Origin of the sequence: Acinetobacter sp. ANC 5054 (assembly GCF_002135295.1) — a bacterium.
In the GTDB taxonomy this organism is placed as follows: Bacteria; Pseudomonadota; Gammaproteobacteria; order Pseudomonadales; family Moraxellaceae; genus Acinetobacter.
Genome location: NZ_NEGG01000005.1, coordinates 170,549 through 228,219, shown reverse-complemented (window position 1 = coordinate 228,219; position 57,671 = coordinate 170,549). Strand labels below are relative to the sequence as shown.

The following is a 57,671-nucleotide window of genomic DNA, read 5'->3' as shown; positions in this document are numbered from 1 at the left end:
ATTAATAATGGGACGTGAAACAGAAAATAAGTCGAGAACGGTGAGAATTTTACCAAAACTGGAAAGGGCCATAAGAACCTGCTTGGTCAAAATAAAAAATCAATGGATAAGTTACTTTATAACAAATTGTGTTGTTTGATGCTGCGCTTTTCTGAGATATCGTTCAAACAATGTTGAAAAGAAAATAACTTAAATGATGCATTTGAGAAACTTATATAAAAAAAGAAAAAGATGCATGTTAAAATTAGACGTATTATCAAATGGAGATATTTATATTGACAAAAATAATATTTTTTGACAATATTGTATTGAAAATATCCTATATTGAATAAATATTATGCATTTTCATAATGTGTGAGAAATATTCCCTTTATTTTTTATTCGAGCGCTATTAAGCGCTTTTGAATGATTGCTTTTCAATTAAACGAAATCCCACTGAATCCTGTGTCCAATCTCAGGTACTTTTGTTGAATGCGTAAGCATTCGATGCGATTCCGTTTTCACTTAAAAAAGAAACTTGAGATCGAGGACAATCATGCTGCTCACGAAACAATTACTCGCTTTTCGGCCAACCAAGTTGGACTGGATTTTTGCGACTAAGACATTCTTGGCTGGCATGCTTGCGCTCTATGTCGCTTTCGCACTCAATTTGGCTTATCCCATTTGGGCAATTGGGACGGTTTTCGTTATTGCCAATCCCTATTCAGGGATGACCTCCTCCAAAAGCCTCTATCGGGTTTTGGGCACATTTTTAGGTGCAGCCGTCTCTGTTATTGCCTTGCCACATTTGATTCATATGCCCGTACTATTCACGGTCTTTTTGGCGGTGTGGGTCGGTATCTGTCTGTATTTATCTTTATTAGACCGAACGCCACGTAGCTATGTTTCGATGTTAGCAGGTTATACCGCAGTCATTATTTGCTATAACGTAGTGTATTTCATTGATACGGCCTCTATTTTTGACATGGCAGTAGGTCGTTTTCTTGAAATTACTGTGGGTGTGTTAAGTAGTGCAGTGGTGACCACGACCATTTTTCCCATGCATATTGGACCTGCGGTTGAAACCCGCGTGTCTAAAACGCTGGATGATACCAAAACGATTTTTGACAAAATTTTATCTGATCCTTCACAACTGGATGATTACTCACAAGCGCTTGGCAATATTGCCCGCGATATTGCCGATATTCATGTCATGGCAGTGCATTTGTCCTATGAGAAATCGACTTTAAAAGGTATGACACGGCCCTTACAAGAAATGCTTAATCAATTGAGTTTGTTGGTGAGTAACTTGGTGGCAATGTCAGAACGCATGAAACAGTTAGATCAGCTGGATCCAAACTATCGTGCGGCATTGGATCAGGCGCATGCGCATATTGTTGAATTTTTAAAAGATCAGCACGACATTGATGAAGCGACGCTTAATCAGTTACCAGAACGCTTTGAACAAGATTTTAAACATCTTCAAGCACAGGCTTTGCCTTCACAGCAAGTGATGTTAGGAAGCTTGAAAATGGATATTCGACATTTTATTCAAAATATCCGTGCTATCCGTTTGCTTTGGCAACGGGTGAAGCAAGGTGATTCGACTTTTCCAGTCACCATGATGGCAATGAATAGTGTGAGTTATCCCACTTTGCATCGTGATGCTGGGGTTGCCATACGTGGCGGGATTTCAGCCTGCATCATTATTTTGATTTCAACTGGATTTTGGATCATGAGTGGCTGGAAGGCCGGATTTATGATGGCTGAAATGGCTGCAATTAGTGCCTGTATTTTAACGGCAATGGATAACCCTGTGCCTGCATTGAAAATGTTTATTCGCGGCAATATTTATGCAGCATTTTTCGTTTTTCTGTATGCCTATGGAATTTTCCCGCATATCACTGAATTTTGGCAATTATTTATCGTACTAGCGCCATTTGTGATGTTCTGTCTGATGCTATTTTTGCATCCACCATTAATCGGGATTAGCTTGCCTGTTTTGATGGGAACCATCATGGGCTTGAATTTTCAAAACCGTTATTCTCTTGACCAAATACTTTTCTTTGACGCCTCTATTGGTACGGTGTTGGGCCCAATTATTTCAGTCTTTATTATCAATTTGGTTCGCGCCATGTCGCCCGATATTACGGCACAGCGTATTTTGGCACAGCACTATAAAGCGATTCGTCAGGCGTTGTATTTACCATATGGGTTACAGTTCCGCATCCATTTACGGAGCATGCTCGACCGAATCGGGGTGTTAAATACCAAAATGGTTCAGTCTGCCAAATTGAAACAATACATCCAATTGGCACTGGTTGAGTCGAGTGCGGTGATTGATTTAACCCGTATTCAAGAATTGGCGAACAAGTTAGAGCCTGAAAGCGATGTGATAAATGGTTTAGAAGCGTTACAGCAAGATTTAGATGATTATTTCCGAGCAAAAGAAAACAATCAAAAAAATGTTTTAGCAAATTTATTACAGCAGATTGTGAACAAAATTAACCATCTGAATATTGCCGCAGCGGATATTAAAAATGTCGATGTTGCACAGCGTATTCAATATTCCCTAAATAATATTCAAAGCAGTTTGTGTCATGTTTCGTCACAAGTGCCAGAACAGGATCAGCGCATAGAGGCAATTCATGGGTGAGCTTAATATTTATGGCGTGTATGTCCCGATTCTATTGATTCAAGCGATTTTGGCATATCTGATTTTACGTGTGTTGATGCGTATAGCCGACCGCTTTGTCGATCCAGATTGGGTGCCGATGCCAAATATCTTTTACCTGTGTGTATTTGTCATGCTGCTTTGGCTAGTGCATTGGTTATTTATTGTCTGCCAGTTCTAGTCGAAAAAATTGAAATGATTGAGGTAAATCTATGACAACTGTAAATGTGCGTAAATATGCTCGGCCAATATTGCTGATCATTGTGGCATGTGTGGCCTTACTCGCGATTAAACATATTTGGGACTATTACAACTCTGAGCCTTGGACACGTGATGGACGTGTGCGTGGTGATGTAATCCAAGTCTCTTCTGATGTGTCAGGTTTGGTTACGGATGTTTTGGTACAAGATAACCAGCAAGTGAAAAAGGGTCAGGTCTTATTCCGTATTGATGTAGCACGTCAAGCCTTAGATGTGGAGCAAGCCAAATCTGACCTTGCCAAAGCCAAGGCGGGTTTGGCGGGTGCTGAAGCACAATTGGCAGAATCCAAAGCGAATTTGGTGAAATCACAAGCCAACATTAATCTTGCAGATAAAAATGCCAACCGTTATTCAGACCTAATGGATGGTGCAATTTCAAAACAAGAACAAGATCAAATGTTTGCAGTACGAGATCAATCACATGCAGAGCATGAACAATCTGCTGCTGCCATTGAACAAGCCAAAGCCAGTGTGGTTCAACAGAAAGCCTTGATTGAAGTCGCGACCAGTAATTTACATTTGGCTGAACTGAATTTAAAACGTTCAGAAGTAGTCGCACCGACCGATGGAACCTTATCCAACTTTGAGCTCAAAGCAGGGAACTATGTGAAAGTGGGTCAAGCTGTCGCTGCTTTAATTGACCGTCAACAATTGTATGTTGTGGGTTATTTTGAAGAAACTAAACTTGATAAAATCTATGTGGGTGCACCGGCAACGATTCAATTGATGGGAAGTTCTGAAACCTATAAAGGTCATGTACAAGGTGTGGCAACAGGGATTGAAGACCGTGAACGAACCTCAACAGATGGTTTACTTGCCAATGTAAACCCAACCTTTAGCTGGGTCCGTCTTGCACAGCGGGTACCCGTTAAAATCATGTTAGATGAAGTTCCACATGATCAATTGGCATTTGTTGCAGGTCGTACAGCAACGGTGCATATTGTGGATAAAAACTAAGTTATCCCCAATCATTTCATTGGTGGCAGATAAAGAAATTCATTTGCCATAAAAAAAGCATCTCTAAACGAGATGCTTTTTTTATGGTTTTCAAATCAAAGGAGCTTTTAAGGTTTTAAACCTACTGGATTTCTAAACCAACTTTCAATAAACAGTGCTGCTGCAAGACTATCCGCAGAGAGTTTTTTAGCACGACCTTGGGCTTGATAATGATCTAATTCATCACGGGCTTCACGCGTGGTCAGACGCTCATCAACCATAAATGTTTCAATATTGGTTTGATGGCGTAAGCGACGGGCAAATTTACGTGCGCGGGTTGAAAGTTCAGATTCACTGTCGTCCATATTGAGAGGTAAGCCGACAATAAATAAGTCAGGTTGATATTGCTTTACAATTTTCAGCAAATTGTCCCAATTCGGAATGCCGTCTTTCATCGGGAAGAGTGGCAGGGGATTTGCACTTTCAATCAAGGCTTGTCCTACTGCCATTCCTGTCTTTTGTGTGCCAAAGTCAAAGGCCATTATCATTTGATATTGCGGTAAATCAGGCATGTCCAATCTCAGATGACAACCACATGCGGTCTACGCCCATCTTTTTATAGGCAGCATCCCAACGGTCGTCATAAGGTAAGTTAAATATTAAATCCATGTCTGAGTCGCAAATCAGCCAATCGCCACGAGCGATTTCTTCTTCTAACTGGCTTTTACCCCAGCTGGCATAGCCGAGCGCAACTTGATAACGTCCCACGCCTTCGTTGTGTGCAATCGCATCTAAAATATCTTTAGACGTGGTAATACACACATTTTCACCGACTGCGATGGAAGAGTGCCATGTAGGTTGACCGGTATGAAGAACAAAACCTGCCTCAGGGCGCAAGGGGCCGCCTTGCAACACTTCATGAGGATGCACATTATCCGCTTCAATTTCCAAATCATTCAAGAGTTCTTTGATTTGTAAGCCCGAAGGACGGTTAATAATGATGCCTTGTGCGCCGTCTTCATCATGTCGCGCCAAATAAATAACAGTGTGGGCAAAAAATTCATCATTTATTTCTGGCGGAGCGATCAGGCAGCGATGTGTTAGGTATTGTTTAGTCACCTAATGGCTTCTCCTTGTTATGATTTCAATCATTCTAATCTCTATATAATGATCAACATACTAGAGTCAAAGCCTTTCAACAATGAGTTTTTATGCAAAAAACAATTTGATGAAGGTCAGGGTTTTATCTTTGGATTGAATGTGACTAAGAGAAACATCCTAAACAATGCAATGAATTGGATACAGACGCTATCAGGATCATCACAGAATTCTCTTAATTTTCAGCTAAATTTCTTGCTAAAATTTTCCAAAACTTAAACGTGTTTTGCATCAGCATGAAGGATAAAAAATGAAAAAAATCAATACATGGATCTGCATTGGTCTAATGAGCACCCTTTCAAGTTTAAGTTTTGCAAATGTTCAGAGCTTACAAAAGCAAGAATCTCAAGTACTCCAAAAATTTAAGCAGCAGAATTTCTATGAGGTCAATGTTGATATAGAAAGTGCAGTTGTAGACATTATTTCAGCTGATCAGAGCAGTTTTAATTATGATTTTCCTGCGTTGACCGAGCAAGGCTATGTACGTATCCAATATTCGCCTGACAAAAAACTGAAGTTTTATACCTTTGATATTTCGGGTGGCGGCACCATGGGGGAGTGGGATAGCTATGTGCAGTACTACACAGGTAAAACCCAACATGTAGATCAGTTTGATTCAGGTTCGATCAATCAGATTCAACCTGTGCGCATAAACAATAAAGTCGTGTATTTGGTGCGTAGCTATTACAAAGGCGATAGCTGTTCAGGGATGCATCACGTCCGTGCGGTTGAAGTAGGTCCAAAGCAATTACTAAAATCCTATGTCTTTAAAACCAAGCAAAAAAACCTAGATGAAATTTCAGTCGATTATGATTGCCACTACGATCAAGACAGAAGCTCAAGTCAAAACTATTTAAAAGTTGGTCCTAAACATGTGGATGTGATGTTATTAAATGAAAACTATCAGCCACAACAGAAGTATTTACGCTATAGCTTGGGCTCAAAAGGTTATGTCTATCAAGGGATTGTTAAATAACTGTCGTATCACAAGTGATAAAAAAGCCTTAGTCAAAGTGAACTAAGGCTTTTTTATGCATGACATTTACGGTGATTTAGCTGTGCTGAAATTTTAATTGGCGTAAGTGTTTGGCATGTTGCAATGTGGTGTCACTAATTTCAACACCACCTGTCATGCGAGCAAGTTCCTGAATTCGATCGTCTTCTTCAAGTTCGATAATCGTACTGCTGGCAGGGTCGGTTTGACGCTTCTTCACCAACAAGTGCTGATCAGATTGCGCTGCAACTTGCGCTTGATGCGTGATACATAGAATTTGCACATGTTGCGCAAGGTCTGCCAATAAACGGCCCACAATTTCAGCTGTACCACCACTGATCCCGACATCAATTTCATCGAAGACCAAGACTTCCGAATCGGTTTTTTCCGCATTCATCACCTGCATCACGAGTGCAATACGAGATAATTCACCACCCGATGCCACGCGAGCTAAAGGCTGCGCAGGAATACCTTTGTTGGCTGTGAATAACAGCTGAATAAAGCTTAAACCTTCACTCGATACATGTTCAAGCGGCTCAAATTTAAATTCAAAATGCGCTTCAGGCAGTGCGAGTTGTTTGACTTGCTCGGTTAATTGTTTAGCCAATGGGACAGCAGCGTCTCGGCGTATTTGATCCAAATGCTCAGCTTTGGCAATGAAGTCTTGATGAGAAACTTCGACTTGTTCTGCCAACGTTTCAGGATCTTCAAGTTGATGTAGTTGCTCTAACTCAAGTTGCCATGCTTCGTATTCTTGTTTTAAATCTTCAGGCTGGCTGCGATATTTACGGGCTAAACGATGGAAAACTTCCAGTTTGGTATTTAATTCTTCCATGCGCTCTGGATCGAAGCTTTGACGATCAATGAATTGACGTAAATTGCTGGTCGCATCTTCAATTTCACTTTGTGCATTGAGTAATGAGGTATAAATTTCAGAAAGCTGTTCGCTACGTCCGGCATGCGATTCAATGCGACGAATAATCGTGCCTATTTCCTGATTAATATTTTGTTCTGCATCATCCAAAGCATTTAAGCCATAACTGCAATCCTGCATGATGTGTTCATGATGGCTAAGGCGGTCAAATTCCTGTTCAATGTCTTTATAGTCGGTTTGCACCACGTCTTCGAGTTCTTCGAGTTGCAACTCTAAGGTTTCAATGCGTTGTTTACGTGTCGCTTGAGCATCCAGCGCCGCTTGATGCTGACGAATGTCTTTTTGCCATTTGCTGTAGGCATCTCGAACTTCTTGAGCAGGTTGGTAAAAATTATAATAACGGTCAAGCCAGTGCTTTGGATAAGGCGGTTCGAGCAATTGTTGCTGGCTGTGCTGGCTATAAAGTTGTACCAACAAACGCCCAATTTCTTTCAATTCTGACAGGCTGCTTGGACGTCCATTAATCCATGCTTTGCTGCGACCTGTAGCAAAGATGACACGGCGTAAATGAATTTCACCTGATTCATCATCAAGTTCATGTTCTTTTAACCATAAGGCTTCAGGACTTTGTTCTTGATAGCTAAACGTGGCTGTCACATCAGCTTTATCTGATCCATACCGTACGTAATTGGTATCTATACGTTCACCTAAACATGCCGATAATGCATCTAAAAGTAATGACTTACCTGCACCTGTTTCACCTGTCAGCACATTGAAGCCTTGTTCAATGTCGATGGCTAGGTGGTCAGCGAGTGCAAAATTGATCAGAGTTAAATGTGTCAGCATAAACGCATCCAAGCTGCGAAAAGTGTGAGTTAAAGATAATTAAGTTTTGTTTGGGTCACAAGACCAGATTTTATTTTAAGATGACATCAAACAGAACAATTCTATATTAAATCAAATATAAACATGAAAAATCTTTGCTGTATTTCATTTTTACTACCTTAGGCGTCATTTTTTGATTTTTGCATTGTCTTTAGAATGCAATCAATCTAATTTAAGCTCAGAGAAAGCATTATTTCTGACGAAATTATTATCGACGAAATTATGAAGTAGAAATTCAAAATCATGTTTAATTCATGTCGTGGATTTTATTTCAGTGCTGTTTGGAACGGAGAATAAATACTTTTGGGCTAAATTTTCTGTTCACTCTATATAAATATCGAGATTGAACTTTAGTGGATGAAACAAAAAACTATTTTGTACTCGGGGACGGCCTAATTTAAACTTTGGGCCAGTGATGTGATGTAGAAATGTAGCTTAAGTGCGGTGTTTCACAGTTTTTTTTAAATATTCGATCACACGGTTTAAACATGGATTGATTAGTTATTGCTGCACAATTAAACTACATTCATCAAAATATTAAAAAATATGCTTTATCTGGAGAAAACGCATGTCAGCACAGTTTGATCATGTATCTGTAATCAAAAAATCAAATGTTTACTTTGGCGGTTTATGCATCAGCCATACTGTGCAATTTGAAGATGGAACGAAGAAAACACTGGGCGTGTTACTTCCAACTGAACAAGCACTGACTTTTGAAACACATGTTCCTGAACGTATGGAAATTATTTCAGGCGAATGCCGTGTTCAAATTGCTGACAGCGAAGAAAGCGAATTGTTCCGTGCAGGTCAATCTTTCTATGTTCCAGGGAACAGTCGCTTCAAGATTGAAACAGATGAAGTGCTCGATTATGTGTGCCATTTAGAAGGCTAATCATTCAGCGCATTTAGGCACAGTTTTTTTAACTTGAATCGGTTAAACTACGTGCCAAGCATTAATCCTGTAAAGCTTGCTTTGCAGGATTTTTCGTTTTTGTATTTTGAGTTGTTCGGGGAGTAATTTCCCCATGTCGTTGTTTTTCGCAGTTTTCAAATTTAGAGGTCGTTCATGGCAAAACCGGAATATTTTTATGGCGTTCATGCAGTGGAGTCATTACTGGAGATTGAGCCAGAACGAGTTTTAACTTTGTTTGCTTTAAAAGGGCGTGAAGATCAACGTTTAAAACGTATTTTTGAATTGGCTGAACCCTTTGGTGTGTCCATTCAAAAAGCCAGCCGTGACAGTTTGGAAAAATTAGCAGGACAGCCGTTTCACCAAGGTGTCGTGGCTGCGGTGCGTCCACATCCTGTCTTAAATGAAAAAGACTTAGATGCATTGCTTCAAGCCAATCCAAATGCCTTGTTGTTGGCTCTAGATCATATTACCGATCCGCATAACTTAGGTGCGTGTATTCGTACCGCTGCAGCAATGGGCGTTGAAGCCGTGATTTCACCGCGTGACCGTTCAGCAACGTTGACACCAACCGCGCGTAAAGTGGCTGCAGGTGGTGCTGAAAAAGTGAAGTTTATTCAAGTGACCAATTTGGCTCGTACTTTAGGTGCAATTAAAGAAGACTTTAATGTACGTGTAGTAGGTACGATGCTGGATGAAAAAGCATTACCTATTCAAAAGTTTGATTTTACAGGTACGGGTGTATGTGTGGTCATGGGTGCTGAAGATACAGGCTTACGCCCAATTACCCAAAGCCAATGTGATCAAACGGTGTATATTCCAATGGCGGGCAATTTACAAAGTTTAAATGTGAGTGTGGCAACAGGTATGGCGCTGTATGAAGCATGTCGTCAACGCAATCTCTAATTTTAAAAGTTAAAAAGAAACGCTTATGTCTCCCCAGAAGCAAGGGTACTTCTATGTCCTCATTACTATGTGTATTTGGGGCGGATTTACCTTAACCGCACGCTTAAGTGCCAATTGGGGCATCAGTGCTTGGGATATAACTGCATTGCGGTTTGCCCTCGCATTTTGTATTTTGATGCCGATTTTAATCTATAAAAAAGACACTGCTTTTTTATGGAAAAAAGAACCTTTTATTTTGGCAATGTTAGGCGGTGTTACATATTGCTTAACGGCGTATAGTGCTTTTCATTTTGCGCCAGCCGCACATGCGGCTATTTTTCTAAATGGATGTATTCCGCTCTGTACAGCAGTTGCAGCATATCTCTTGTTTAAACAACCGATCGATAAACACACATGGATTAGTGTGTTGATTATGGTTTCTGCGATTGGCCTAATGAGTTTCTTGATGTACCAGGAGACGGGCGTAGCCTTTGGTCTTGGTGATTTCCTCTTTTTCCTGAGCGCAATTTGGTGGGGCGTGTTTACTGTTTTATTGAAACAGTGGAAGCTCTCGGCTTGGCATGCTATGGCCGGTGTTGCAATTTGGTCTGCGATCGTATTTGTGCCGATTTACTTGCTGTTTTTCCCTAAACATTGGTCGGATCCAGAGCCGATGCAGTTAGTGGGGCAGGTCATTTTCCATGGCATTTTTGTGGTGATTATTGCGACCTTGACGTATGTAGAAGCGATTAAACGTCTAGGTGCTTTTAAAGCAGGTAGTATCGTGACTCTGGCACCATTTATCGCTGCGATTTTAGCAGTACCGCTGTTAAATGAGCCATTAAATGTCGCGATCATCTGCGGTTTGCTTGGCATGGGGATTGGCGCGATTCAACCGTGGAAATGGTTGGGACGCAAAGATAGTTTGCAACAGCAAATCGAACAACAAAAAAAGCAGTCTAAATAGACTGCTTTTTATTGCGTTTCGGCGAGTGCCAAATAAGCTAAATGTAAGGGGCGAAGTTGTGCATAGAGATGATCTAAATGACCGTCATTTAAGACAATATCGTTAGCAAATTTTTGTTTTTCAGAGCGTGGCATTTGTGCCTGAATAATCTTTTGGATTTGTTCAATATTCTGGCTATCTCGAGTCGAAGCGCGCTGAATTTGTAATTGCTCCGTAGCATCAATGAGCAACGTACGTTGGGTTAATTTGTGTTGATTGGTCTCATATAACAGGGGAGATACCAAAATCACATAGGGGCTTGTGGCTTGTGCAAGTTGCTGAATAATGGATAAGCGGATTGCAGGGTGGGTAATCGCTTCAAGAGCATGACGTGCCGAGGGCTCTTTAAAAATATGTTCACGAAGCGCGCGACGATTGAGTTCACCATTGTTCATTAAGACCCAATCACCAAAATGTTGTTGAATTGCAGTGAGTGCTGGTTGACCAATTTCTACGATTTCACGCGCGACAACATCGGCGTCGACAACGGTTATGCCTTGGCGTTCAAACCAATTGCTAGCGGCTGATTTACCACTACCAATTCCACCTGTTAAACCCAAGACAAATGACATGTAATAACCTTACTGACCGAGATAAATTTTCATAATTTGATCACCCCAAAGAAATGCAATCCAACCTGCGATGGCGATGTATGGGCCAAATGCAAAAGGCTGATTCTCTTTACGGATTTTCAATAGAATAATCCCGATAATGGCACCAACAAGCGATGAGAGCAAGACGATTAATGGTAATAGGAGTGGTCCCATCCATGCGCCTAATGCAGCTAAAAGTTTAAAGTCTCCATAACCCATTCCCTCTTTGCCGGTAATGATTTTAAACAGATAGTACACAATCCATAAGCATAAGAAGCCAATGATATAACCCCAAATCGCAGAAGTTGCAGAGGTGTATATCGCATAACTATTAATGCCTAGCCCAAGTGCTGCAAGCGGTAGGGTGAAGCGATCCGGTAATAGTTGTGTATCAAAATCTATAAAGGTCAGTGCAATTAGGACATAGGTCAACACTAAACCAAAGAGCATTTGTAAGGTCGGACCAAAAACTGCAACCACAATTAATCCGCACACAGCGGTGAGGGCTTCAATCAATGGATAACGTGGGCTAATCGGATTATGACAGGTGCCACATTTTCCACGTAGTGCCAACCAGCTCAGTACGGGGATATTTTGATACCAGCGGATTGCATTGTGACATTTTGGACATGTTGATGCAGGTTTGCTGAGGGTGATCTTACTTTCATCAATGATGGGTTGGTCAGGATGCAAGAATAATTGGCAATCTGTACGCCATTCTTGTTCCATCATTTTCGGGGTGCGGTAAATTACCACATTTAAAAAACTACCAATACACAGACTAAAAATTCCAACTGCGATATAGAGCGCAGTTGGGGTATTGATTAAATAACTGATTAATTCTTGCATTACACCACAGAACCCATTTGGAAAATTGGAAGGTACATTGCAATCACGAGTCCACCCACAAGCACACCAAGCACTGCCATAATTAAGGGTTCCATCATGGAAGTTAAACCATCAACCGCATTGTCGACTTCATTTTCATAGTGAGTTGCGACTTTGTCGAGCATGGCGTCTAGTGCACCCGATTCTTCACCAATCGCGACCATTTGAACGGCCATAGATGGGAACTTATCCGTGACCCGCATAGCAAACTGTAATTGCTGACCAGTTGCCACATCTTCTCGAATTTTCATTACCGCTGTTTCATAAACCACGTTGTTCGTTGCGCCAGCAGTGGATTCAAGTGCGTCAATTAAGGGTACACCAGCTGCAAAGGTTGTAGCTAAAGTACGACTATAGCGGGCAATAATGGCTTTATAGACCAAGTCACCAAAAATGGGTGCTTTGAGCGCAGCCTTATCCAGAAAATCACGGAAAGCTTTACTGCGTTTTTTCGCTTCCATAAAGCCAGCAATGACAGCACCAATACCAATAATGAGGAAGAACCAGTATTTCTGCATCCATTCAGACATATTGACCACCATTTTGGTGAAAGCAGGTAGGTCAGCACCGAAAGAGGAGAAGAGGTCTTGGAATACAGGAACCACTTTAACCATCAAAATAATTGTCACTACGATTGCAACAACTACAACGGCAGCAGGATATTTCATGGCTTTTTTGATTTTTTGCTTCAGTAACTCACTCTTTTCTTTATAAATCGCAACACGATCAAGCATAGTTTCTAAGGCACCGGATTGTTCGCCGGACTCAACCAAAGAGCAAAAAAGATTGTCAAAATATTGTGGATACTTTCGCAGAGCACCTGCAAAGGTATTACCACCTTCGACCTCACCTTTAATACCGAGTACTACTTCACGCATCGCTGGGTTTTCTAAGCCTTCAGCGACAATTTCGAAACCTTGAACCAAAGGTACACCGGCCTTCATCATGGTCGCAAGCTGACGCGTGAATACTGTGATATCTAACGTCGAAACTCTCTTTTTCATTAACCCTTCGAGAATGTTTTTACGCTTTTCTCGAATGGTTTTAATCGTAATGCCTTGTTTACGTAAAGTGACTTTAGCCAAAGCCATATTACGAGAAGGCATTTCCCCTTTAATTTTCGCCCCTTTACGATCCACACCTTCATAACTGAAGGTTGGCATCATCTGTGCTTTTTTTACAGCCATGAATTTATCCTTATTTTTAAATACTAATTCACTTACTCACTGGTCACACGATTGACTTCTTGAAGTGAAGTCACCCCCTGCATGACCTTAATTAAGCCTGAACGGCGTAAATTGTTAAAACCGGCTTGATTGGAAGCCTTGGCAATTTGTAAAGCATTGCCATCTTCCATAATAATTCTTGAAATTTCAGGTGTGACTTTCATAACTTCATAAATACCGACACGACCTTTATAGCCTTCGCGGCATTCGCCACAACCCACAGGTTGGTAAATTTGAAATTCAGGATTTGCTAAGTCGTCGTCAGCAAAACCCAATTCCAATAAACTTTGTTTTGGGATTTCAACGGCTTCTTTACATTGTGAGCAGAGTCGACGAGCCAGTCGCTGCGCAATGACCAAATTCACTGAAGTTGCAATATTGAAAGAGGGAACACCCATATTACGTAGACGCGTTAAAGTTTCTGGCGCACTATTGGTATGTAGTGTTGACATTACCATATGACCTGTTTGCGCCGCTTTAATTGCAATTTCAGCGGTCTCTAAATCTCGAATCTCCCCGACCATGACAATGTCTGGATCCTGACGAAGGAATGATTTCAAAGCAGCAGAGAAGGTCAGGCCAACTTTATTGTTGACGTTGACCTGATTAATCCCTTCTAAGTTAATTTCGACCGGATCTTCGGCGGTTGAAATATTGGTATCTTCTCGGTTTAAAATATTTAAACCTGTATATAAAGAGACGGTTTTACCTGAACCTGTTGGACCCGTAATCAATAACATGCCTTGCGGTTTTTCTAAGGCCTGCATGAATAAATCTTTTTGTTCTGGTTCATAGCCAAGCGCATCAATACCGAGCATCGCACTCGATGGATCTAGAATACGTAGCACCAGTTTTTCACCGAATAGGGTCGGCAGTGAGTTCACACGGAAGTCGATGGCTTTGGTCTTGGAAAGTTTTAGCTTAATACGACCATCTTGTGGAATTCGTTTTTCAGAAATGTCCATTTGCGACATCACTTTTAAACGCGATGCCAAACGTGTTGCTAATTGGAGTGGGGGATTTGCAATGCTTCTTAAAACACCATCGACACGGTAGCGCACACGATAGGATTTTTCATAAGGTTCAAAATGTAAGTCAGAGGCACCCATACGTATTGCATCAACCAATAACTTATTGATGTATTTTACAATCGGAGCTTCGTCACCCGTTGCATCGTCTTCTTCTTTTTCTGGATCAGGTGTATCTGTATCAAGATCTAAATCAAAATCATCATCAAAATCGAAGGTGCTTTCTTCAGCAAAATTTTGTTCAATCAGTTTTTCAAGTTTGTCATGTTCAACAATAATCGTTTCGGTATTGAGCTTACTACCAAAGCGAATCGCATCTATAGCTTCCACATTGGTGGGATTGCTGATGGCAACAAAAAGAAGATTACCATGTTTGAAAATCGGTAGGATACGATGCTTGGTAATGAGTTTGTCTTCAAATTCATCACGAATAATTAGCGAAGTATCGTAAGTCGAAATATCAAAAACGGGTTCACCAAATTCGACAGAAATCGTCTCGGCAATTAAACCAGAAGATAATTTGTACTCCTGAATTAAGTGTGGAACGATATCTTGATTAGATTTTTTAGCATTTTGTAGCGCTGTCTGCATTTTTTCAGCAGACAGATGCCCCTCGTCAACTAAGCGACGAATAAACCCCGTAAATCTTGGTGAACCTTGAACTGCTGTCATGCTTTTAGATGCCTATGCGTCAGTCTGTTTATAATTGGTATAGCAAAATTATACTTTTGTTGCGTAAAAATACCATATCTGAAAGTGTTGTCACTAGCTAAGAATTGGTAAAAAGCATGAACCAGTCCTTAAATCCGCTATTTTTTTTTCTAAATTGGTAATTCAATATGATTGGCTAGCACATTCAAAATTGTAAAAGTGCTGAAAATTATCATCAAAAATTAGATTTACGTGTAGAATGTGCCCGATTTCATCTTTGTCATGTGGGATAAATATGTCGGGTTCGACGATTACGCCTTGGGTTATTGGGAATTGGAAAATGAACCCAATGCAAGCCGATGCCAGCGCGCTTCTTCAAGATTTTAAACAATTGTTGAATAATCAGAATATTGCAGAAGATTCATGTCATATTGGTGTAGCACCCGTTGCTATTGCTTTAAGTGCCGTACGTGATGAGTTGAAGCAAGCAAATCGTAAAATCCTCACAGTTGCCCAAGACCTTTCTCGCAAAGCGGGTACAGGTGCCTATACAGGTGAAATCAGTGCTGAATTATTAAAAGATAGCGCGATTGAGTTTGTACTGGTGGGTCATTCTGAACGACGTGAAATTTTTGGCGATCATCCCCAAATTATCAATGAAAAAGTGAAAAATGCCTTAAATGCAGGTTTGGGTGTGATTTACTGTGTGGGTGAAAGCTTAGAACAGCGCGAAAGTGGTCAAGCAGAGCATGTTGTTTTACAACAAATTTGTGATATTGCTGCTGTAGTTCAGCCAGCGCAGTGGAAAAGCATTGTGGTTGCTTATGAGCCAATTTGGGCGATTGGCACAGGTAAAACTGCATCTCCCGCAGATGCGCAAGCGATGCACGCGAAAATCCGTGAAGGTTTAAGTCAAATTACCCCAGAAGGGCAGCAGATGGCGATTCTTTATGGTGGTAGTGTAAAACCTGAAAATGCAGTAGAGTTGGCAGCCTGCCCAGATATCAATGGTGCGCTGGTTGGTGGTGCATCATTAAATGCTGAGTCGTTTTATCAAATTGCTCAAGCATTTGCGAATACAAAATAATTAGGAGTGCAGCATGCATACGTTTGTGCTGGTAGTACACATTATCTTAGCCGTTTTAATGATCGTGTTGATTTTAGTGCAGCATGGTAAAGGTGCGGATGCGGGTGCATCTTTTGGTGGCGGCGGTGCTGCAACCGTATTTGGTGCGTCGGGTTCAGGTAACTTTATGACCCGTTTAACTGCAATTTTAACGGCACTGTTTTTTGTGACCAGCTTAACACTTGCGGTCTTTGCCAAAAAGCAAACTACAGATGCATATAGTTTAAATGCGATTTCTTCTGCACCGACTGCACCAGCAAAAACGGCTGAAACTTCGCCAACTGCACCAAAAAGTTCTGAATAATTTATTTAGCACTTTCTTTTTTGACGTGTTACGACTAGAATGCGTCACAGCTGCGGTGGTGGTGGAATTGGTAGACACGCTACCTTGAGGTGGTAGTGCTTTCGGGCGTGGGGGTTCAAGTCCCCCCTTCCGCACCAACTTATAATCCAGAACATAAGTTGGTGTATGCAGCAAAACTCTGTTGATGCGGGATGGAGCAGTCTGGTAGCTCGTCGGGCTCATAACCCGAAGGTCGTTGGTTCAAATCCAGCTCCCGCTACCAATCAATTCTATTTTTAAGATGCAAACTTTTAAATGGACAGCTTATTTAGCTGAGAGTGTTATTTGCATATTGATGCGGGATGGAGCAGTCTGGTAGCTCGTCGGGCTCATAACCCGAAGGTCGTTGGTTCAAATCCAGCTCCCGCTACCAATCTTATATAGCACACAATCTATATAAGCAGTTTAATAAGCAGTTTAACTGAAAATTATTGTGATATTGATGCGGGGTGGAGCAGTCTGGTAGCTCGTCGGGCTCATAACCCGAAGGTCGTTGGTTCAAATCCAGCCCCCGCTACCAATCCTCTGAGATGCAACTCAGTAGGGCAATCATTCAAGTTGTTTTAGATTGAAAATGACGAATGAATTGTATATAATTTTTGCATGTTGATGCGGGATGGAGCAGTCTGGTAGCTCGTCGGGCTCATAACCCGAAGGTCGTTGGTTCAAATCCAGCTCCCGCTACCAAGTTTCTAAAGAGGCTCACAACTAGGTGGGCCTTTTTGCACAGTGGACTATGGTTTTCTGTGCAATAATGGGGCGATTTACGCCCTTTTTTATTGGCTATCGTGTAGTGTCGACAGTATTTTGGTCAAACCGTCATGTTTCACTACTACTATAGTTTTGCATTGGTCTGTAGTGGTCATTTCGACCATCGAATCGCACAAATTTGACGAGAGTAAATGAAGCTATCAAATAAAACTCAAGCACTTCAGGACTTAATTGCCCCAGCGGTGCAAGCATGTGATGTAGATCTTTGGGGGATTGATTTCCAACCTCAAGGTAAACGCTCACTCTTACGTATTTATATCGACCGTGAAGTTGATGAGAATGCAGAACCTATAATCAACGAAGATGGTGAAGTTGAGCAAGGCCGTGGTATCGGTGTACAGGACTGCGTTCGCGTGACTCAACAAGTGGGCGCTATGCTGGATGTCCATGATCCAATTTCTGGCGAATATGCCCTTGAAGTGTCATCTCCAGGTTGGGATCGCCAATTTTTTAAATTGGAACAAATGGCTGGCTATATCGGTCAACAAGTTGCACTGCGTTTGATTAGTGCTGTGGATAACCGTCGTAAATTCCAAGCAAAACTTGTTGCTGTCGACCTTGAAAATGAAATGATTCAGGTTGAAGTTGAAAAACAGCAAGTATTGGACATCGATAGCCACAATATTGATAAAGCAAATTTGGTTTTCCAAGATTAATTCAATAAATAAGAATCTGAACGAATAGGTGACTTATGGCTCGTGAAATTCTTACCGTAGTAGAAACGGTTAGTAACGAAAAAGGTGTAAGTCGTGATGCAATTTTTGAAGCGCTTGAACAAGCTTTAGTTGCAGCGACTAAGAAGAAATTCTACGAGGGAACTCACTCGGAAGAAGCTCGTCTACGTGTAGAAATCGATCGTAAAACAGGTGATTACAGCACTTTCCGTCAATGGGAAGTGGTTGCCGACGAAGATCACGAAATGCCAGCATGCCAAGATGCGATCTCTGATGTAGATCCTGCACAGTGGTCAATTGGTGACATTCGTGAACTTGAAGTTGAATCAATCGATTTCGGTCGTATTGCTGCACAAATTGCGAAACAAGTAATTGTTCAAAAAATTCGTGAAGCAGAACGTGCATTAATCGCAGATGCTTACGAGTCTAAAGTTGGTGAACTCATCTACGGTGAAGTGAAAAAACAAACCAAAGATGGTTTCATCATTGATTTAGGTGACAATGCAGAAGCGTATCTTGCGCGTGAAGAAATGATCGCGAAGGAAATTTTACGTCCTAAACAACGTGTTAATGCGATTCTTTATAGCGTAAACCGTGAAGGTCGTGGCGCTCAGTTATTACTTTCTCGTTCTAAGCCAGAAATGCTTATGGCGTTGATGAAGAAAGAAATCCCTGAAATTGCTGAAGAAATCATTGAGATTAAGGCTGCTGCACGCCAACCAGGCGTTCGTGCTAAAATCGCTGTGAAAACAAACGATCACCGTATTGATCCAGTAGGTGCATGTATTGGTATGCGTGGTACACGTATCCAAGCTGTTCAGTCTGAGTTGAATGGTGAACGTATCGACGTTGTTGTTTGGTCTGATGATGCTGCACAGTACATCGCAAGTGCTTTAGAGCCTGCAGATGTATCAGGTATCGTGATCGATGAAGAAGAGCGTACGGCAGATATTATTTTTGCAACCAGCGATCAGTTAGCGCGTGCAATTGGCTCTCAAGGTCAAAACGTACGTTTAGCGTCTGAATTGACGGGTTACAAGCTCAATATGATGCTTGAAGAAGAATATCACGCTCGTCAACAAAACGAAGCTCAACAATATTTAGACATGTTTGTATCACGTTTAGATATTGATGAAGACTTGGCTATGGCGTTGGTTGAAATGGGCTTCACATCACTTGAAGAAATCGCTTATGTTCCTGCGGAAACATTCGATGAGATCGAGTTAGATGCTGAAGTGGTTGAAATGCTTCAAGGTCGTGCAAAAGAAGTTGCACTCGCTGATGCATTGAAACAACAAGAAAACATCCAAGAGCCAAGCGCTGAGCTTGTCGCAATGGAAGGCGTGACTAACGAAATCGCGTATGCGCTTGCCGCGCGCGGTGTGGTAACTGTAGATGATCTTGCTGATCAAGCCACTGATGATATCGCTGATATCGAAGGTTTAGGTGCTGAAAAAGCAGGTCAACTTATTATGAAAGCGCGCGAATCATGGTTTAACTAGGAGGTAATATATGACGGACAAGTCGATTAAGGAGTTAGCTCTCAGCGTGGGTCGTCCAGTTGAGAAGCTACTGGAACAGGTTCGTGATGCAGGTTTACCTCAAAGTAAACCTGAAGATATTATCTCCACTGAACAACAAAATGCCCTCGTTAACCATCTGAAAAAAGTTCATGGTCAGGATGCGGGCAATGCAGGACAAATCACGTTGAAACGTAAAACTACCAGTACCGCTAAAGTTGCGAGTACATCGGGGAAGGCAAAAACGATTAATGTAGAAGTTCGTAAGAAACATACATTTGTAAAACCTGATCCTGAACAGATTAAAGCTGAAGCGTTGGCAAAAGCACAAGCAGATCAAAATGCACGTGTACAAGCTGAGCAAAAGCCTGAAGCAAAAGCAGAAGAAACTAAACAACCTGTATCTAAAGCAAAACAAGCTTTAGAAGCAATGCGTGCGGCTGCGAAGCAAGAACATGCGAAGCAAGAAACACCAAAAGCTGCGGTTGTTGTAAAACGTAAGTCAAACAACAAACCAATCACGAAGCCTGTTGAAACTCTAGAACAGAAAAAAGCACGTGAAGCGCAAGCAGCTCAATTGAAAGCAGTGGAAGAAGCAGCACGTCGTAAGTCGGCTGAAGAAGCACAGCAACGTACACTTGAGCAAATGCGTCAAATGGCGTCTAAGTATTCAAACGAAGACACTACTGCTACGATTCGTGTTGTTGATGATTCTCCACTTGCGGCTGGTCTAGTAGGCCAGGCATATGAAGATTCATTTGCGAAAGAAGACCGTGAAATTAAACGTGGTACAAACACCAACAATTCACGTTCACCGAAAAAAGGTAGTCGTCGTGGCGAAGAGCAATCTTTCCGTGATAACTCGCATAAACGTGGTTTAAAAACAAGTCAAGCAAACAAGCATGGCTTTGAAAAACCAGTTAAAAAACAAGTTTATGATGTTGAAATTGGTGAAACAATTGTTGTTGCTGACTTAGCTGCGAAAATGGCGGTTAAAGTTCGTGAAGTAATTAAATCACTCATGAAAATGGGCGAATTGGTTACTCAGAACCAAGCGATTGATCAAGAAATTGCGGCACTAGTTGTTGAAGAAATGGGCCACAACCCTGTACTTGTTTCAGATACACAAGCAGAAGACAACTTACTTGAAGCAGCTGAAGAAGCACGTGGTATTCAAACTACTCGTCCTCCAGTTGTGACAATTATGGGTCACGTTGACCATGGTAAAACATCACTTCTTGACCGTATTCGTCGCTCTAAAGTGGCTCAAGGTGAAGCAGGTGGTATTACACAGCACATTGGTGCTTACCATGTGAAAACTGAGAAAGGCATTATTACTTTCTTGGATACACCAGGACACGCAGCGTTTACAGCTATGCGTTCACGTGGTGCGAAATCTACAGATATCGTAGTATTGGTTGTTGCAGCAGATGATGGTGTAATGCCACAAACTGCAGAAGCGATTGACCATGCACGTGCAGCGGGTACGCCGATTATTGTTGCAATCAACAAAATGGATAAAGAGTCTGCTGATCCAGATCGCGTATTGAATGAGTTGACGACTAAAGAAATCGTACCTGAACAATGGGGCGGTGACGTTCCAGTGGCAATGGTTTCTGCGCACAGCGGTGCAGGTATCGACGAGCTTCTTGACTTGATCTCGATTCAAGCAGAACTTCTTGAGCTTAAAGCATCTGAAGAAGGTGCGGCACAAGGTGTTGTAATTGAAGCACGTGTAGACAAAGGTCGTGGTGCGGTAACATCGATTCTTGTTCAAAACGGTACATTGAAAGTGGGTGACCTTGTTCTTGCAGGTTCATCATACGGTCGTGTACGTGCAATGACAGATGAAAATGGTCAACGTATTAAATCAGCAGGTCCTTCAATTCCAGTTGAAATTTTAGGTCTTCCTGAAGCGCCAATGGCGGGTGATGAAGTTCTTGTTGTAAATGACGAGAAGAAAGCGCGTGAAGTTGCTGATGCACGTATGGATCGTGAACGTCAAAAACGCCTTGAGCGTCAATCTGCAATGCGTCTTGAAAACATCATGGCGTCTATGGGCAAAAAAGATGTGCCTATCGTTAACGTTGTTCTTAAGACTGACGTACGCGGTACTTTGGAAGCACTTCATGTTGCGCTTGCTGAGCTTGCAACTGACGAAGTAAAAGTACGTATTATTGGTTCAGGCGTTGGTGCGATCACTGAGTCTGACGTAACACTTGCTGAATCTTCTGAAGCGGTACTTCTAGGCTTTAACGTACGTGCTGACAATACTGCGCGTCAAAAAGCAGATGCTGATGGCATCGACATCCGTTACTACTCAATCATCTATCAATTGATTGATGATGTGAAAGACGCAATGAGCGGTAAGTTGGCACCAGAACATCGTGAAACGATTCTAGGTGTTGCTGAAGTACGTGAAGTCTTCCACTCTAGTAAATTTGGCGCTGCTGCAGGCTGTATGGTACTTGAAGGTGTATTACACCGTAACAAACCGATTCGCGTACTTCGTGATGACGTTGTGGTATTCCAAGGTGAACTTGAATCTCTACGTCGCTACAAAGAAGTGGTTGAAGAAGTTCGTGCCGGTATGGAATGTGGTCTTGCAGTGAAAGGCTATAAAGACATCAAAGCACAAGATAAGATCGAAGTGTACGATGTTCAATTGATTAAACGGAGTCTTTAATGGCGGGTAGTCAACGTCTGAAGCGTATGGCGGATACAGTACAACGTGAGTTGTCAGAACTGATCCGTCAGGAGCTGAAAGATCCACGCTTAGGTGGTCTTGTGACCATCTCTGCTGTGAAAGTGAGCCCAGACTTAGGATATGCCGAAGTTTATGTGACTGTAATGGGTCGTGAACTGGGCGACGAACAAAGTGAAGCTGCGAATAAAGAAACGTTAGATGTTTTGAATAAAGCATCAGGTTTCTTGCGTCACGAATTGGGTCGTCGTATCAAAACACGTATTACGCCACGTTTGCGTTTCCATTACGACAAAACAAATGCTTATGGCAACTATATGTTTGGTCTAATTGCCGAAGCAGTAAAGGATTTACCTCCGACTGATGACGCGAAAAAAGATGATGAATAATTCAGCTCGCTGAATGAAAAAAGCCACCTTCGGGTGGCTTTTTTATGTTTATATCTTAATTTTAAGAAGAATATCTTTAAAAAATACATAAACTTAATTGAACTTTATACGTGAAAAACGGCGTCAAATAATACGTTTATTGAAAGAACGATGTCATCAAAAATGCTGGCAGATTCTAAGACGACGAAGTCTTGAAACCTTGCTCAATCGCATTGATAACTTGATTTAACGCGACAAAGATGATCTGACGTTAAGCAAGATCATCCGGTTTAGAATTGGCTTTGCTATGAAAAGCACGACGTCGCGTACGTTGCCAAGGCAATGGGCGGTTCAATGCTTCAGGCACCTCGCCACTCATTGAGCGTAAGCGTAAATGAATTGCAGCTTGGGCAATTAAATTCGCAGAGACGGGTGCAGTAATAAAGGCAAATAAGGTGATGAGGATTTCTGCAAAACCAAAGCGTCCTTGAAATGCTGAATAAATAATTGCAGCCATAAGAAAGCTACCTAAGCCCAGCGTACTCGACTTTGTTGGCGCATGTAGGCGCATAAATAAATCGGGTAGGCGAACCATACCAATTGCACCGACCAACATAAAAAAGGCGCCAATCATCAAGAAAATTGAAACGAGGATTTCCATGAGCAATTGCATGTTATGTACTCCTAATCAATCACGTGACCACTGGTGAAATAGCGTGCCAAAGCGGTAGTGGAAACAAAACCCAACATTGCCACCAAAAGCGCGCCTTCAAACATCGCAGTACTTGCCCAGTAAATACCTAAAATCACAATCAAGCAGATCGCATTTAAAAATAAGGTATCTAGTGCTAATAGACGATCGACAATGGAAGGTCCCATCACTAGACGAATCAAACACAGCAACATGGAAATGGTAATGGCAACTAAGCAGATTCCAAGAGCATAAGGTAATACGGTCATGTGGACTCTCCTGTATTTACGCCAAAAATTTGCAATAGTGGTTTTTCATAGCGTTGTTTAATGGTCTGAATTTCGCCTTCAGGATCATCGGTGCTGAGCGCATGCACCAAAATATCACCACGATCTTGATCTATCCCAGCAGACACTGTGCCGGGCGTTGTGGTAATGATCATTGCCAGTAAAGAATTGACTTCTTCGTGCTGTGAATCTAGTGGGACACGAAACCATTTAGGATGCAATTTATGTGCAGGACCGAGTACCAATTTCGCCACGTGAATATTACTCACGATAATATCCCACAGCACAACAAAGAATAATTTGACTGCTTCCAACCAGTTAATATTGGGGGTGCGGTCAATGAAGGGGCGGACCAAGCGTGGAATGATGATCGCGAGGACTAAGGCCATACACAGTGTAGCCGCATCTAAACTATGCGCCAACATGACCCAACTTAGTCCGACAATGACTGAAACCAATGGATGCGGGAACCAGCGATTCAGCACAGATACTTTAGCCATATTAAGGTGCCTCCATTGGTTTCAGTTGGTTTTGTTCGGGTTGCTGTTCTTCAATCTGCTGATCATTGATTTGGCGTTGCTTATACTCAGAAATATGTTCGCCTTTTAACGTTTCTGGTGCAATCAACGCGGGAATTAAATGTGCATTTGGATCAGCAGATTCACCACCATACTTGGTTTTAGGTAAATTTTCAGGGTCATAGGGCTGAACACTGATCACTTGACCTTGTTCATCTTTTTTCAAGAGCAATTGTTCATAGAGAACATTGTTTTGAATTTGCACTGCCGTTTTTTGCGTATAGTCGTAAATTGGGGCAGCAAACAGCATATAGCCTAGCAAGCCTGCCAGTAAGAGATAAATGGTTTTATCATTTCGTCGTGGTGCTTCGGATGGTAGTGCTTGATAACGCTTATATTCTTCAGTATTTACATCATCTTCTGGTTTGGTTGCACGCCAAAATAAAATGAAACCCACGCGAGTAAACGCAATTATACTGAGTAAGCTCACCAGTAAAATCACCAAAATAATGATGATTTGATAAGGCGAATGAGCAGTGGCTTGTAAAATAAAGACTTTGCCTAAAAAACCACTAAACGGGGGTAAACCCGCCATCATTAAGGCAATGAGGAAATAGCATACGGCTACAGCATTGTGCTGTTTCATGCGGGGTGCAATTTTAAAATGGTCTTTAAATTCGCCACGTTGTGACGTAATCCAACCCGATAAAATGTAAAACACCGCTGCAATGACAGTACTATGAATTAAATAGTACAGTCCCGCAGCCCAAGCTTCACTGCTAAATAAAGAAATAGCAACGAGGATCGTACCGACTGAAGATAAAATCATAAAGCCGACAAAACGACGTAAACGATCTGTCCCAATTGCGCCATAAGCACCGTAGAGTGAAGTAATCAAGCCAATCGGCAGCAACCATTGCTGTAAAATTTCACGACTTAAAGCATCATCAAAGACGGTACCATTTACTCGTAAAATCGCATAAATGCCGACTTTGGTCATGATAGTAAATAGGGCAGCAACAGGCGTTGTCGCTACAGCATAGGTTTTCGGTAACCAAAAACCCAAAGGTAGCATTGCGGCTTTAATACCAAAAACGATAAACAGTAATAAAGCACCTGCAACCGCCAGACGATGCTGATCATTTTCAAGCAATGGCATGAGGCGTGCGACATCGGCCATATTTAAGCTACCTACACTGCCGTAAATCATGCCTAAGCCGATCAGGAATAGGGCAGAGGCAAACAGGTTGATGGTGACGTAATGAATCCCCAACTGAAAGCGTGCTTTGCCTTGACCATGCAGTAGCAACACATAAGATGCCATCAACAGAATTTCAAAGAACACGAACAGGTTAAATAAGTCGCCTGTCAGAAATGCGCCACATAAACCCATCAATAAGAAATGACACATGGCATGGAAATATCGACCACGTTCATCCCATTCTTTACTGGCAAACCACATGACGGGAACAGCCAGTGCGTAGGTGAGTACCAACATGAATGCTGATAGTCGATCGAGTACCAATACAATGCCGAATGGTGCTGCCCATTCACTTAAGTTATAAACCAGAACTTGCCCAGAACTGGCAATACATAAATAGCTAATGGCAGTAAGCAGTCCCAAAATGCCAGAGACATAGCTAATGCCACGACGCCAAGGTTGTCGCCAATCCTGCGCGAGCGCACCTGAACCGGGATTGCCCAAAAGGACCAAGATAAATGCGGTAAATGCGGGAATTAAAATACTGAAAATCGGGCTATGTGTTGTCCAAAATTGGATGAGATTAGTCATTAAGGCTCATCCTCCCGAGGGTCGATCTGCGGTATTTCTTCTTTTGAATCAACGTGGTCTGTTCCAGTTTCATAACGACTGCGCAATGCAAGCTGTACAATAAAAGCGGTAGTGGCAAAGCCAATGACAATTGCGGTGAGTACCAAGGCTTGAGGCAGAGGATCAGTGGCTTTTGTGGTTTCGGTCAATACTGCGGGTGCATTAACATTGATGCGCCCCATCGCAAATAAAAACAAATTTACGGCATAACCAATCATCGCCAGTCCAAGCACCACGGGAAAAGTACGTGCACGTAGGATGAGGTACACCCCTGTTGCAGTCAGTAAGCCGATGGCTGAGGCAAGTAAAAATTCTAAACTGATCATCTTCTTAGCCTCTTGGAACTGGACCAGACATACTCGAGTGACGCGAGTCGCCTAGGACGGAAATCATCAACATAGTGGCACCGACAACGGTAATGTATACCCCAGTATCAAACAGAGCAGCAGATGCCAAATGCAACTCACCAAGTATTGGCGGAGAGACATAAATATGTGCACTGGTGAGGAAAGGACGGCCCCAGAGCCACGCAGCAACCCCAGTCAGACCAGCAATAGTTAAACCAATGCCAATCCAAATTTCATATAGTCGACCTGATTTTGCCCCAATCAATTGCTCAGCACGGTCTTGACCTAAGGCAATATATTGGATGACCAACGCCAAAGCGGTAATTAGACCTGCAATAAATCCGCCACCGGGCAGGTTGTGACCGCGTAGGAAAATATACAGGCTAACCACCAAGGCCAAAGGTAAAATCCACGATGACGTAATACGGAACATCAATGGCGATGGATTGAAGCGATAGGTCAGACCTTGAGTGGTGGTGGTGCCGTGAGCACGCATCCCATCCATCATACACAGTGTGCCAATCGCAGCAATGCCAAGTACGGTAATCTCACCGAAGGTATCGAATCCACGGAAGTCGACCAAAATTACATTGACGACATTGGTACCGCCGCCAAGTGGAATCGACTGCTGTATAAAGAACCACGAAATCGAGTTGTGGTCGCGCGTCATGATTAGCCATGAAATCCATGCAATTCCGAGACCTGCAATGATGGCAATGAGCGCATCACGCCAACGACGAGAGACTGAAGATTCATAAGGTGTAAGCTGAGGTAAGAGTGACAGGCTCATAAGCAATAAAACAGTCGTCACCACATCTACAGTAATCTGTGTCAGTGCCAAATCGGGTGCTGAGAAGCAGATAAACACAATGGTCACGACCAGACCGACAGCACCACTAATCAATACAGCTTTAATCCGTTCATGGTGGAACCACAGCATCATCCAACATGCAGAGAACAATAATAGCCACAGTACAATCGCAATGGCAGGCGCATGAATAAGTTCACGACGACCCGTACCCATGCCTTGTAGCCAAAATGGAATCGTCACCAAGACCACCGTAAAAATCAGGATCCACAATAAATAGCTTTGTAATTTGCCATTTTCAGTAAAACGTCGGAATTTACGTGAGCTGAGTAATAAATGTTTTAAGAATGATTCAAACAGCAATTTGCCTTGGAATTGACCCAAGTATGGGTCTAAGTCGATCCGACGGATTTTACTGCCTTTGGCTAGGGCAAAATAAAAGATTAAGCCACCGACAAGTGCAATCACACTCATCAACAAGGGTGCATTTAGTCCATGCCAAATCGCCAGATGCGTGCCTTCAAAACTTGGGCTTTGGAGACTGGCACGCGTTGTGGCATTAACGATGGTTTCCACCAACAGGGTGGGGAATAATCCCACCAAAATACATAAGGTTGCCAATAATGTAGCAGGTGCACGCATGCCAAAAGGGGGTTCATGTGCATCCTTGTTTGGCACACCTTTTCCAAGCGGTCCGTCAAAGAACACCCCATGCACCAGACGAACTGAATACGCCACCGCAAAAATACCAGCAAAGGTCGCAATAATGGCTGAGATCACCATCACAGGGCCAGAAAGGTTAGCAAGAAGTTCAGTGAAGAACATTTCTTTGGACAGGAAGCCGTTGGTGAGTGGTACGCCAGCCATCGAAGCCGCGGTGATCATGGTTAAAGTGGCAGTAAAAGGCAGCAATTGCCACAAGCCGCTGAGCTTGCGTAAGTCACGTGTGCCTGATTCGTGGTCAATAATACCCGCAATCATAAACAGTGCAGCTTTGAAAGTTGCGTGGTTAATGATGTGGAAAATGGCAGCCGCCACAGCCAGTGGTGAACCGATCCCGAGCAAACAGACAATCAACCCGAGATGACTGATGGTGGAGTAAGCCAGTAAACCCTTTAAATCTTCTTTGAAAATGGCAAAGAAGGCCGCCATACATAAGGTAAATAGACCGACAAAGGTCACGATGTTGTGATAAAGCGCAGCACCAGCAAAGATCGGCAATAAACGCGCGAGCAGGAAAATCCCCGCTTTAACCATTGTGGCAGAGTGTAAGTAGGCAGAAACGGGTGTCGGTGCTGCCATCGCATTGGGTAACCAAAAATGGAAAGGAAATTGGGCACTTTTGGTAAATGCGCCCATTAAAATCAGCAATAAAATCGGCACAAACAGGGTGTGTTGTTGGATTTGTTCACCCATGCCCAGAATTTGGTCAATCTGATATGTTCCAGTGACTTGAGCCAATAACACAAAACCACCCAACATACAGAGGCCACCCATACCCGTAATGGTGAGCGCCATACGTGAACCACGTTGTGCGGCATCATAATTGTTCCAATAAGCCACCAATAGAAAGGATGAAATACTGGTGAGTTCCCAGAAAATCAGTAATAAAATTAAATTATTAGATAAGGAAATACCAAGCATGGCTGCCATAAACAGCATGAGCAAGACATATAGTTTACTGAGGGAGTTTTTAGGACTTAAATAATAATAAGCATAAATGAAAATTAAGGTACCAATGCCAGTGATTAGCAGAGAGAATAATAAGCCTAATGCATCAAGACGGAAGCTAAAATCAATTCCTGCCTGTGTTAGCCAAGGCCATGTTTGAATAATTGTTGCGCCATTAAAAACTGCTTTAGCTTGACTGATCAGTAAAATCAAACTGCTCAGGCTAATGGCAATTGCCCCGAAAGCCATTACCCCGCGAGAGAATTGCTTCAACCACGGGATAAGTACCGTGCCCAGTACTAGTGGTAACAATATAATAATCGGTAGCACACTCGTATCCATTGTCATGATTAGGCGATCAAACCTAGGTGAATCTCATCTTTCAAGGATTACAGGACAGCAAAGAGCAGTCCAAAAATTCAATCTTGAAAACCATGTGTGTCAAAAAAATTAAAAACAAGCTGTATTGCGCAACTCGTGAATCGATAGCAATTTCCGATGTTACTGTGAAAATTGTAAGTAAAACCGATCATATTACATGCGTAAAACAACATCAATCTTTTTTACTAAACACTGCAATATTATACGCCCACTGAAACTTTGCTGGGGCGGCATGCGGACGCATTGCCTAAATGTGCAGCAATGCGTACTGATCTTTCAATCTAAATGACATCGACGTTGTCATTAGTCCCTTATAAAGTTTGGGAGGATGTCGTTTCATCACTTGGCGGGGTCAAGGCGCGAATCAACTCTTGTTGCTGATGTACATTCAACTGACTTTGAATGATTTGAACAAGATTTTGTACCTGATCTGTAGTGGATTCAGGTTCCGTTAACTGCAGTGACGGAGTTTTAGTTTCATTATTTTCATGAGCATCTAGTTGTAGCTGCTGATATATCTGCTCATAAGTTTCTTGCATTTTTTCAGTTTCAACATCGAATAATTGTTTATTCACTAAATGTAAGCACTGGAAACGTGAAGCTTGTTCCAAGAGTTCAGGACGATTCCCTGTGGCAATAATTTGTAAGCGTGGAAAGGCTTGATTAAGACGTGGCAAGATCGACTGCGCCATATTTTGATCTAATTGATGGTCAATCGCATCGATCAACAAAATACCATCGCCTTCTTGGCAGGGGTATAGGCTATTGGGATTGAGTAAGCAGAGTCGACGCACAATATCGCCAATTAATGCCACTAGATTGCGCACACTATTAGACAGTTGTTGGAACAACATGTCTTTGCCTTGATAGCACACCATCAATTGTAGTTTCGGATGATATTGTAGGTAGATATTACTGATATCTGGCAAAATAATCGCCAACGCTTGGCGTAATGCCCTTAAAGATGGGGCATGCAGCTCGGCCTGTGCTTGTGCGAGTTTTTGACCAAATAAATTGATTTCAGCATCCGAATTGTGAGCATGATCTGACCCTGTTTGAGGATGCAATAAATTCTGAATGATCTGCGCGCTTTGCGCATTTTCGATGTCTGAAATTTCACGGAACCACTCAAAAAACCGAATAAACGTGGTAAATGGAATGGCTGAAATTTCATATGCATGTGAAGGCTGAAAGATTGCAGGATTGTTCTTATTTAAAATATTGACGTCATTGACGAAACGCTCCGCTGGGTAATAGGCAATCAGTGGAAGACCAAGCAGCGGGTCTGCTCTTAAGGCTTTTTGATACAGGCTCACCATGTCTTCAAGTTGTTGGGTTTCAACTTTACTCATCCCGATGCCTTGGCTATTTAGGGTTTTATATAATTGCCAAGAACATTGTTGTGGGTCAGAGATTTGCTGATTGGGTGACTCGGTAAACCCACCTATTTCTTCAGGAAAGCGTACCTGAATATCCAGTTTGGATTGTAAGCGGTTGAGCATGATGTCTTGATCAAGCATTACCACACCTGCTGTACGCAAGTCTTTATAGCGTGCAGCAAACCATGTCAGTGCTTGATAACTAAAACGTAGTAGGGAGGTTTTACCTGAGCTTTGATCGCCTAAAATCAGGGTGATGGGTAGATCGTGATAGTGAAATTGAAGTTGTATGTCAGCAAAATGGAGCGTGTGCTTGAGTTGAATGGATTCTATGTTCATGGCGCACCTATTTACTAACTTATTTTATATTCACCTTTTTATTCATCATTAGCTGACGGCTTGCGCCAGTGACTTTGGCATTTGTCGTTTTAAATGCTGCATCAAGTCATAAATATGATGGATATTTAAACTTACTTTAGCACGGGTACACGCCACGTAAAGCAATCGTAACTCTTCGTCACTAATTTTATAATCTTTATCATTGAGCTTAAATTGGTAGTCGTCTTCAATATGCACACGATCCCATTCCAAGCCTTTTGCTTTATGCGCTGTAGAAATAATATATTCAGCTTGTTCGATCGGGGTAATTTTCGCTAAGGCTTTTTTCAGCGGGTCAGTCCCATGATCATCGACCAATTTCACCAGTGGTTTAATGTCACTGCCGTCATTGGTTTCACAGTATTCATGCACATCATGCCATGAATTAAACCATGCCAATTCAGGCACATCGACCACACGTTTGCCTTGCTTCAGCATTGCCGCCGCGTCAACAAAACGATTCAAGCGCGCATGGTCAGCTTGTAGGCTGACTTTTTCACCTTTGACCAAACCTGCCAATAAGAGTTCCATCGCGCGCGCATTGGTACGGCATAAAATCGCATCCCGCATTTTGGTGTGCGGTTTATTCACCACCTTCGAGTTCACCAAGGGGTTGCCAAGCAAAGGTACAGTTTCATTCAATGCACCGAGCAGGGCATTGGCATTGTAGGCAATTTCCTCACCAAATCGGAAAGACGTGGTTAAACGTGATTCGGGCAAAGGCAATTGCTGCATGGCATTGACAGCGCCACGCCATGCGTAGATTTGCTGATGTGCATCACCCACATAAATCACTTGGGTATTACGTTGTTTCAGTAAAATACCCAACATCAAGGGGTCGGCATCCTGAGCTTCATCGAACAGCACATAGTCGGCAGGAATATTCGGTTCTGACAACGCCCAGAGTTTTAAATAAATATCATGACCAATCCCAGCTTGGTGGTTCGGGTCTATCGACTCTAACCAACGACGTTCAATGGCGGGATATAAATGCTTCTGTAGCGTTTCAATATCATCAGCATGTAACCAACTTGGCGCTTGTAAATGACGCGGTGCTGGGTACTGCGAGCTAGTTGAGCAGAAATAACTAACGGCATTGGCGACGAGGCTTGCCAGTCGCGATGGCATCAATACATATTTTTCATAGCGTCCGCCCATCATGCGGCGCAAAGTAATCGGTTCTAGACGATATTCTTTGGCAATAAAACTTGGGCTCAAACGTGGCAAACGAAGTTTGTCGGTCACTCCACGTGGAACACTGCGATATGCCAGTGAGTGGAAAGTTCGACAGTCAACACCATTATGAAAACGGTTTTGTGCTTCCGTGGCAATGGCTTTGTTAAACGCTAAATACATGCCACGCCGCTCTGGCATGGCATCACTGATCATTTGTAAAGTTGTGGTTTTACCTGTGCCAGCATAGGCAATCACTTTAAAAGATTTGCCTAGACGTGCGTTATCTATGGCAGTCGCCTGCTCATAGGTCGCGGTTGGTTTTTTAAATTCTGACACAGGATAAACTTAGTGCTGACGATTGGCTTTTTCAACTAAACCTGACAGGCCTTGGCGGCGTGCAAGTTCATTGAGTACCAATTGCGGGTCAATGTCAAAGTAGCCCAACATCACAATGGTATGGAACCAAAGATCAGCCACTTCATAAATCATATCGTTTTTATTATCTTCATTCGCTTCAAATTTAAAATCTTTCGCGGCAATAATTGTTTCAATGCTTTCTTCACCGACTTTTTCTAAAATTTTATTTAAGCCTTTATGGTAGAGCTTAGCGACATAAGATGAATCTGGATCAGCTTGCTTACGTTCAGCCATCATTTGACCTAAATAAGACAAGACATCGACTTGCTCCGATGTTGCATTCGAAGCATTCATTGCAAGTGTATGTGGATTTGCTGATTTTTCGCCATAAATTTGGCTTGGGTCTTTAATTTGTGCATCCACAATTTCCCAGCCATTGGGTGTAAGTTTGCGATAGAAACAAGACTCACGACCTGTATGACACGCAATACCGCCATGTTGTTCAATCTGTAGAACAATCACGTCGGCATCGCAGTCCAAACGAATTTCATGTACGGTTTGGAAATGACCCGATTCTTCGCCTTTGTGCCACAACTTATTGCGTGAACGTGAAAAATAAACGGCTTGGTTTTTTTCTGCGGTCAGTGCCAAAGCTTCGCGGTTCATCCATGCCACCATCAATACACGTCCGCTTTGATGATGCTGTGCAATAGCAGGCACTAAGCCTTGTTCGTTAAATTTTACTTCATCGAGCCATTGCAGGTTGTTCATAAGGATTACACCAATTAAAAAATCAAAAAATATATGCTAGACAAATTTAGCAGCATCATAGTGTAAGCCATCCATGGGATGATGGGGAGTTAATTCTTAATCAAATTTAAAATCACTGCGTTCAACAGAGACAGTTGCGACATGCTTGCGCGCGATCTCAGCATAATTCATTTGTCCGAAGGCACCCGTTTTTAAACCTGAAATGGTGATGGCCATTTCTTTGCGGAAAAAGGGCAGTTGATACATCGCACGAAATGAAAAATCACGTAATGGCGCTGTCCATGCATGATGAGATTGATAAAAAGGCGTCAGTAAGCGACTGAAAAATTGATAAAACCGAATCGATGACCAGCGTTGCTGATGATAAAGTTGCCACAAGGCCTCGGTATTCAAATGTTGATTGGTTTGGCTCATCTGTTGCAATGCATTGCTGATGGCCCAAGCATCTAATAGGGCCATATTAGCCCCTTGACCAAGCTGAGGGCTCATGGCATGTGCTGCATCACCTAAAACCCCAATGCGTCCTTGTCCTAATTGTTTTAGCACGACATCACGATATTGCGCTGACAGCCATTTTTGTTGATCTTCAGGGTCTGGAATGACATGTTCTAGCCACTCTGCCACTTGTGGCCAGCGCTTCGAAATTTGTGCAAGCCACTGCTGCTGACTTTTTCGGTCGGGCAGGAAGTCTGCAAGTTGCTCGCTCGGTAAACTCCAAAAAATACTAGAAAGACGTTGTTCAGGTTGGGTTGGAATCGGACCAGTCGGCATGATTCCCATCATGATATTGGAGCGGTCATAAAACTGATGCAAAATCTGCGGCTCAAGTACGTCACACTCCGGCACAATAATCCATTTCGCACCCCATGGATAAGGTTGGTTGAGTTTTTCCCATGCCTGTGGTCGTAAATGACTTCGTGCGCCATTGGCAATCAGCACTAAATCGGCTGTAAATTGAAACGCATGACCCGCAGCCGTGCCAATCAGTTCAACCGTATCATCCCGCTCATTTAACTGACCAATGTCATGCTGCATATACCATTGAATGTGCTCTGGATATTCCCGTGCTTTAGACTCGAGCACATGGCACAGCGTTGCACGATGGATGCCTAAGCCATAAAAATCAGGATGCGCTTGCTGATAATGACTATTGACCAATAGATCGCCACCTGCCAATTGCCCTTCGAGTCCTGTGACATGTGCGCCCAGTGCTAAAGCTTGATCTAAAATCCCCAAATGTTCAAAGACTGCCAAACCCGCAGGCTGAAGCAATAAACCTGCGCCCACAGGTTCAAGTTCTTGGGCTTTTTCAAATAAATGTATATGGTGGCCTTGCTCTGCCAATAAGGATGCGGCGGCAAGTCCTGCTGTGCCTGCACCGATGATGGCAATATTCAGTGGTTTCATTGTTCTAAGTATTTTTGTTGTTTCAGGCTTAATGTATCAAAGCCTATATCGAAAACCCAATAAAAAAGCCCAGTAAAGGGCTTTTTTTCAAATCCAGCTGTAACTTACCAGTGTTCACCAGGGAAGAGGCGTGCATACGCTTTTTGTACCCAGTTGAGTTTTTGCTGGTCGCCAATGGATGCGGTTGAACTTGGGAATAGGTTATAACCAATCGACATCAATTTATTGTTAATGTCTGGTGCAACAGAATAGGTAATCGATGCTAAACGACCAAGGTTAGTCGCCACTTTTTTCGGACGCTTCACGATGGCATAAGCAATAAGATCGGTCGCTTGCTCAGGTGAAAGTGTCGGAACGTATTTATAGATTTTGGTTGGTGCAATCATTGGTGTACGGACCAAAGGCATATACACCGAAGTAATGGCAATATTATGCGAATGAACTTCAGCGCTTAGGCAACGGCTAAATGCATCGAGTGCTGCTTTTGAGGCAACATACGCTGAGAAACGTGTTGCATTGGCTAATACACCAATTGAGCTAATATTGATGATATGACCTTCGCGGCGAATCATCATTTTAGGCAATAAGTTCATAACTAATCGAACTGCGCCAAAATAATTCAGCTGCATGGTACGCTCAAAGTCATGGAAACGATCAGTTGATTCATGTACCGCACGACGAATAGAACGTCCAGCGTTATTGATTAAAATATCAATATGATCAACAGAAGCTAAAATTTGCGTTGCCACAGCATCAATAGAATCCATGTCATTTAAGTCACATGGGAACACATCTGCTTTACCACCGGCAGCTTCAATATCGGTTTTTACAGCATCTAACGTTTCTTTGGTACGGGCAACAAGGAGTACGTGTGCACCTGCATTGGCTAAGCGATGAGCCATGGTTAAACCAATACCGCTTGATGCACCAGTAATTAAAACAGTTTTTCCGCTTACACGCTCAAGAAAGCGTTTTTCTAATTTTGCATTCACGATGAGATTCCCTATTTAAAGCAATTTTATTGTATTCATTTATCGGCCCGACAATGCATTATGTAGGGCAGTTTTGGATTAGCCGTATGATAGCGAATTATTAAAAAAAAGCTATACGATAAGTGATTGATAATAAAATAATATTTAGAGCTTTTACTCTAAATTGAATTCCTTCTTTAATAGGTTTTTAACACATAAATATGTGAAAGAGAAGATGTTTTATTATTAGAGGGATATTTGTGAAGTGTGAGCAAACGCACAAAATAATTTTTGTAACTTTTGATGATGTTAGCACGGCGATCAGTCAGCATGATTGGGCTGATCAAAATTCAAATTTAGATCAGTTTCTGTAAATTTTTTAACTGTTGTTGCATAGATAATAATTGCTGAAAATACTCACTTGCGGGGTCATCTGCCTGTTGTATGAGTTCATCAATATCTTCAAGAATGGCTTGTTGAATGTGGCAAAGTTGCACAGGATTTAAATAAAGCTGTGCAAAGCTCAGTGCATCCATTGACGGGGAGAGCTGTAGACTGAGTTTTTTGAGTAGATTTAAAGCAAAAGGTGGACAGAACAAGGCATCTAGAAAGAAATTCAAACTTTGTTTGGAGTTGAGTTGAAGGACTTTACGCTTTCTAAAGACCGCTAAAAATAGGCTGAGATTCAGACTGTAAATCAGGATGACGAGCACAGCCAAAATAAAAATATTATGTAAAAACAACAGGCATATCGGGAAAACAACCAAGGTTAAAATACCGTTGATCAACATCCATGGTTGCAAGGGTTTTAAAACGTTTAAGCGATGATCAAACTTGGTGAGTTGTAGCAAAGTATCTGAGGATACATGTCGTGGTTGAAGTTGCCACTTCAGCTGAAAGATCAACTGATGTGGCTGCAAAGGGCACGCAAAATACAAATATTTTTTTGCGCATGCCGTTTGCTGCGAGCCAAGCTGTACCGAAAAGGCTTTTTTGAATCCTTGTGTAAATAATATGTCATTAAAGCCAACAAACCGAGCAAGGTCATACAGATATAAGCTGAATAAACCTAAAATCAGCCAATATTCCATGGCAATGTTGAATACCATTCAATCGCGATCCTTACCCAGTGTGTGCTTTGAAATTATTGTTCAGTATTTTTTTTACGTTTAAAGATCGAACCAAGGCCACCTGCCGCTGCTGCACAACCAATCAGTACTAATTTCCAGCCTTTCACCAAGAAGGCAATCAGTGCGGCAAATAAGCCTTTTTTCGCGGCAACCGCAATACCACCACCCGTAATTAAAGCAGCTAGACCATATTCAGCTACTTTATCACCTGCGCGGAATTCGCTATAGCGTTGGCCAGGCTGAAAATCAAAACCTGTCAGTGAGTCTTTAAATTGGGCAATATTTTTATTTAAATCAGTTTCGTCAGAAACGAGCGTTGCGCTCATTACACCGCTACGACCGAGTAGACGAACGGTATAGTTAATGGTTTCATGATTTTCTTCTGAACGAACTTTAAGTGCCCATTCTAATTGTTTGGTTTGTGCGTCGTAGTGTGGCGGTACAGCCCAACCTACCGTATAAAGTTTACTCATACCGAGACGAGTACGCTCTTCATTTGAAGGTTCATCTGACGCTTTTAATTCTTTGAGTAAGGCATCGGCGTCGATTTTTTCATCATCTTTAATATAACCTGAAGACTCATAATCAAAGGTTGCCCACCAACTGTCATCTTGCGCGACTAAAATATTGGTTTGACCTGAAGGTAGGTTGCCAGTCATTTCCAAAAAGCGATCTGAATCAGCAGTATCTAAATAGCCTTGTTCACTTTTGGTTTTTAAGGTGGCAACGTCTGCGATACGTTCACTTTGTGGACCCATATGCCAATTGAGCTGCGCCATTGGGCTGGCTTGTTCTGATTGAGCTGCCGTTTCGGATGCCATTGTGCTTTGAGGGATAATGACGCTTGAAGCAAGTGCTAGACTTAAGGCAATCGACTGGCAAAGTGATTTTAATTGAAATGGAGTGGTCTTTTTTGGCATGTGATTCTCGTATTTTATTTATTGGTGCTAAAAGTTAAATTTTCTAATTTGAAATCATTCATTTTATTTTAAATTGAAATATTTTTTGATTCCAATTCTTGCAAAATTATAGATTTGAATCCTAAAAATGTCTGTAAAAATCACATAAATTGAAATGAAAAAAAACGACCTTTCTGACGAAAGGTCGTTCGGTTGTTTGGGCTTTAAGCTAATTTTAACGGTTTAAACTGCAGCTAAAGCTTGTTCTAAATCTGCAATTAAATCATCTGCATGTTCGATCCCAATGGATAAACGCACCATATCTATGCTCACGCCAGCAGCTTTGAGTTCTTCTTCATTTAATTGGCGATGTGTGGTTGTGGCAGGATGGCAAGCCAAACTTTTTGCATCACCAATGTTGACCAAGCGTGTGAACAGTTGCAGTGCGTCAATAAAACGAGTACCGCCAGCTAAACCATCTTGTACGCCAAAGGAGAGAATGGCCGATGGTTTGCCTTTCACATATTTTTGCGCTAAAGCATGTTGAGGATGATCTTTCAAACCTGCGTAGTTGACCCATTTGACTTTCGGGTGGGCTTGTAAATATTCCGCAACTTTTTGCGCATTTTCAGTATGACGTTCCATACGCAAGCTCAGAGTTTCTAAGCCTTGTAGGATTAAGAACACATTGTGTGGGCTAATTGCAGCACCTGTGTTTCGCAATGGAACAACGCGTGCGCGGGCAATATAAGCTGCTGCACCCAAAGCTTCGACATAATTCACACCGTGATAGCTTGGGTCTGGCGTATTTAATGCTTTAAAGCGTTCAGGATATTGACCCCAAGGGAATTTACCGCTATCGACAATTATGCCACCAATAGAATTGCCGTGACCGCCAATATATTTGGTGAGTGAATGCACCACGATATCGGCACCAAACTCAAAGGATTTTTGCAGTACAGGCGTTGCAACGGTGTTGTCCACAATGACTGGAATACCGTATTCATGCGCTATTTTTGAAATGGCTTCAAGGTCAATGATATTGCCCAGTGGGTTGCCAATCGATTCAACAAAGACCAATTTGGTTTTTTCATCAATAAGACCGCGTAGTGCTTCAGGATTTTGATAGTCAAAGAAGCGCACCTCAATACCTTGCTTCGGCAAAGTATGAGCAAAGAGGTTATATGTGCCGCCATATAAAGTGGAAACTGAAGCAATGTTGTCACCCGCTTCGGCAATCGTTTGAATCGCATAGGTAATGGCAGCCATGCCCGATGCAAGTGCTAAAGCGCCAATGCCGCCTTCAAGCGCTGCAACACGTTGCTCAAGCACAGCAGTCGTCGGATTCATAATACGGGTATAAATATTACCCTGAACTTTTAAATCAAATAAATCAGCACCATGTTGCGTATTATCAAAAGCATAGGAAGTCGTTTGATAAATCGGAACGGCAACTGCTTTGGTGGTCGCTTCTGGTGTATAGCCGGCATGAATGGCTAAAGTTTCATCTTTATATGTCATGTTTACGTCATCTACGTGAGTTAATTATTGAACAGTCTATCATTTATTTATATGAATAAAAGTGCATGATGCTTGAAATACTTAGCTATTTTATTCATATGAATGATTATTTTTCAGCTAAAGATGAATGAAATTACATTAAAAAGATGATGTGTAATTTTTGAGCAGCATTAAACTTGTAACAATGCATGCAAGACGTATGTGAAACCTTATTTTTTCGCGACTTTATGCGTATAATAGCCGATTATTTTTTCGCTCAATTGAGCAGGGGCAACTTCATGTTGTTCCGTATATGGTTTGACTATTGAGGAGTCCTACGTGGCCCAATATATTTACACGATGAACCGTGTGTCGAAAATGGTTCCGCCTAAGCGCGAAATCTTAAAAGACATCTCTTTATCATTTTTCCCAGGCGCGAAAATTGGTGTGCTTGGTCTAAACGGTGCAGGTAAATCAACCTTGCTTCGTATTATGGCGGGCGTAGATAAAGATTTCTCTGGTGAAGCACGTGCTCAACCGGGTATCAAAATCGGCTATCTTGAGCAAGAACCACCACTTGATCCAAACAAAGACGTTCGCGGCAACGTTGAAGATGGTCTACGTGAACCACTTGACGCTTTAGCACGTTTGGACGAAGTCTTTGCAGAATATGCAGCAGAAGATGCTGACTTTGATGCACTTGCAAAAGAACAAGAAAAGCTTGAAGCGATTATCCATGCTTGGGATGCACACAACATTGTGAACCAAATGGATCAAGCAGCAGCTGCCTTGAACCTTCCAGCTTGGGATGCCGACGTAACATTACTTTCAGGTGGTGAACGTCGTCGTGTTGCGCTGTGCCGTTTATTGCTTTCTAAACCAGACATGTTGCTTCTAGATGAACCGACGAACCATTTGGATGCAGAGTCTGTATCTTGGTTAGAACGCTTCTTGAAAGACTTTGCAGGCACCATCGTTGCGATCACGCATGACCGTTATTTCTTGGATAACGTTGCAGAGTGGATTCTTGAACTTGACCGTGGTATGGGTATCCCATATCAAGGTAACTACTCTTCTTGGTTGGAGCAGAAAAATGCCCGCTTAGAACAAGAGAATAAGCAAGAAGAATCGTTTGCCAAAGCATTGAAAAAAGAACTTGAATGGGTTCGTTCAAATGCGAAAGGTCAGCAAAAGAAAAACAAAGCACGTATGGAGCGTTTTGAAGAACTTAACTCGCGTGAGTTCCAACAACGTAATGAAACCTCTGAAATCTACATTCCACCTGGTCCACGTCTAGGGAACAAGGTTGTTGAAGTTGAAGGTATCAGCAAATCATTTGATGGTCGTCTACTATACAAAGACTTAACTTTCACTGTACCACCTACTGCGATTGTCGGTATTGTGGGTCCAAACGGTGCGGGTAAAACCACATTGTTCCGTATGATGACAGGTGAGCAACAACCAGACACTGGTACTGTGGTATTGGGTGAGTCGGTTAAAGTGGCTTACGTGGGTCAGATTCGTGACACGTTGGATAACAACAAAACGGTTTGGGAAGAAGTTTCTGGTGGTTTAGATATCTTACGTATCGGTGATTATGAAATCGCATCACGTGCATATATCGGTCGCTTTAACTTTAAAGGTCAAGATCAGCAAAAACGCGTAGGTGAGTTGTCAGGTGGTGAGCGTAACCGTTTACAACTTGCGAAAATCCTGCAAATGGGTGCAAACGTGATCTTGCTCGATGAACCATCGAACGACTTGGATATCGAAACTTTACGTGCACTTGAGGATGCAATTCTTGTATTCCCAGGTACGGTAATGGTGGTATCGCATGACCGTTGGTTCTTAGACCGTATTGCAACGCACATCTTGTCATTTGAAACGGAAACGCCTGAATTCTTCACAGGTAACTACCATGAGTTTGAAGAATTCCGTCGTAAGCGTGACGGTGATGACCTTGCGACCAAACGTCAAAAATATCGTAAAATTGGCAGCTAATTGCTAATTGCTAATTGCTAATTGTGATGTGAATAAAAAACCAGCCTAAGGGCTGGTTTTTTATTGCGATGTTTATAACGCAATTTCTTCATAAGCATGTTTTAGCACGTTGTCAGCTTGGACATGGCCTTGGGCGGCAGCTCGGCTCAACCATAAGTGAGCAAGCTCATAATTGCGATCTAATCCTAACTCAGCATTGAGATAGGCCATACCAATGCGATATTGTGCTTCTTTATGCCCCTTTAGTGCGGCTGTTAAGAAGTTCCACATAGCATTGCGGTAGTCGATTGGAGAAAGATCAGATGTATTTATCGTATGGTGCATAAGATAATCATGATGATGCTGGGTAGCCAATTGTTCAAAATAAGTACCTTGAACATAATCACCTTGTGCTTCGGGCGTTGAAAGTTGCATTCCTTGCAGCTTTGCATCCCCAATTTTTAACAACACATCTACTATCTTTTCAAGAGCTTGTCGAATCATAATAAACTCCTTTTTATGTTCTAAATTTGCATTTCGCAAAACACAAAATTTGCGCCAGTCGTTGTTCATCTATTTGTTTTAAAACGAGCTTCACACTATTTGAAAAATAGCATGCTTATATCGAGAAGTTAATAGCAAATTGCAAATATTTATTTTAAATAATTTATTTAAATTTCAACTATATATTTATTAAATGTACTAATGCGTAATGCGATACACAATGTAATTTTATAACCCCTCATATAGTTGTTAAGCTAATCAGAAACATCCATTCAGGGGTTGGTATGGCAGAAAATCATGGGCATGACCACAGCCATGCAGTAGTGACAGAAGGCAATATTAAGAAGCTCAGTTTTGCTTTGGTGCTCACCACGACATTTTTGATTATTGAAGTTGTTGCAGGTTTTATCACTCAAAGTTTGGCGCTGTTATCAGATGCTGCACATATGTTTACCGATGCGGCAGCGCTGGCGATCGCATTGGTGGCAATCAAAATTGGCAAAATGCCTGCCGACAATAAACGCACATTTGGTTATCAACGTTTTGAAATCTTAGCTGCACTATTTAATGCGCTCATGCTTTTTGTGGTTGCGATATATATTCTATATGAAGCTTATCAACGCTTTTCAACACCGCCGAATATTCAAAGTATGGGCATGCTGATCGTAGCAGTCATTGGTTTGATCATAAATTTGATTTCGATGCGGATTCTATTTTCAAGTTCACAAGAAAGCTTGAATGTAAAAGGCGCTTATTTAGAAGTATTAAGCGATGCTTTGGGTTCGGTAGGGGTGATCATTGGTGCAGCCATTATTTATTTTACAGGTTGGATGTGGGTCGACACTTTAATCGCGATTTTGATTGGTTTTTGGGTATTACCCAGAACTTGGATATTGCTAAAACAAAGTATCAATATTTTATTGGAAGGTGTCCCTGAAGAAATCGATATTGAAAAACTACGCAATGATTTATTGGCGCTAAAAGGGGTGGAGAGTATTCACCAACTCAAAGTCTGGGCCATTACTTCAAAAAATGTACATTTGACGGTGCATCTGTTTGCACCTGAAGCGGATCGGAATGCTTTATATTTTGAAGCGATTGAAATGCTACAACATGAACATGGCATTACTGAAATGACGTTGCAGATTGAGGAAGATGAATGCTTGGCACATCAGCATAGTCAAATGCATGGTCATGTACACGAACATGCTGAAAATGAACATGCACATCCGCATAATGAAAATAACCATGATGAGTCACATCAACATTAAGTTTGATGTGACTTTTAGCGTGAAAGGATTAAATTTCCCACTCGTGGTTACATTCACGACATTTCCATTTTTTTTGTGACTGCATGAAACCTTGCATGGAAATTTTAAAATCAGGTAGATCGCGATAGAACATAAAGCCTGCAATGACGCAAATAATAAAAACCACAACAGTTGCAGTTTGTAATGTTGTGCCAGCACCATTACCAAAAATCCACATTGAAATGCTGATTAATACAAGCAGTAATAAAATAAATACAGCAGGGATCAGCATGATCAAGCTTTTCGGCACAACTGGGCGTGCAACAGGTTCGCCTGCTTGCGCCTGTGGCATAATTTTAGGGCTTTGGCATTTAGGGCAACGGTATTGCATTACAACTCCATAATTTTAATCTATGGTTTATTCTAATCTGAATGATGTAGAAAGCAAAAAACACAGTGAAAATTGTGATGAATAAAAGCCAAGAATAAAACTCTAGGCAATAAAAAACCCAAGTCGCAATGCTTGGGTTTTTTATAAGACCATTTCAAATGATCTTGAATATGGCGTCCCTACGGGGATTCGAACCCCGGTTACCGCCGTGAAAGGGCGATGTCCTAGGCCTCTAGACGATAGGGACAAGTGAGGCAACTTTGATTTGGTTAACACCATCTCGCTGTATGGGCGCTATATTAGGGATATAACACCCACGCGTCAACTAAAAAATCAATTAAGCTTCATCAACTGCATCATTTTTCGGCAGTTTTAGGCTTTCATTGAGCTTTTCCCATGCTTTTGTTTCTTTTTTGCTCGGGCCACCTACAATTTCAAGTGCATGACGTAGGCGGGCGAAGGTCAAGTCAGGACCAATGGTGACCATCGATTGCATCACAGGGGTAGATGAAGTCGAACCTGCAATGGCAATAAAGAAGGTTGGCATAAAGTCACGGAGTTTGATTTCCATCTGTGTCGCCAAGTCCATCAAGGTTTGGCTGACCGTATCATTATTCCAAGTAAATAAGCTTTCTAAACGCCAAATCGCAAATTGAAGGCTTTGACGAACTTGTTCTTCAGACAATTTTTTGCTTTCGAACTGTTCTTTAGACAGTGTTGGGAATTGGTTGAAGTAGAAACCAGCCCAGTTTACTGCTTCAGACAATAGGTTAATACGTGGCTGAATCGCTGCTGCAATATCTTCCAACGTTTGACGGTCTGATTTCCAAGTCAACAAGGTGTTTAGAAGTTCAGCAGGGGTTAAGCCCTTAATCCACTGACCATTTAACCAGTTGAGTTTTTCGACATCAAAGATTGGGCCGCCTAAAGACACGCGTTTAATGTCGAAGTGTTCAATCATTTCTGTCAAAGTGAATTTCTCACTTTCATCAGGCATAGACCAACCCATACGACCTAAGTAGTTCAACAATGCTTCTGGTAGAACACCAATATCTTTGTAGTAGTTGATGGATGTTGGGTTTTTACGTTTAGACAGTTTTGATTTGTCTGGGTTACGTAGTAATGGCATGTGGCAAAGCACAGGCATATCCCAACCAAAGTATTTGTAAAGCAACTGATGTTTAGGCGCCGATGGAATCCATTCTTCACCACGAATCACGTGGGTAATTTCCATTAAATGGTCATCGACAACGTTTGCTAAGTGATACGTTGGTAGGCCATCGGTCTTCAATAGAATTTGCATGTCGACTTGCGCCCATGGAATTTCTACTTCACCGCGAAGTAAATCGTTAAATTTACAAATGCCTTCTTCTGGCACTTTCATACGAATCACGTGTGGTTCGCCAGCAGCCAGACGGCGTTCTACTTCTTCAGCTGTGTGTTTTAAACCACGACCATCATAACGAGGTGATTCACCACGTTCTTGTTGTTCTGCACGCATTTGATCGAGTTCTTCTGCTGTTGCGAAGCAGTAGAATGCATGACCTTTTTCAACAAGTTCTAAAGCGTATTGTTTATAAATATCCATACGTTCAGATTGGCGGTAAGGTGCATGTGGCCCGCCAACATCTGGACCTTCTGACCAGTTTAAACCTAACCAACGCAATGAATCCAAAATCATTTTTTCAGATTCAGGAGTAGAACGCAGTTGGTCTGTATCTTCAATACGAAGAATGAATTCACCACCATGTTGTTTTGCAAAACATAAGTTGAACAATGCAATGTAGGCAGTCCCAACATGTGGGAAACCAGTAGGAGAAGGTGCGATACGCGTACGAACAGTCATAATCAGCTTTTAATCAGAATGTAAATTGGGAACTATTATAACGAAAAAGCCTGATCACTTAATGCTTAATTCAACATTCAGTGATCAGGCTTTTGAAGACAGGTGAGGGAAACCTATCTAAAGAAATTTAGTACATTAAAATTTCAATATAAATTAAGAATTACTGCCCGAGAAAATAGCTTGAACAAAACGTGAAAAACTTTGGTTTTGTGAAGCAAAAAAACTTTGTGATGGTGGTGCTTTAATTGATGTAAGCACTTTAAGGCTATCATCAGTACGCCCTTTACCTTCAGATTTTTGTTGATTGAGGGCTTTTTCAATCAAAGAAGTGCGTTCGGCAGGCATGCTCACTTTACTGCTGGTGGTGTTGCTTGCCGCTGTACTTGTTGCTGCGCAAAATGCGGTTTGAGCGCTCAATGCCATACCTAATCCAAGGCATACTGCATATGAAGTTTTCATGTCCAAATCTCCCCCTACTTTGGTGATGGATCTTTATATTTGCAAATAGTTTTAATATTTAGTCTACGATTTAACCATCTTTTGTAATTAAAAAGTAGAACTACGTCACAATATTAACAAAAAAATAAACAAAATCTATTCAAGGATTACTTAAATAGCCTGTTTTATCCTGAATTGGCGTAGTTGTAACAGATAACTGTGAAGATAGCATGAAGATCACCGATGAGATTAATTCTTATATCTAATTTTTTGCATTTTATACTCATTTTTTAGATATCTTTAAAATCGAAATGTTAGTGAAGATAAGTTATAGCTTACTGATTGTTAAAAATATTTTAGATTTATATAGTGCTTGCAAGATTAAATATAAGAGTAAAGCACATGAAAAAAATAATCGCTTCAAGCATTTTGGCAATATTAAGCGGGGTGGCAGCGCAGCTGCATGCAGCAAAGGATTTTCTCAACGTTTCTTATGATCCGACACGCGAGTTTTATCAAGAATATAACCAAGAATTTGGGCAATATTGGAAAAAGCGAACTGGACAGGATATTAACTTTAAGCAATCTCATGGCGGCTCTGGGAAACAGGCGCGTGCCGTTGCAACGGGTTTGCAAGCGGATGTTGTGACCTTAGCTTTGGCGAATGATATTGATGAAATTGTCGCAACTGGGCAAATCAAAAAGAATTGGCAAAAGCAATTTCCACATAATTCTGCACCCTATACGTCAACCATTGTTTTTTTGGTGCGTAAAGGCAATCCCAAGAAAATTAAAGATTGGAATGATTTAACGAAACCGGGTGTGGAAATTATTACCCCAAATCCTAAAACGGGGGGTGCACCGCGTTGGATTTATTTATCTGCATGGGGCTATGCATTAAAGCAACCCGGCGGTAATGATGCCAAAGCCAAAGAATTGGTGAAAAAGCTCTATTCAAATGTCAAAGTTTTGGACTCCGGTGCACGTGGTTCGTTAACCACATTTGCTGAGCGTGGTATTGGGGATGTGTTGCTCTCTTGGGAAAATGAAGCATTGCTTGCCACTCAAGGCTTAGGCAAAGATAAATTTGAGATTGTTTACCCATCCATTTCAATTTTGGCAGAGCCGTCGGTGGCTGTCGTGGATCAAACCGTCGATAAAAATGGCAATCGAAATTTAGCGACAGGCTATCTGAATTATTTATATTCACCGAAAGGGCAGGAACTAGCAGGTAAATATTTCTTCCGTCCACGCGATGCGAAAGCCACTGCTAAATACGCTGCACAATTTCCTAAAGTACAGACATTCACGATAGACAAGGTGTTCGGTGGTTGGGCGAAAGCGCAGAAAACCCATTTTGTGAATGGAGCAATCTTTGACCAAATTTATAGTGAAAAAAATTAATGATTTTCTAGAAAATGATAGTGATGACAAGAAAAACGGATAATAAGTTTATCCGTTTTTTATATATGTAATGCATAAAATTCTATATATGCGGAATAAGTAGATTGTTTTGCGCTATTTTGACATGAAAAACAAAAGATTAAAAAATTATCGCGATGAGTGCTGGGGTTGAATCCATGCTGCGACCAATTGCGATTTATGACTTTATTTCATATATTTAGCAGCATTGAAGATAACTTACTGCTGACTGACATGAAAACTCAATTTAAAGCGTGGATCAGTGCTGCATTGCTTGCAACAGGTGTTGCTTTTACTGCAACCACAACACAAGCTGCGGACCGTGAATTCTTAAACGTATCGTATGATGCAACACGTGAATTTTACGATGAATTTAATAAATCTTTTGGTGCGTATTGGAAAGCACGTACAGGTAAAACTGTTGATTTTAAACAGTCACATGGCGGTTCAGGCAAGCAAGCACGTTCCGTTGTTGATGGCTTAAAAGGCGATGTTGTGACTTTGGCATTGGCAAACGATATTGAAGAAATCGTGAAATCGGGTCAAATTCAACCAGGTTGGCAAAAAGAATTCCCACACAATTCAGCACCGTATACATCAACAATTGTATTCATGGTCCGTAAGGGCAACCCTAAACACATTAAAGATTGGTCAGATTTGGCAAAACCGGGTGTTCAAATTATTACACCTAACCCGAAAACGGGTGGCTTGCCTCGTTGGGTTTATCTTTCTGCTTGGGGTTATGCACTGAAACAACCAGGTGGTAATGATGCTAAAGCCAAAGAGTTCGTCGGTAAAATGTATCGCAACGTAAAAGTGATGGATTCTGCTGCACGTGCTTCGATGACGACATTTGCTGAGCGTGGTATTGGCGATGTGTTATTAACTTGGGAAAATGAAGCCTTAGTTACGCAAAAAACTTTGGGTAAAAACAAGTTTGATATCGTTTATCCATCCATTTCTATTTTGACTGAACCTTCAGTTGCGATTGTCGATAAAACAGTCGAAAAAAATGGCAATAAATGGTTAGCTCAAGGATATATCAACTACCTATATTCTCCTTTAGGTCAAGACATGGCGGCACGTCATTTCTATCGTCCACGTAATGCTGAAATTTTAGCGAAATACAAAACACAATTCCCACCATTAAAAACGTTCACGATTGATGAAGTCTTTGGTGGATGGGCGAAAGCGCAACAAACACATTTTGTGAATGGTGCGATCTTCGATCAAATCTATAACAGCAAACGTTAAGAACGGATCAGATCAACTCAGTTGATGCAAAAACGCCTCCTTCGGGAGGCTTTTTTATGCGATGTAAAAATTAAAAACGGTTTTCTCTATGAAAAGTAATATTTCTGTACAAAAAGTCGTTTGGAGCTTTGTTAAAACAAGGTAATAATGTGCAGTTACATTTTTAGCTGTGTTGAACGAACCCTTATGTCGCATATTTCTGTATTACTTCATGAAACTGTTGATGCTTTACTGGCAGATCGCAATACAGGAATTTTTGTAGATGGCACATTTGGGCGCGGTGGTCATACCCGTTTATTACTGTCTAAACTCGATGAAAATGCACGTGTTTATGGCTTTGATAAAGACCCACAAGCTTTAGCCGTTGCAGCTGAATTAGAACAAGAAGATTCGCGCTTTAAAATTATTCATGCCAGCTTTGCTGATTTAAAACATGAGTTACAAAGCCGCGGTATTGATTTGGTGGATGGCATCATGGCCGATTTAGGCGTGTCTTCACCGCAATTGGATCAAGCTGAACGTGGTTTCAGTTTTATGAAAGATGGCCCGCTGGATATGCGTATGGATAACTCTCAAGGTCCGACAGCAGCACAGTGGTTGGTGGATATTGATGAAGAAGATTTGGCCAACATCATTTATAAATATGGTGAAGAACGTTATAGCCGTCGTATTGCCAAAGCGATTAAAGCAGCAGGTTATATTGAAACGACAGGGCAGTTAGCCGAGATCGTTAAAGTTGCACACCCGAAATGGGAAAAGAATAAGCATGCGGCAACACGGACATTCCAAGCGATTCGTATTGCTATTAATAAAGAACTCGACGATATTGATATATTCTTACCTCAAGCAGTGGAAATGCTGAAGCCAGAAGGAACTTTGGCTGTGATTAGTTTCCATTCTTTAGAGGATCGATTAATTAAACAATTTATCCAAAAAGAATCGACACTCGCTGAAGACACAGGTTGGGGTTTACCACAAAAACGCGAAGATACCCGCCGACTTAAAAAAGTGTCACGTATTAAAGCAAGTGATGAAGAAGTAAAAGCCAATCCGCGCTCACGTAGTGCTTGGCTTCGTGTGGCAGAGCGTCTAGCTTAAAAGGCAAATAATGAAAACCGAAGCAATAGAAAAAATATCGAATAAGTTGCAGACAAAGAAAACCATTGTCTATGCTGTTTTATTGTTGCTGGTCTTTGTCAGCGCAATAATGGTGGTGCTTCAAGTTTTTGAATATCGCCAAGATTATCGCCAGTTAAGCACATTTATGCGTGAGCGTGATGACCTCAATGCTGAATGGGGACGATTGTTGATTGAACAGCAAACCTTTGGTGCAACTGCCCAAATTGGGACGCGTGCGGTTACACAGCTTCGGATGTATTCGCCACCTATTGCTCAAACCGTTGTTATTTCATTGCCACAAACTTCAGAACAGAAAAAATAGGCTGCCTGTCACATGGTTGAAAAGAGAAACAAACAAGCCCCACGTAAAAAACAGCAGTCTGTAACAGGTCGAACTGCGATTGCTGTGGAGATGTGGCGCTACCATTTAATGTGGGCAGTGGTATTGCTGTGTTTTGTCGCTTTGGTTGGACGTGCATTCTATGTGCAAATCGTCAATAAAGACTTTTTGCAAAATAAAGCCAATGCCAAAATTTTAAGAACAGAAACTTTAAAAGCGATGCGTGGCGTGATTTACGATCGACATGGTGTGCCATTGGCGATCAGTACCCCGATTATGAAAATTGTCATCGATCCACGTGACTATTTTGACAATAAAAAGCTGTTTGAAGAAACCACGGCGGAATTAGCCAAAGATCCAAATAATCGTAAACTGAAACGTCAGTTACCCGATAAAAACCTGAATTTAGATGAACTTGCTGATGCAGTCGGTATGGATCGCGCTGAACTGAAACGCAAACTGAATGAGCGTCCACGTTCACGTTATTTGGTACTCAAAAAAGAAGTGCCGCCACAGCAAGCTGAATTGATTTTAAAACGTGATTTTCAGGGCGTTTATACTGAGAAAAACTATAAGCGTTACTACCCGCAACCACAGCCAAATTCACAAATTATTGGTTTGACCAATAGTGAAGGGATGGGGATTGAAGGTTTGGAAATGCAGTTGAATCAACGTCTTTCTGGGATTGACGGTGCACAGCAAATTGTCCGAGACAAAAAAGGCAATCGTGTCAAAGACCCTGAAATTGTGAAAGAAGTTGAATCGGGTGAAAACATTACCCTCAGTATCGATTCGCGTTTGCAATACATTATGTACCGTGAATTGACCGCTGCGGGTGTTGCCAACAATGCACGTTCTGCAACGGCGATTGCTGTCGATGTGAAAACAGGTGAAATCTTGGCGATGACCTCATGGCCGTCTTACAACCCGAATGATAAAAAGGGTGTGTTGAATAAAGATGCCATGCGTAACCGTGGTGCGATTGACTCATTCGAACCGGGTTCAACCATGAAACCGCTAACGATTTCGATGGCGCTCGAAAGCGGAAAATATCAGCCAAATACGGTCGTGAATACTTCTCCGGGTTCAATGCGTGTGGGTAATCACACCATTCGTGATACACATAACTATGGCGCTTTAACTTTGGGTGGGATTATTCAAAAATCATCCAACGTAGGGGTAGCCAAAATTGCACTTTCACTGCCATACGAGACATTACCAACATTCTATAAACGCCTTGGCTTTGGACAACGCTCTGCGGTGAAATTCCCCGGTGAAAGTGGTGGTTTAATCCTGCCACCAAGCAAATGGAATGTGTCCGAGGTAGCGACTATGGCCTATGGTTATGGTTTGAATGCCACAGTACTGCAAATGGTGGATGCCTATGCCATGCTGGCAAACAAAGGGCTAAAAATGCCTTTAAGCCTATATAAGCTGGAAGAGCAGCCCAAAGGCGAGCAAGTGATTGATCCTAAAATTGCTGATCAAGTGCTGCTGATGATGGAAACCGCAACATTACCAGGTGGTACGGCTACTCGTGCGACTATCCCAGGTTATCGTGTTGCCGGTAAAACGGGGACAGCGCATAAATTACGTGCAGACCGTAAAGGTTATTCGACCAATGAATATCGTGCATTGTTTGCTGGTGTTGCGCCCGTTAGTGATCCACGTTTAGCCATGGTGGTCGTGGTAGAAAATCCACAAGGCACCTACTATGGTGGTACGGTGTCGGCACCAGTATTTGCACGTGTCATGCAAGAATCTTTACGTTTAATGAACGTGCCTTTAGACAAACCTTTAGATACTCCCAAGATCCAGTAATAGGTGATGAATGAAAATTACGTTTCAAGATCTATACACCGTTGAACAGCCCGCTGAATGGATGACACAATCCTTTCAGGGCTTCAATCTGGATAGTCGTAAAGTGACCACAGGGCAAATTTTTATTGCCCTGACTTCGTTTTCGCAACCTGAAAAAACCGCGCAATTCGCCCAAGTAGCATTAGAGCGTGGTGCTTTGGCTGTGGTTTCGGAAATGGACTTGGGATTAAGCCCAAGTGTTGTGGTTGAAGACGTACGTCAACTGATGGGACAGTGGCAAAAGCAATATTTGCAAGCAACTCAGCCTGTGCAAGCTGCAAGAATTCTAGCGGTGACAGGAACCAATGGGAAAACCACTATTTCGCGTTTAATCGCTGAACTGCTTATGCTACAAGGCAAAAAATGTGCGGTGATGGGTACGACAGGCAATGGTATTCTTCCGAATTTAGAAGCATCCTCACACACCACCTTAGATGCATTACATATGCAAAATGCTTTGTATGCTTATGCGCAAGCAGGTGCTGAGTTTGCAGCAATTGAAGCCAGTTCTCATGGTTTGGAGCAAGGCCGTTTAAATGGCTGTGCAATTGAAATCGCGGCTTATAGCAATTTAAGTCGTGATCATCTGGATTATCATAAAACCCTTGAAGCCTATGCTGAAGCTAAATCGGGTTTATTCAAGTTTCCATCGTTAAAAGTGGCGATTATCAATATTGATGATGCACATGCAAACGTGATGCTGAATGCTGCACGTCAAAATCCAGCACAGCCTAAAATTTTAACTTATTCAACGACTCAAGCTGCTGATTATCAAGTCACGGATATTCAATACAGCTTAAACGGTGCACAGTTTAAATTACGCACAGCGCAAGCTGAATTTGAGGTGCAGAGCCCGTTACTTGGTCATTTTAATATTGAAAATATTGTGGCGAGTTTAATTGCTGCTGAGCAAGCAGGTTTTGATTTGGCAGCCTTAATTGCAACTGCACCAAAGCTTAAAGGTGCGCCAGGCCGTATGCAGGTGATTCGTGATGATGAGCGTTTATTTGTTGTCGATTATGCACATACACCGGATGCTCTGATCCAAGTCTTACAAACTTTAAAACGCCATGTTTCGCAGCAGCTTTGGGCTGTGTTTGGCTGTGGTGGTGACCGTGATCGTGGAAAACGTCCTTTGATGACCCAAGCGGCTTTAAACCATGCCGATGTGGCATTGATTACGTCGGATAATCCACGAACTGAAGACCCTGAACAAATTTTTGCAGATATGAAAGCTGGAATGGATTTTACAGGACATACTGTTCATGAAATTCATGACCGCCGTGAAGCGATTAAATATGCCGTGAACCATGCACAAGCTGGGGATATTGTAGTGATTGCTGGTAAAGGCCACGAAAATTATCAAGAAATTGATGGTGTGCGCCATTGGTTTGATGATGTGGTGGAAGTGAAATCTGCCCTAGATACGCAACATCACAACACTGATTCGGCTTACCCAGCGCAATAGGAATAGATATGCATACCTCTACGACCAGTACGGTTCCTTTAGAACCATGGACAGCCGAACAGTTAGCCATAGCCACTCAAGGTTATTGGCATAATGACAAAGCCCCGTCAGGATCAATCAAACGTATTTTGACTGATTCACGTGATGCAGAACTTGGTGATGCCTTTTTAGCCTTAAAAGGTGAGCGTTTTGATGCACATAACTTTGTTGCACAAGTAGCGGCCCATGGCTGTGAAGTGGCGATTGTGAGTCATGCTGTTGATGCAGATATTTGTCAGTTGGTAGTTAAAGATACTCGCTTAGCTTTGGGGCACTTAGGTGCGTATCGTCGTGCGCAAAATTCACAATTAAAAGTGATTGCATTGACGGGAAGTAGCGGTAAAACCACCACCAAGGAAATGCTTGGCAGTATTTTGTCGCGTCTAGCGCCTACGTTAATTACTCGCGGTAACTTAAATAATGATTTAGGTGTACCGATGATGCTGCTTGAACTACGTCCTGAGCATCAATATGCGGTGATGGAGCTCGGTGCGAGCCATAAAGGTGAGATTGATTACACCTCGAATTTGGTACAGCCGCAAGTGGCGGGTATTTTAAATATCGGCACAGCACATATGGGTGAATTTGGTGGGCGTGAAGGGATATGTAGCGCTAAATCTGAAATTTATGCACATATAGCGAAAACAGGAACTTCGATCGTCCCTGCAGCAGATGATTTTACCGATTCGATTGCAGCTGCGGTTCAAACCGAGCAAGTCATGCGTTTTGGTCAGGGGGGGGATGTATTTGCTACTGACATTGAATTACATGCGCAATCTGCGAATTTTATTTTAAATACGCCTCAAGGTGTACGCCCTGTGCAATTGCCTTTTGCGGGTGAGCATAATGTACAAAATGCCACAGCAGCTGCGGCATTTGCGTTATCGATTGGGGTAGGTTTGGATGATATTGTCATTGGGCTAGAACAAGCCAAAGGTGCCAAAGGTCGTTTAAACTTTATTGCACAAGAAAATCATTTATTTATTGATGATACCTACAATGCTAATCCGACCTCTATGCGTGCTGCAGCCGACGTACTGGCTCAGCAAGCAGGCATCAAAGTCATGGTGATGGGGGATATTGGCGAACTAGGTTCATCTGCTGCACAGCAACATTATATGTTGGGTCGTGACCTTGTATCGGTGAAGGATATTAACTTTGTCGTGGCTGTCGGTGAGTTTTCACCCGCAGTTCAAGAAGGTGCGCGCAGTACCCAATATGGTAAAAAATTGCAGGCCTTTCTATCACAAGAACAGGCACTACCGTTTTTAATTAGTTTAGTCAAAACACATCAGCCTCAGTCCATGAGTTTCCTGTTTAAAGGTTCTCGTTATACCCACATGGAAACTCTGATGGCTGAATTGATGGAGAAAATTTAATGCTGTTATGGTTATTTGAGCAGCTTGCGGGTTATCACAGCTCGTTCCAAGTTGTTCGTTATTTAACGCTTCGTTCGTTACTCAGTGTCTTAACGGCATTGGCCATTGGTCTGCTGCTTGGACCCGTGATGATTCGAAAATTGCAAGCTCTCAAATATGGTCAAGCAGTCAGTTCATTTGCACCTGAAAATCATGCAAAAAAAATGGGTACACCGACCATGGGTGGTGTACTGATTTTACTTTCAATCGGTATTTCAACTTTGTTGTGGGCAGATTTATCCAACCCTTATGTGTGGATCGTGCTCGGTGTGATGGTGATCTTTGGTGCTGTGGGTTGGGCGGATGATTGGATTAAAATCCGCTATAAAGACAATGCTGGCTTACCTGCGAAGAAAAAATTCTTTTGGACTTCAGTAGCATCATTGGGTGCAGGTATTGCGCTTTATGTGATTGCGACTCAACAAGCGAATCCGGTACATACCACAAATATGTTGGACTTGCTGATTCCATTTTTTAAGGAAATCAGCATTCCACTTTCAATTATTCCATTGGGTATTGGCTTTATTGTCTTTACTTATTTGGTGATTAACGGTGCGTCAAATGCGGTGAACTTGACTGATGGTCTAGATGGCTTAGCCATTATGCCAATTGTCTTGGTTGCAGCAGGTTTAGGTGTGTTTGCTTACTTGGCGGGTGATGTACGTTTTGCCAATTATTTACATATTCCATATGTGAAATATTCATCTGAATTGGTAGTGATTTGTGCTGCCATGATTGGTGCGGGTCTGGCATTTTTATGGTTTAACGCACATCCTGCTCAAGTCTTCATGGGCGATGTGGGTGCATTATCATTGGGTGCGATGCTTGGTACGATTGCCGTCATGGTCCGCCAAGAAATCGTATTTGCGATCATGGGTGGTGTATTTGTGGTGGAAGCGATTTCAGTGTTCCTGCAAATCGGCTCACTTCGTATGCGTAATAAACGTGTGTTCTTAATGGCGCCGCTACATCACCACTATGAGAAAAAAGGTTGGCGTGAAACACAGGTGGTGATTCGTTTCTGGATTATCACAATTATGCTGGTAGTTTTAGGTCTAATGACTTTAAAATTACGTTAAGCAAATAAATAACGAAACCGGCATTTGCTCCCACATTTGCCGGTTTTTTTATTTTTAAAAATCGATTGGAGTTAAAAATGAACTTGCTGATGTGTCCGGTGTGTCGTGAAGCATTAAAACTAGATGAGCGGACATGGCATTGTGAAAACAATCATAGCTACGATGTAGCCAAGCAAGGCTATGTGAATCTACATGTCGTGCAGCATAAGCACAGTAAAAATCCGGGGGATACCCCTGAGTCTGTGCAGGCTCGTCGCGCATTTTTAAGTGCTGGGCATTACGCTCCTTTACAGCAAGCGGTCGTGCAAAAAATCCGTGAATTACGTGTTGAAAATTTGTTGGATATCGGCTGTGGTGAAGGTTATTACACCAATGCAATGCAAGCTGAAGTATTGCAATGTGTCGGTGTGGATATTGCTAAAAATGCGGTACAAGTTGCAGCTAAATTGAATAAAAATATCACTTGGGTGGTTGGAACAGGTGCGACTTTGCCAGTTTTGGATCACTCGATTGATTTATGTACCAGTCTATTTAGTCCGATTCCCAAAGACGAAATTTTACGTGTACTTAAACCTACAGGTCATTTGATGGTGGTAACACCTGCACCAGAACATCTTTATACAATGCGTGAAGCCTTGTTTGAAGAAGTAAAGCCTCATGAACCGCATAAATTTGTGGAGCAACTGGCTGCAGACTTTGAACTGGAAAGCGAGCAAGTCGTTGATGCCGATATGTTGCTACCACAGCAAGATTTAAAGCACTTAATTGCAATGACACCTTATGCTTACAAAGTGAAAGCTGAACGTCGCGACGCTTTGGAACAACAGGATCAATTCAAATTAAAAGCACAATATCAAATCTATGTGTTTAAGAAGAAATAATTTCTAAAGAAAAAATAAAACAATAAAAAAGCCCTCATATGAGGGCTTTTTTATTGTTTTAAATCATTGAACTTGGTCAATTAAATGATCAAGCGCATCAGGCTTATGTTCCGAATTTTGCGGCTTATTCGGCTGCATTGGCGGCGGCGCAACACGGTTTGGTGCTAGATTGGATTCTGCTGTACCTGTACCAGGCAAGTCGGCAAAGTCATTTTGTGATGCTTGCGGCTTTGGTGCTACTGGCGCAGGACGGTAGAGTGGTTGCGCCATAGGAGGTGATGAACCTCGATCATGCTCAGGCTCAGTTGGATCCGATTTTGGTGAGTTTCGGTTAATCGGGTTCTTGGCATGTGTATCTAAATGTACCCAAGCTTCAGGCGTATCTTTGAGTGATTTCGCCATAAAGTCAGACCAAATTGGAAGGGCAGCAACACCACCATATTCACGACGACCTAATGTTGATGGTTGGTCAAAACCGACCCAAGCAATAGTCACTAATTTTCCATTGAAGCCAGCGAACCAAGCATCTTTAGCATCATTGGTGGTACCTGTTTTACCGCCTAAATCGCCACGTCCAATTTTCAATGCAGCACGACCAGTACCATGTTGAATTACGTCACGTAGGATATTAGCCATATCGAAAGCAGAGCTTGATTTTAAAATGCGCTGTGCTTGACGATAATTGGCAGCTTCAGGATCGGCCTGAGTGTCTTTGGCTTTATCTGCATTGTCTTGATTGGTGACTTCAATCACTTCATCATCAGGTGTTGTGACTTCCGCAGACTCAACCTCATCTTTTTGATTAATACATTTGATACACGCATATTCAGGATTAGCTTTATAAATCACTTGTCCATAAGCATCTTCAATGCGATTGATGAAATGCGGTTGAATACGATATCCGCCATTGGCGAAGGTTGCATAACCTGTCGCCATTTGAATCGGCAACACTTGAGGTGTACCCAAAGCGATAGTGTAATTGCGGGGAATTTGATTTTCTTGTAAGCCAAAGTCCATGAACAATTGACGCGTACGCTCAATACCCACTGCTTGTAATAAACGAACCGATACCGTGTTACGTGAAAGGTATAGTGCACGGCGTAGGGGGATCATGCCTAAATAGCGGCCATCCGAGTTTTTGGGTGACCATTTACCAATGCTAATGGGATTGTCATTGACCATAGTATAAGGCGTCATACCACGTTCAAGTGCGAGCGCATAAACAAAGGGTTTAATCGTAGAGCCAGGTTGACGCCAGCCTTGTAATGCACGGTTGAATTTAGATTGATAAAAATTATAACCACCAACAATGGCTTCAATTCCACCATTATTGGGATTCAGTGCGATCAATTGACCTTGCGCTTTAGGAATTTGGACTAAAGCCCACGAACTTTTATCTGCATTCGGACGTAAGCGGATAATGTCTT

The 57,671-nt window shown here is 42.0% G+C and carries 51 protein-coding genes and 6 tRNA genes (2 of these 57 running past the window's edge); 29 read left to right on the top strand and 28 right to left on the bottom strand.

The annotated features are described in order from the left end of the window. A protein-coding gene (locus B9T33_RS07415; protein ID WP_086178294.1) for an IclR family transcriptional regulator crosses the window boundary here: on the bottom strand, window positions 1-72 show its 5' portion. Its footprint begins 705 nt before the window's first position; 72 of the gene's 777 nt are visible here — the first part of the coding sequence; it begins with the start codon at window positions 70-72; its stop codon lies beyond the left edge, outside the window. Window positions 73-535: 463 nt separating this feature from the next. On the opposite strand from B9T33_RS07415, the gene B9T33_RS07410 reads away from it, so the two are divergent. The 3 genes from B9T33_RS07410 to B9T33_RS07400 are packed head-to-tail and all read left to right on the top strand — an operon-like array spanning window position 536 to window position 3,870. Further along, the gene (locus tag B9T33_RS07410; protein WP_086178293.1) at window positions 536-2,635 is read left to right on the top strand and encodes an FUSC family protein; all 2,100 of its coding nucleotides are present in this window, start codon (window positions 536-538) and stop codon (window positions 2,633-2,635) included. Further along, entirely contained in the window at window positions 2,628-2,834 is a 207-nt protein-coding gene (locus B9T33_RS07405; protein ID WP_086178292.1) for a DUF1656 domain-containing protein, read from the top strand. The genes B9T33_RS07410 and B9T33_RS07405 overlap by 8 nt, the downstream gene beginning before the upstream one ends. Before the next feature lie 31 nt (window positions 2,835-2,865). Then, window positions 2,866-3,870 carry an HlyD family secretion protein gene (locus B9T33_RS07400; protein WP_086178291.1) on the top strand — a complete coding sequence of 335 codons (1,005 nt, stop codon included), beginning with the start codon at window positions 2,866-2,868 and terminating at the stop codon, window positions 3,868-3,870. 107 nt (window positions 3,871-3,977) lie between these two features. On the opposite strand, the gene ruvX is transcribed toward B9T33_RS07400, so the two are convergent. Continuing rightward, window positions 3,978-4,421: a Holliday junction resolvase RuvX gene (gene ruvX / locus B9T33_RS07395; protein ID WP_086178290.1), complete on the bottom strand. Its 444-nt coding sequence runs from the start codon at window positions 4,419-4,421 to the stop codon at window positions 3,978-3,980. Further along, window positions 4,414-4,968 (bottom strand): YqgE/AlgH family protein, encoded by a 555-nt coding sequence (locus B9T33_RS07390; protein WP_086178289.1) that lies wholly within the window; start codon window positions 4,966-4,968, stop codon window positions 4,414-4,416. The genes ruvX and B9T33_RS07390 overlap by 8 nt, the downstream gene beginning before the upstream one ends. A 289-nt stretch (window positions 4,969-5,257) precedes the next feature. On the opposite strand from B9T33_RS07390, the gene B9T33_RS07380 reads away from it, so the two are divergent. Next, entirely contained in the window at window positions 5,258-5,983 is a 726-nt protein-coding gene (locus B9T33_RS07380; protein ID WP_086178287.1) for a hypothetical protein, read from the top strand. Window positions 5,984-6,059: 76 nt separating this feature from the next. On the opposite strand, the gene recN is transcribed toward B9T33_RS07380, so the two are convergent. Then, on the bottom strand, window positions 6,060-7,721 hold the full coding sequence (recN, locus tag B9T33_RS07375) for a DNA repair protein RecN (RefSeq protein ID WP_086178286.1): 1,662 nt from the start codon (window positions 7,719-7,721) through the stop codon (window positions 6,060-6,062). A gap of 607 nt (window positions 7,722-8,328) precedes the next feature. Between recN and B9T33_RS07370 the strand changes: the two genes are divergently transcribed. The 3 genes from B9T33_RS07370 (at window position 8,329) to B9T33_RS07360 (ending at window position 10,522) form a co-directional block, all read left to right on the top strand. Further along, entirely contained in the window at window positions 8,329-8,652 is a 324-nt protein-coding gene (locus tag B9T33_RS07370; protein ID WP_067763086.1) for a pyrimidine/purine nucleoside phosphorylase, read from the top strand. A gap of 174 nt (window positions 8,653-8,826) precedes the next feature. Next, complete coding sequence (rlmB, locus tag B9T33_RS07365; protein ID WP_086178285.1) at window positions 8,827-9,576, top strand: 23S rRNA (guanosine(2251)-2'-O)-methyltransferase RlmB; 750 nt, start codon at window positions 8,827-8,829, stop codon at window positions 9,574-9,576. A 25-nt stretch (window positions 9,577-9,601) separates the two neighbouring features. Continuing rightward, on the top strand, window positions 9,602-10,522 hold the full coding sequence (locus B9T33_RS07360; RefSeq protein ID WP_086178284.1) for a DMT family transporter: 921 nt from the start codon (window positions 9,602-9,604) through the stop codon (window positions 10,520-10,522). A gap of 8 nt (window positions 10,523-10,530) precedes the next feature. Here B9T33_RS07360 and coaE read toward each other — a convergent pair whose 3' ends face one another. The 4 genes from coaE to pilB are packed head-to-tail and all read right to left on the bottom strand — an operon-like array spanning window position 10,531 to window position 14,968. After that, window positions 10,531-11,133, bottom strand: coding sequence for a dephospho-CoA kinase (gene coaE, locus B9T33_RS07355; RefSeq protein WP_086178283.1), 603 nt, complete (start codon window positions 11,131-11,133; stop codon window positions 10,531-10,533). A 9-nt stretch (window positions 11,134-11,142) separates the two neighbouring features. Further along, window positions 11,143-12,003, bottom strand: coding sequence for a prepilin peptidase (locus B9T33_RS07350; RefSeq protein ID WP_086178282.1), 861 nt, complete (start codon window positions 12,001-12,003; stop codon window positions 11,143-11,145). Continuing rightward, window positions 12,003-13,229 carry a type II secretion system F family protein gene (locus B9T33_RS07345; RefSeq protein WP_086178281.1) on the bottom strand — a complete coding sequence of 409 codons (1,227 nt, stop codon included), beginning with the start codon at window positions 13,227-13,229 and terminating at the stop codon, window positions 12,003-12,005. The genes B9T33_RS07350 and B9T33_RS07345 overlap by 1 nt, the downstream gene beginning before the upstream one ends. A 32-nt stretch (window positions 13,230-13,261) precedes the next feature. Next, the gene (gene pilB / locus B9T33_RS07340; RefSeq protein ID WP_086178280.1) at window positions 13,262-14,968 is read right to left on the bottom strand and encodes a type IV-A pilus assembly ATPase PilB; all 1,707 of its coding nucleotides are present in this window, start codon (window positions 14,966-14,968) and stop codon (window positions 13,262-13,264) included. Window positions 14,969-15,242: 274 nt separating this feature from the next. Here pilB and tpiA point away from each other — a divergent pair, with 274 nt between their 5' ends. The 11 genes from tpiA (at window position 15,243) to B9T33_RS07285 (ending at window position 22,474) form a co-directional block, all read left to right on the top strand. Then, window positions 15,243-16,034: a triose-phosphate isomerase gene (gene tpiA / locus B9T33_RS07335; protein WP_086178279.1), complete on the top strand. Its 792-nt coding sequence runs from the start codon at window positions 15,243-15,245 to the stop codon at window positions 16,032-16,034. A gap of 13 nt (window positions 16,035-16,047) precedes the next feature. Next, entirely contained in the window at window positions 16,048-16,377 is a 330-nt protein-coding gene (gene secG / locus B9T33_RS07330; protein WP_086178278.1) for a preprotein translocase subunit SecG, read from the top strand. A 52-nt stretch (window positions 16,378-16,429) separates the two neighbouring features. Then, window positions 16,430-16,514 (top strand) — tRNA-Leu (locus B9T33_RS07325). Between the two features lie 48 nt (window positions 16,515-16,562). Next, window positions 16,563-16,639 (top strand) — tRNA-Met (locus B9T33_RS07320). A 73-nt stretch (window positions 16,640-16,712) separates the two neighbouring features. Next, window positions 16,713-16,789 (top strand) — tRNA-Met (locus B9T33_RS07315). 70 nt (window positions 16,790-16,859) lie between these two features. Beyond that, window positions 16,860-16,936, top strand: a tRNA-Met gene (locus B9T33_RS07310). A gap of 90 nt (window positions 16,937-17,026) precedes the next feature. After that, window positions 17,027-17,103 (top strand) — tRNA-Met (locus tag B9T33_RS07305). A gap of 215 nt (window positions 17,104-17,318) precedes the next feature. Continuing rightward, the gene (rimP, locus tag B9T33_RS07300; protein WP_086178277.1) at window positions 17,319-17,843 is read left to right on the top strand and encodes a ribosome maturation factor RimP; all 525 of its coding nucleotides are present in this window, start codon (window positions 17,319-17,321) and stop codon (window positions 17,841-17,843) included. Between the two features lie 35 nt (window positions 17,844-17,878). Further along, complete coding sequence (gene nusA, locus B9T33_RS07295; protein WP_086178276.1) at window positions 17,879-19,363, top strand: transcription termination factor NusA; 1,485 nt, start codon at window positions 17,879-17,881, stop codon at window positions 19,361-19,363. Window positions 19,364-19,373: 10 nt separating this feature from the next. Further along, on the top strand, window positions 19,374-22,067 hold the full coding sequence (gene infB, locus B9T33_RS07290; protein ID WP_086178275.1) for a translation initiation factor IF-2: 2,694 nt from the start codon (window positions 19,374-19,376) through the stop codon (window positions 22,065-22,067). Beyond that, window positions 22,067-22,474, top strand: a complete 408-nt coding sequence (locus tag B9T33_RS07285; RefSeq protein ID WP_086178274.1) for a ribosome-binding factor A — start codon at window positions 22,067-22,069, stop codon at window positions 22,472-22,474. Before infB ends, B9T33_RS07285 begins: the two co-directional genes overlap by 1 nt. 250 nt (window positions 22,475-22,724) lie before the next feature. Here the strand turns inward: B9T33_RS07285 and B9T33_RS07280 are convergent, their stop codons facing one another. From B9T33_RS07280 to B9T33_RS07215, 14 genes are all read right to left on the bottom strand, one after another. Continuing rightward, window positions 22,725-23,126, bottom strand: a complete 402-nt coding sequence (locus B9T33_RS07280; protein ID WP_086178273.1) for a Na+/H+ antiporter subunit G — start codon at window positions 23,124-23,126, stop codon at window positions 22,725-22,727. An 11-nt stretch (window positions 23,127-23,137) separates the two neighbouring features. Continuing rightward, window positions 23,138-23,413 carry a monovalent cation/H+ antiporter subunit F gene (locus tag B9T33_RS07275; protein WP_086178272.1) on the bottom strand — a complete coding sequence of 92 codons (276 nt, stop codon included), beginning with the start codon at window positions 23,411-23,413 and terminating at the stop codon, window positions 23,138-23,140. Further along, the gene (locus tag B9T33_RS07270; protein WP_086178271.1) at window positions 23,410-23,931 is read right to left on the bottom strand and encodes a Na+/H+ antiporter subunit E; all 522 of its coding nucleotides are present in this window, start codon (window positions 23,929-23,931) and stop codon (window positions 23,410-23,412) included. Before B9T33_RS07270 ends, B9T33_RS07275 begins: the two co-directional genes overlap by 4 nt. A 1-nt stretch (window position 23,932) precedes the next feature. After that, the gene (locus B9T33_RS07265) at window positions 23,933-25,741 is read right to left on the bottom strand and encodes a monovalent cation/H+ antiporter subunit D (protein WP_086178270.1); all 1,809 of its coding nucleotides are present in this window, start codon (window positions 25,739-25,741) and stop codon (window positions 23,933-23,935) included. After that, window positions 25,741-26,106, bottom strand: coding sequence for a Na+/H+ antiporter subunit C (locus B9T33_RS07260; RefSeq protein WP_086178269.1), 366 nt, complete (start codon window positions 26,104-26,106; stop codon window positions 25,741-25,743). Before B9T33_RS07260 ends, B9T33_RS07265 begins: the two co-directional genes overlap by 1 nt. Window positions 26,107-26,110: 4 nt before the next feature. Further along, on the bottom strand, window positions 26,111-28,948 hold the full coding sequence (locus B9T33_RS07255) for a monovalent cation/H+ antiporter subunit A (RefSeq protein WP_086178268.1): 2,838 nt from the start codon (window positions 28,946-28,948) through the stop codon (window positions 26,111-26,113). A 350-nt stretch (window positions 28,949-29,298) separates the two neighbouring features. Further along, window positions 29,299-30,705 (bottom strand): ATP-binding protein, encoded by a 1,407-nt coding sequence (locus tag B9T33_RS07250; protein WP_086178267.1) that lies wholly within the window; start codon window positions 30,703-30,705, stop codon window positions 29,299-29,301. 48 nt (window positions 30,706-30,753) lie between these two features. Next, on the bottom strand, window positions 30,754-32,256 hold the full coding sequence (locus B9T33_RS07245) for a UvrD-helicase domain-containing protein (protein WP_086178266.1): 1,503 nt from the start codon (window positions 32,254-32,256) through the stop codon (window positions 30,754-30,756). Between the two features lie 9 nt (window positions 32,257-32,265). Continuing rightward, entirely contained in the window at window positions 32,266-33,048 is a 783-nt protein-coding gene (gene hisIE, locus B9T33_RS07240) for a bifunctional phosphoribosyl-AMP cyclohydrolase/phosphoribosyl-ATP diphosphatase HisIE (RefSeq protein WP_086178265.1), read from the bottom strand. A gap of 96 nt (window positions 33,049-33,144) precedes the next feature. Beyond that, on the bottom strand, window positions 33,145-34,455 hold the full coding sequence (locus B9T33_RS07235; protein ID WP_086178264.1) for an FAD-dependent oxidoreductase: 1,311 nt from the start codon (window positions 34,453-34,455) through the stop codon (window positions 33,145-33,147). 104 nt (window positions 34,456-34,559) lie between these two features. Further along, window positions 34,560-35,447, bottom strand: coding sequence for an SDR family NAD(P)-dependent oxidoreductase (locus B9T33_RS07230; RefSeq protein ID WP_086178263.1), 888 nt, complete (start codon window positions 35,445-35,447; stop codon window positions 34,560-34,562). A 335-nt stretch (window positions 35,448-35,782) separates the two neighbouring features. After that, window positions 35,783-36,535, bottom strand: a complete 753-nt coding sequence (locus tag B9T33_RS07225) for a hypothetical protein (RefSeq protein ID WP_086178262.1) — start codon at window positions 36,533-36,535, stop codon at window positions 35,783-35,785. Between the two features lie 35 nt (window positions 36,536-36,570). Continuing rightward, window positions 36,571-37,476 carry a DUF2167 domain-containing protein gene (locus tag B9T33_RS07220; protein ID WP_086178261.1) on the bottom strand — a complete coding sequence of 302 codons (906 nt, stop codon included), beginning with the start codon at window positions 37,474-37,476 and terminating at the stop codon, window positions 36,571-36,573. A gap of 222 nt (window positions 37,477-37,698) precedes the next feature. After that, window positions 37,699-38,976, bottom strand: a complete 1,278-nt coding sequence (locus tag B9T33_RS07215; protein ID WP_086178260.1) for an O-acetylhomoserine aminocarboxypropyltransferase/cysteine synthase family protein — start codon at window positions 38,974-38,976, stop codon at window positions 37,699-37,701. Between the two features lie 318 nt (window positions 38,977-39,294). Between B9T33_RS07215 and ettA the strand changes: the two genes are divergently transcribed. Next, window positions 39,295-40,956, top strand: a complete 1,662-nt coding sequence (ettA, locus tag B9T33_RS07210) for an energy-dependent translational throttle protein EttA (RefSeq protein ID WP_086178259.1) — start codon at window positions 39,295-39,297, stop codon at window positions 40,954-40,956. Window positions 40,957-41,028: 72 nt separating this feature from the next. On the opposite strand, the gene B9T33_RS07205 is transcribed toward ettA, so the two are convergent. Next, complete coding sequence (locus B9T33_RS07205; protein ID WP_086178258.1) at window positions 41,029-41,439, bottom strand: SEL1-like repeat protein; 411 nt, start codon at window positions 41,437-41,439, stop codon at window positions 41,029-41,031. A gap of 284 nt (window positions 41,440-41,723) precedes the next feature. On the opposite strand from B9T33_RS07205, the gene B9T33_RS07200 reads away from it, so the two are divergent. Beyond that, window positions 41,724-42,710, top strand: a complete 987-nt coding sequence (locus B9T33_RS07200; RefSeq protein WP_086178257.1) for a zinc transporter — start codon at window positions 41,724-41,726, stop codon at window positions 42,708-42,710. 28 nt (window positions 42,711-42,738) lie between these two features. On the opposite strand, the gene B9T33_RS07195 is transcribed toward B9T33_RS07200, so the two are convergent. From B9T33_RS07195 to B9T33_RS07180, 4 genes are all read right to left on the bottom strand, one after another. After that, window positions 42,739-43,080, bottom strand: coding sequence for a hypothetical protein (locus B9T33_RS07195; protein ID WP_086178256.1), 342 nt, complete (start codon window positions 43,078-43,080; stop codon window positions 42,739-42,741). A 171-nt stretch (window positions 43,081-43,251) separates the two neighbouring features. Further along, window positions 43,252-43,327: transfer RNA gene (locus B9T33_RS07190), tRNA-Glu, on the bottom strand. 90 nt (window positions 43,328-43,417) lie between these two features. Then, on the bottom strand, window positions 43,418-44,926 hold the full coding sequence (gltX, locus tag B9T33_RS07185) for a glutamate--tRNA ligase (protein WP_086178255.1): 1,509 nt from the start codon (window positions 44,924-44,926) through the stop codon (window positions 43,418-43,420). A 153-nt stretch (window positions 44,927-45,079) separates the two neighbouring features. Next, entirely contained in the window at window positions 45,080-45,385 is a 306-nt protein-coding gene (locus tag B9T33_RS07180) for a hypothetical protein (RefSeq protein WP_086178254.1), read from the bottom strand. A 381-nt stretch (window positions 45,386-45,766) separates the two neighbouring features. Here B9T33_RS07180 and B9T33_RS07175 point away from each other — a divergent pair, with 381 nt between their 5' ends. The 9 genes from B9T33_RS07175 to B9T33_RS07135 all read left to right on the top strand — a co-directional run bounded on the left by B9T33_RS07175 (window position 45,767) and on the right by B9T33_RS07135 (window position 56,244). Then, the gene (locus tag B9T33_RS07175; RefSeq protein ID WP_086178253.1) at window positions 45,767-46,768 is read left to right on the top strand and encodes a sulfate ABC transporter substrate-binding protein; all 1,002 of its coding nucleotides are present in this window, start codon (window positions 45,767-45,769) and stop codon (window positions 46,766-46,768) included. Window positions 46,769-47,020: 252 nt separating this feature from the next. Continuing rightward, entirely contained in the window at window positions 47,021-48,040 is a 1,020-nt protein-coding gene (locus B9T33_RS07170) for a sulfate ABC transporter substrate-binding protein (protein ID WP_086178317.1), read from the top strand. 186 nt (window positions 48,041-48,226) lie between these two features. Then, complete coding sequence (gene rsmH, locus B9T33_RS07165; protein ID WP_086178252.1) at window positions 48,227-49,138, top strand: 16S rRNA (cytosine(1402)-N(4))-methyltransferase RsmH; 912 nt, start codon at window positions 48,227-48,229, stop codon at window positions 49,136-49,138. A 10-nt stretch (window positions 49,139-49,148) separates the two neighbouring features. Further along, window positions 49,149-49,481, top strand: a complete 333-nt coding sequence (ftsL, locus tag B9T33_RS07160; protein WP_086178251.1) for a cell division protein FtsL — start codon at window positions 49,149-49,151, stop codon at window positions 49,479-49,481. A 12-nt stretch (window positions 49,482-49,493) separates the two neighbouring features. Further along, entirely contained in the window at window positions 49,494-51,320 is a 1,827-nt protein-coding gene (gene ftsI, locus B9T33_RS07155) for a penicillin-binding protein PBP3 (protein ID WP_086178250.1), read from the top strand. Window positions 51,321-51,330: 10 nt separating this feature from the next. After that, window positions 51,331-52,827, top strand: coding sequence for a UDP-N-acetylmuramoyl-L-alanyl-D-glutamate--2,6-diaminopimelate ligase (locus B9T33_RS07150; RefSeq protein WP_086178249.1), 1,497 nt, complete (start codon window positions 51,331-51,333; stop codon window positions 52,825-52,827). An 8-nt stretch (window positions 52,828-52,835) separates the two neighbouring features. Then, complete coding sequence (locus B9T33_RS07145; RefSeq protein ID WP_086178248.1) at window positions 52,836-54,245, top strand: UDP-N-acetylmuramoyl-tripeptide--D-alanyl-D-alanine ligase; 1,410 nt, start codon at window positions 52,836-52,838, stop codon at window positions 54,243-54,245. Continuing rightward, entirely contained in the window at window positions 54,245-55,363 is a 1,119-nt protein-coding gene (mraY, locus tag B9T33_RS07140) for a phospho-N-acetylmuramoyl-pentapeptide-transferase (protein ID WP_086178247.1), read from the top strand. The genes B9T33_RS07145 and mraY overlap by 1 nt, the downstream gene beginning before the upstream one ends. A gap of 77 nt (window positions 55,364-55,440) precedes the next feature. Then, a complete protein-coding gene (locus tag B9T33_RS07135) occupies window positions 55,441-56,244 on the top strand; it encodes a putative RNA methyltransferase (RefSeq protein WP_086178246.1) in 804 nt (267 codons plus the stop codon). Window positions 56,245-56,307: 63 nt separating this feature from the next. Here the strand turns inward: B9T33_RS07135 and ponA are convergent, their stop codons facing one another. Further along, on the bottom strand, window positions 56,308-57,671 hold the 3' portion of the coding sequence (gene ponA / locus B9T33_RS07130) for a penicillin-binding protein PBP1a (RefSeq protein WP_086178245.1). Its footprint extends 1,189 nt past the window's final position; 1,364 of the gene's 2,553 nt are visible here — the last part of the coding sequence; its start codon lies beyond the right edge, outside the window; its stop codon occupies window positions 56,308-56,310.

Bases quoted from the DNA above. Each gene is read 5' to 3' on its own strand.
- coaE (WP_086178283.1), bottom strand. From the start codon at position 11,133: ATGTCATTTGTCTTGGGTTTAACAGGTGGAATTGGTAGTGGTAAATCA.
- ruvX (WP_086178290.1), bottom strand. From the start codon at position 4,421: ATGCCTGATTTACCGCAATATCAAATGATAATGGCCTTTGACTTTGGC.
- B9T33_RS07170 (WP_086178317.1), top strand. From the start codon at position 47,021: ATGAAAACTCAATTTAAAGCGTGGATCAGTGCTGCATTGCTTGCAACA.
- B9T33_RS07180 (WP_086178254.1), bottom strand. From the start codon at position 45,385: ATGAAAACTTCATATGCAGTATGCCTTGGATTAGGTATGGCATTGAGC.
- hisIE (WP_086178265.1), bottom strand. From the start codon at position 33,048: ATGAACAACCTGCAATGGCTCGATGAAGTAAAATTTAACGAACAAGGC.
- B9T33_RS07215 (WP_086178260.1), bottom strand. From the start codon at position 38,976: ATGACATATAAAGATGAAACTTTAGCCATTCATGCCGGCTATACACCA.
- secG (WP_086178278.1), top strand. From the start codon at position 16,048: ATGCATACGTTTGTGCTGGTAGTACACATTATCTTAGCCGTTTTAATG.
- ftsL (WP_086178251.1), top strand. From the start codon at position 49,149: ATGAAAACCGAAGCAATAGAAAAAATATCGAATAAGTTGCAGACAAAG.
- B9T33_RS07275 (WP_086178272.1), bottom strand. From the start codon at position 23,413: ATGACCGTATTACCTTATGCTCTTGGAATCTGCTTAGTTGCCATTACC.
- B9T33_RS07345 (WP_086178281.1), bottom strand. From the start codon at position 13,229: ATGGCTGTAAAAAAAGCACAGATGATGCCAACCTTCAGTTATGAAGGT.
- ftsI (WP_086178250.1), top strand. From the start codon at position 49,494: ATGGTTGAAAAGAGAAACAAACAAGCCCCACGTAAAAAACAGCAGTCT.
- B9T33_RS07225 (WP_086178262.1), bottom strand. From the start codon at position 36,535: ATGGTATTCAACATTGCCATGGAATATTGGCTGATTTTAGGTTTATTC.
- B9T33_RS07220 (WP_086178261.1), bottom strand. From the start codon at position 37,476: ATGCCAAAAAAGACCACTCCATTTCAATTAAAATCACTTTGCCAGTCG.
- B9T33_RS07410 (WP_086178293.1), top strand. From the start codon at position 536: ATGCTGCTCACGAAACAATTACTCGCTTTTCGGCCAACCAAGTTGGAC.
- recN (WP_086178286.1), bottom strand. From the start codon at position 7,721: ATGCTGACACATTTAACTCTGATCAATTTTGCACTCGCTGACCACCTA.
- B9T33_RS07285 (WP_086178274.1), top strand. From the start codon at position 22,067: ATGGCGGGTAGTCAACGTCTGAAGCGTATGGCGGATACAGTACAACGT.
- rsmH (WP_086178252.1), top strand. From the start codon at position 48,227: ATGTCGCATATTTCTGTATTACTTCATGAAACTGTTGATGCTTTACTG.
- tpiA (WP_086178279.1), top strand. From the start codon at position 15,243: ATGTCGGGTTCGACGATTACGCCTTGGGTTATTGGGAATTGGAAAATG.
- pilB (WP_086178280.1), bottom strand. From the start codon at position 14,968: ATGACAGCAGTTCAAGGTTCACCAAGATTTACGGGGTTTATTCGTCGC.
- rimP (WP_086178277.1), top strand. From the start codon at position 17,319: ATGAAGCTATCAAATAAAACTCAAGCACTTCAGGACTTAATTGCCCCA.
- B9T33_RS07280 (WP_086178273.1), bottom strand. From the start codon at position 23,126: ATGCAATTGCTCATGGAAATCCTCGTTTCAATTTTCTTGATGATTGGC.
- B9T33_RS07235 (WP_086178264.1), bottom strand. From the start codon at position 34,455: ATGAAACCACTGAATATTGCCATCATCGGTGCAGGCACAGCAGGACTT.
- B9T33_RS07150 (WP_086178249.1), top strand. From the start codon at position 51,331: ATGAAAATTACGTTTCAAGATCTATACACCGTTGAACAGCCCGCTGAA.
- nusA (WP_086178276.1), top strand. From the start codon at position 17,879: ATGGCTCGTGAAATTCTTACCGTAGTAGAAACGGTTAGTAACGAAAAA.
- B9T33_RS07350 (WP_086178282.1), bottom strand. From the start codon at position 12,003: ATGCAAGAATTAATCAGTTATTTAATCAATACCCCAACTGCGCTCTAT.
- infB (WP_086178275.1), top strand. From the start codon at position 19,374: ATGACGGACAAGTCGATTAAGGAGTTAGCTCTCAGCGTGGGTCGTCCA.
- B9T33_RS07370 (WP_067763086.1), top strand. From the start codon at position 8,329: ATGTCAGCACAGTTTGATCATGTATCTGTAATCAAAAAATCAAATGTT.
- B9T33_RS07205 (WP_086178258.1), bottom strand. From the start codon at position 41,439: ATGATTCGACAAGCTCTTGAAAAGATAGTAGATGTGTTGTTAAAAATT.
- B9T33_RS07145 (WP_086178248.1), top strand. From the start codon at position 52,836: ATGCATACCTCTACGACCAGTACGGTTCCTTTAGAACCATGGACAGCC.
- B9T33_RS07400 (WP_086178291.1), top strand. From the start codon at position 2,866: ATGACAACTGTAAATGTGCGTAAATATGCTCGGCCAATATTGCTGATC.
- B9T33_RS07135 (WP_086178246.1), top strand. From the start codon at position 55,441: ATGAACTTGCTGATGTGTCCGGTGTGTCGTGAAGCATTAAAACTAGAT.
- B9T33_RS07200 (WP_086178257.1), top strand. From the start codon at position 41,724: ATGGCAGAAAATCATGGGCATGACCACAGCCATGCAGTAGTGACAGAA.
- B9T33_RS07250 (WP_086178267.1), bottom strand. From the start codon at position 30,705: ATGAACATAGAATCCATTCAACTCAAGCACACGCTCCATTTTGCTGAC.
- B9T33_RS07255 (WP_086178268.1), bottom strand. From the start codon at position 28,948: ATGGATACGAGTGTGCTACCGATTATTATATTGTTACCACTAGTACTG.
- B9T33_RS07175 (WP_086178253.1), top strand. From the start codon at position 45,767: ATGAAAAAAATAATCGCTTCAAGCATTTTGGCAATATTAAGCGGGGTG.
- B9T33_RS07360 (WP_086178284.1), top strand. From the start codon at position 9,602: ATGTCTCCCCAGAAGCAAGGGTACTTCTATGTCCTCATTACTATGTGT.
- B9T33_RS07270 (WP_086178271.1), bottom strand. From the start codon at position 23,931: ATGGCTAAAGTATCTGTGCTGAATCGCTGGTTCCCGCATCCATTGGTT.
- mraY (WP_086178247.1), top strand. From the start codon at position 54,245: ATGCTGTTATGGTTATTTGAGCAGCTTGCGGGTTATCACAGCTCGTTC.
- B9T33_RS07195 (WP_086178256.1), bottom strand. From the start codon at position 43,080: ATGCAATACCGTTGCCCTAAATGCCAAAGCCCTAAAATTATGCCACAG.
- B9T33_RS07405 (WP_086178292.1), top strand. From the start codon at position 2,628: ATGGGTGAGCTTAATATTTATGGCGTGTATGTCCCGATTCTATTGATT.
- B9T33_RS07265 (WP_086178270.1), bottom strand. From the start codon at position 25,741: ATGACTAATCTCATCCAATTTTGGACAACACATAGCCCGATTTTCAGT.
- B9T33_RS07380 (WP_086178287.1), top strand. From the start codon at position 5,258: ATGAAAAAAATCAATACATGGATCTGCATTGGTCTAATGAGCACCCTT.
- gltX (WP_086178255.1), bottom strand. From the start codon at position 44,926: ATGACTGTTCGTACGCGTATCGCACCTTCTCCTACTGGTTTCCCACAT.
- B9T33_RS07260 (WP_086178269.1), bottom strand. From the start codon at position 26,106: ATGATCAGTTTAGAATTTTTACTTGCCTCAGCCATCGGCTTACTGACT.
- rlmB (WP_086178285.1), top strand. From the start codon at position 8,827: ATGGCAAAACCGGAATATTTTTATGGCGTTCATGCAGTGGAGTCATTA.